The sequence below is a fragment of the Saccharopolyspora sp. NPDC003752 genome, assembly GCF_053605825.1.
In genome coordinates, this window is sequence record NZ_JBSGJZ010000013.1 from 165,265 (window position 1) to 219,611 (window position 54,347).

At 71.4% G+C, this 54,347-nt stretch carries 59 protein-coding genes (2 of these 59 only partly in view); 25 read left to right on the forward strand and 34 right to left on the reverse strand.

Translation table 11 applies throughout. The features are described from left to right. Positions 1–728: the 3' portion of a pyridoxal phosphate-dependent aminotransferase gene (locus ACWEV3_RS19195; protein WP_452615169.1), read on the forward strand. 445 nt of this gene lie to the left of the window's left edge; only the last 728 of its 1,173 coding nucleotides appear in the window; its start codon lies beyond the left edge, outside the window; it ends in the stop codon at positions 726–728. Positions 729–997: 269 nt separating this feature from the next. Further along, the gene (locus tag ACWEV3_RS19200) at positions 998–1,162 is read left to right on the forward strand and encodes a hypothetical protein (RefSeq protein WP_358580785.1); all 165 of its coding nucleotides are present in this window, start codon (positions 998–1,000) and stop codon (positions 1,160–1,162) included. Between the two features lie 57 nt (positions 1,163–1,219). Here ACWEV3_RS19200 and ACWEV3_RS19205 read toward each other — a convergent pair whose 3' ends face one another. Both ACWEV3_RS19205 and ACWEV3_RS19210 read right to left on the reverse strand, forming a co-directional pair. After that, the gene (locus ACWEV3_RS19205) at positions 1,220–1,819 is read right to left on the reverse strand and encodes an HAD family hydrolase (protein WP_452615170.1); all 600 of its coding nucleotides are present in this window, start codon (positions 1,817–1,819) and stop codon (positions 1,220–1,222) included. Between the two features lie 19 nt (positions 1,820–1,838). Beyond that, positions 1,839–2,861 (reverse strand): threonine aldolase family protein, encoded by a 1,023-nt coding sequence (locus tag ACWEV3_RS19210; RefSeq protein WP_452615171.1) that lies wholly within the window; start codon positions 2,859–2,861, stop codon positions 1,839–1,841. 162 nt (positions 2,862–3,023) lie between these two features. Here ACWEV3_RS19210 and ACWEV3_RS19215 point away from each other — a divergent pair, with 162 nt between their 5' ends. From ACWEV3_RS19215 to ACWEV3_RS19230, 4 genes are all read left to right on the forward strand, one after another. Beyond that, positions 3,024–3,539, forward strand: coding sequence for a SigE family RNA polymerase sigma factor (locus ACWEV3_RS19215; RefSeq protein ID WP_132482104.1), 516 nt, complete (start codon positions 3,024–3,026; stop codon positions 3,537–3,539). Between the two features lie 14 nt (positions 3,540–3,553). Next, positions 3,554–4,201, forward strand: a complete 648-nt coding sequence (locus tag ACWEV3_RS19220) for a hypothetical protein (protein WP_452615172.1) — start codon at positions 3,554–3,556, stop codon at positions 4,199–4,201. A gap of 225 nt (positions 4,202–4,426) precedes the next feature. Then, positions 4,427–4,750 (forward strand): DMT family transporter, encoded by a 324-nt coding sequence (locus ACWEV3_RS19225; protein WP_452615173.1) that lies wholly within the window; start codon positions 4,427–4,429, stop codon positions 4,748–4,750. Between the two features lie 129 nt (positions 4,751–4,879). Next, positions 4,880–5,464, forward strand: coding sequence for a TetR/AcrR family transcriptional regulator (locus ACWEV3_RS19230; protein ID WP_358580795.1), 585 nt, complete (start codon positions 4,880–4,882; stop codon positions 5,462–5,464). Here ACWEV3_RS19230 and ACWEV3_RS19235 read toward each other — a convergent pair. The 3 genes from ACWEV3_RS19235 to ACWEV3_RS19245 form a co-directional block, all read right to left on the reverse strand. Continuing rightward, positions 5,452–7,197, reverse strand: a complete 1,746-nt coding sequence (locus tag ACWEV3_RS19235) for an ABC transporter ATP-binding protein (protein ID WP_452615174.1) — start codon at positions 7,195–7,197, stop codon at positions 5,452–5,454. The two genes, ACWEV3_RS19230 and ACWEV3_RS19235, sit on opposite strands and share 13 nt — an antisense overlap. Then, positions 7,194–8,759, reverse strand: coding sequence for an ABC transporter transmembrane domain-containing protein (locus tag ACWEV3_RS19240; protein WP_452615175.1), 1,566 nt, complete (start codon positions 8,757–8,759; stop codon positions 7,194–7,196). Before ACWEV3_RS19240 ends, ACWEV3_RS19235 begins: the two co-directional genes overlap by 4 nt. A gap of 67 nt (positions 8,760–8,826) precedes the next feature. Further along, on the reverse strand, positions 8,827–9,093 hold the full coding sequence (locus ACWEV3_RS19245) for a hypothetical protein (RefSeq protein ID WP_452615176.1): 267 nt from the start codon (positions 9,091–9,093) through the stop codon (positions 8,827–8,829). 874 nt (positions 9,094–9,967) lie between these two features. Here ACWEV3_RS19245 and purB point away from each other — a divergent pair. The 3 genes from purB to ACWEV3_RS19260 all read left to right on the forward strand — a co-directional run bounded on the left by purB (position 9,968) and on the right by ACWEV3_RS19260 (position 12,337). After that, positions 9,968–11,401 carry an adenylosuccinate lyase gene (purB, locus tag ACWEV3_RS19250; RefSeq protein WP_452615177.1) on the forward strand — a complete coding sequence of 478 codons (1,434 nt, stop codon included), beginning with the start codon at positions 9,968–9,970 and terminating at the stop codon, positions 11,399–11,401. Positions 11,402–11,493: 92 nt separating this feature from the next. Then, positions 11,494–11,880, forward strand: a complete 387-nt coding sequence (locus ACWEV3_RS19255) for a helix-turn-helix domain-containing protein (RefSeq protein WP_452615235.1) — start codon at positions 11,494–11,496, stop codon at positions 11,878–11,880. 34 nt (positions 11,881–11,914) lie between these two features. After that, complete coding sequence (locus ACWEV3_RS19260; protein ID WP_452615178.1) at positions 11,915–12,337, forward strand: VOC family protein; 423 nt, start codon at positions 11,915–11,917, stop codon at positions 12,335–12,337. A 47-nt stretch (positions 12,338–12,384) separates the two neighbouring features. Here ACWEV3_RS19260 and mca read toward each other — a convergent pair whose 3' ends face one another. After that, the gene (gene mca / locus ACWEV3_RS19265) at positions 12,385–13,239 is read right to left on the reverse strand and encodes a mycothiol conjugate amidase Mca (protein WP_452615179.1); all 855 of its coding nucleotides are present in this window, start codon (positions 13,237–13,239) and stop codon (positions 12,385–12,387) included. Continuing rightward, positions 13,236–14,645, reverse strand: a complete 1,410-nt coding sequence (locus tag ACWEV3_RS19270; RefSeq protein WP_452615180.1) for an MDR family MFS transporter — start codon at positions 14,643–14,645, stop codon at positions 13,236–13,238. Before ACWEV3_RS19270 ends, mca begins: the two co-directional genes overlap by 4 nt. 242 nt (positions 14,646–14,887) lie before the next feature. On the opposite strand from ACWEV3_RS19270, the gene ACWEV3_RS19275 reads away from it, so the two are divergent. Beyond that, on the forward strand, positions 14,888–15,490 hold the full coding sequence (locus ACWEV3_RS19275; protein WP_452615181.1) for a TetR/AcrR family transcriptional regulator: 603 nt from the start codon (positions 14,888–14,890) through the stop codon (positions 15,488–15,490). Positions 15,491–15,642: 152 nt separating this feature from the next. Here ACWEV3_RS19275 and ACWEV3_RS19280 read toward each other — a convergent pair whose 3' ends face one another. Then, positions 15,643–16,293, reverse strand: a complete 651-nt coding sequence (locus tag ACWEV3_RS19280) for a TenA family protein (RefSeq protein ID WP_452615182.1) — start codon at positions 16,291–16,293, stop codon at positions 15,643–15,645. Positions 16,294–16,397: 104 nt separating this feature from the next. Between ACWEV3_RS19280 and ACWEV3_RS19285 the strand changes: the two genes are divergently transcribed. The 3 genes from ACWEV3_RS19285 to ACWEV3_RS19295 all read left to right on the forward strand — a co-directional run bounded on the left by ACWEV3_RS19285 (position 16,398) and on the right by ACWEV3_RS19295 (position 18,701). Continuing rightward, on the forward strand, positions 16,398–17,291 hold the full coding sequence (locus ACWEV3_RS19285) for a phosphoribosylaminoimidazolesuccinocarboxamide synthase (protein WP_452615183.1): 894 nt from the start codon (positions 16,398–16,400) through the stop codon (positions 17,289–17,291). 176 nt (positions 17,292–17,467) lie between these two features. Beyond that, on the forward strand, positions 17,468–18,181 hold the full coding sequence (locus ACWEV3_RS19290; RefSeq protein WP_452615184.1) for a DUF2334 domain-containing protein: 714 nt from the start codon (positions 17,468–17,470) through the stop codon (positions 18,179–18,181). Positions 18,182–18,272: 91 nt separating this feature from the next. Beyond that, the gene (locus ACWEV3_RS19295) at positions 18,273–18,701 is read left to right on the forward strand and encodes an ATPase (RefSeq protein ID WP_452615185.1); all 429 of its coding nucleotides are present in this window, start codon (positions 18,273–18,275) and stop codon (positions 18,699–18,701) included. A gap of 244 nt (positions 18,702–18,945) precedes the next feature. Here ACWEV3_RS19295 and ACWEV3_RS19300 read toward each other — a convergent pair whose 3' ends face one another. The 3 genes from ACWEV3_RS19300 to ACWEV3_RS19310 form a co-directional block, all read right to left on the reverse strand. After that, positions 18,946–19,581, reverse strand: a complete 636-nt coding sequence (locus ACWEV3_RS19300; RefSeq protein WP_452615186.1) for an MBL fold metallo-hydrolase — start codon at positions 19,579–19,581, stop codon at positions 18,946–18,948. A gap of 332 nt (positions 19,582–19,913) precedes the next feature. Beyond that, positions 19,914–20,903, reverse strand: a complete 990-nt coding sequence (locus tag ACWEV3_RS19305; RefSeq protein WP_452615187.1) for an NAD-dependent epimerase/dehydratase family protein — start codon at positions 20,901–20,903, stop codon at positions 19,914–19,916. A 150-nt stretch (positions 20,904–21,053) separates the two neighbouring features. Beyond that, a complete protein-coding gene (locus ACWEV3_RS19310; protein ID WP_452615188.1) occupies positions 21,054–21,458 on the reverse strand; it encodes a hypothetical protein in 405 nt (134 codons plus the stop codon). A 262-nt stretch (positions 21,459–21,720) separates the two neighbouring features. Here ACWEV3_RS19310 and purS point away from each other — a divergent pair, with 262 nt between their 5' ends. The 3 genes from purS to purL are packed head-to-tail and all read left to right on the forward strand — an operon-like array spanning position 21,721 to position 24,919. Beyond that, complete coding sequence (gene purS / locus ACWEV3_RS19315) at positions 21,721–21,960, forward strand: phosphoribosylformylglycinamidine synthase subunit PurS (RefSeq protein ID WP_452615189.1); 240 nt, start codon at positions 21,721–21,723, stop codon at positions 21,958–21,960. Further along, positions 21,957–22,634 (forward strand): phosphoribosylformylglycinamidine synthase subunit PurQ, encoded by a 678-nt coding sequence (gene purQ / locus ACWEV3_RS19320; protein WP_358580838.1) that lies wholly within the window; start codon positions 21,957–21,959, stop codon positions 22,632–22,634. Before purS ends, purQ begins: the two co-directional genes overlap by 4 nt. Next, on the forward strand, positions 22,631–24,919 hold the full coding sequence (purL, locus tag ACWEV3_RS19325) for a phosphoribosylformylglycinamidine synthase subunit PurL (RefSeq protein ID WP_452615190.1): 2,289 nt from the start codon (positions 22,631–22,633) through the stop codon (positions 24,917–24,919). Before purQ ends, purL begins: the two co-directional genes overlap by 4 nt. Positions 24,920–24,985: 66 nt before the next feature. Here the strand turns inward: purL and ACWEV3_RS19330 are convergent, their stop codons facing one another. Continuing rightward, the gene (locus ACWEV3_RS19330; protein WP_452615191.1) at positions 24,986–25,168 is read right to left on the reverse strand and encodes a DUF397 domain-containing protein; all 183 of its coding nucleotides are present in this window, start codon (positions 25,166–25,168) and stop codon (positions 24,986–24,988) included. Between the two features lie 5 nt (positions 25,169–25,173). Next, on the reverse strand, positions 25,174–25,926 hold the full coding sequence (locus ACWEV3_RS19335; protein WP_452615236.1) for a helix-turn-helix domain-containing protein: 753 nt from the start codon (positions 25,924–25,926) through the stop codon (positions 25,174–25,176). Here ACWEV3_RS19335 and ACWEV3_RS19340 point away from each other — a divergent pair. Beyond that, on the forward strand, positions 25,828–26,343 hold the full coding sequence (locus ACWEV3_RS19340) for a hypothetical protein (protein ID WP_452615192.1): 516 nt from the start codon (positions 25,828–25,830) through the stop codon (positions 26,341–26,343). The two genes, ACWEV3_RS19335 and ACWEV3_RS19340, sit on opposite strands and share 99 nt — an antisense overlap. 95 nt (positions 26,344–26,438) lie before the next feature. Here the strand turns inward: ACWEV3_RS19340 and ACWEV3_RS19345 are convergent, their stop codons facing one another. From ACWEV3_RS19345 to ACWEV3_RS19370, 6 genes are all read right to left on the reverse strand, one after another. Then, positions 26,439–27,545, reverse strand: coding sequence for a pentapeptide repeat-containing protein (locus ACWEV3_RS19345; protein WP_452615193.1), 1,107 nt, complete (start codon positions 27,543–27,545; stop codon positions 26,439–26,441). Further along, positions 27,538–28,677, reverse strand: coding sequence for a pentapeptide repeat-containing protein (locus ACWEV3_RS19350; RefSeq protein ID WP_452615194.1), 1,140 nt, complete (start codon positions 28,675–28,677; stop codon positions 27,538–27,540). The genes ACWEV3_RS19345 and ACWEV3_RS19350 overlap by 8 nt, the downstream gene beginning before the upstream one ends. A 123-nt stretch (positions 28,678–28,800) precedes the next feature. Next, positions 28,801–29,412: a response regulator gene (locus ACWEV3_RS19355; RefSeq protein ID WP_452615195.1), complete on the reverse strand. Its 612-nt coding sequence runs from the start codon at positions 29,410–29,412 to the stop codon at positions 28,801–28,803. Then, positions 29,413–30,489, reverse strand: a complete 1,077-nt coding sequence (locus tag ACWEV3_RS19360; RefSeq protein ID WP_452615196.1) for a sensor histidine kinase — start codon at positions 30,487–30,489, stop codon at positions 29,413–29,415. After that, positions 30,486–31,223: an ABC transporter permease gene (locus ACWEV3_RS19365; protein WP_452615197.1), complete on the reverse strand. Its 738-nt coding sequence runs from the start codon at positions 31,221–31,223 to the stop codon at positions 30,486–30,488. Before ACWEV3_RS19365 ends, ACWEV3_RS19360 begins: the two co-directional genes overlap by 4 nt. After that, the gene (locus ACWEV3_RS19370; RefSeq protein WP_452615198.1) at positions 31,220–32,113 is read right to left on the reverse strand and encodes an ABC transporter ATP-binding protein; all 894 of its coding nucleotides are present in this window, start codon (positions 32,111–32,113) and stop codon (positions 31,220–31,222) included. Before ACWEV3_RS19370 ends, ACWEV3_RS19365 begins: the two co-directional genes overlap by 4 nt. 248 nt (positions 32,114–32,361) lie before the next feature. Here ACWEV3_RS19370 and ACWEV3_RS19375 point away from each other — a divergent pair, with 248 nt between their 5' ends. Beyond that, a complete protein-coding gene (locus ACWEV3_RS19375; protein ID WP_452615199.1) occupies positions 32,362–32,781 on the forward strand; it encodes a CAP domain-containing protein in 420 nt (139 codons plus the stop codon). A gap of 495 nt (positions 32,782–33,276) precedes the next feature. Here ACWEV3_RS19375 and ACWEV3_RS19380 read toward each other — a convergent pair whose 3' ends face one another. Further along, the gene (locus ACWEV3_RS19380) at positions 33,277–33,945 is read right to left on the reverse strand and encodes a response regulator (protein ID WP_452615200.1); all 669 of its coding nucleotides are present in this window, start codon (positions 33,943–33,945) and stop codon (positions 33,277–33,279) included. After that, positions 33,942–35,540, reverse strand: a complete 1,599-nt coding sequence (locus ACWEV3_RS19385; RefSeq protein WP_452615201.1) for an ATP-binding protein — start codon at positions 35,538–35,540, stop codon at positions 33,942–33,944. The genes ACWEV3_RS19380 and ACWEV3_RS19385 overlap by 4 nt, the downstream gene beginning before the upstream one ends. Positions 35,541–35,703: 163 nt before the next feature. Between ACWEV3_RS19385 and ACWEV3_RS19390 the strand changes: the two genes are divergently transcribed. Together ACWEV3_RS19390 and ACWEV3_RS19395 are read left to right on the forward strand one after the other, a co-directional pair. After that, positions 35,704–37,029, forward strand: coding sequence for a CitMHS family transporter (locus ACWEV3_RS19390; RefSeq protein WP_452615202.1), 1,326 nt, complete (start codon positions 35,704–35,706; stop codon positions 37,027–37,029). 111 nt (positions 37,030–37,140) lie between these two features. Beyond that, positions 37,141–37,953 (forward strand): GNAT family N-acetyltransferase, encoded by an 813-nt coding sequence (locus ACWEV3_RS19395; protein ID WP_452615203.1) that lies wholly within the window; start codon positions 37,141–37,143, stop codon positions 37,951–37,953. Here ACWEV3_RS19395 and ACWEV3_RS19400 read toward each other — a convergent pair whose 3' ends face one another. The 4 genes from ACWEV3_RS19400 to ACWEV3_RS19415 all read right to left on the reverse strand — a co-directional run bounded on the left by ACWEV3_RS19400 (position 37,954) and on the right by ACWEV3_RS19415 (position 41,924). After that, positions 37,954–38,154: a hypothetical protein gene (locus ACWEV3_RS19400; protein ID WP_452615204.1), complete on the reverse strand. Its 201-nt coding sequence runs from the start codon at positions 38,152–38,154 to the stop codon at positions 37,954–37,956. It lies immediately after the preceding gene. 227 nt (positions 38,155–38,381) lie between these two features. Next, positions 38,382–40,688: a heavy metal translocating P-type ATPase gene (locus ACWEV3_RS19405; protein WP_452615205.1), complete on the reverse strand. Its 2,307-nt coding sequence runs from the start codon at positions 40,686–40,688 to the stop codon at positions 38,382–38,384. A 14-nt stretch (positions 40,689–40,702) separates the two neighbouring features. Further along, positions 40,703–41,665 carry a hypothetical protein gene (locus ACWEV3_RS19410; RefSeq protein ID WP_452615206.1) on the reverse strand — a complete coding sequence of 321 codons (963 nt, stop codon included), beginning with the start codon at positions 41,663–41,665 and terminating at the stop codon, positions 40,703–40,705. Between the two features lie 49 nt (positions 41,666–41,714). Continuing rightward, positions 41,715–41,924, reverse strand: coding sequence for a heavy-metal-associated domain-containing protein (locus ACWEV3_RS19415; RefSeq protein WP_452615207.1), 210 nt, complete (start codon positions 41,922–41,924; stop codon positions 41,715–41,717). 216 nt (positions 41,925–42,140) lie between these two features. Here ACWEV3_RS19415 and ACWEV3_RS19420 point away from each other — a divergent pair, with 216 nt between their 5' ends. Both ACWEV3_RS19420 and ACWEV3_RS19425 read left to right on the forward strand, forming a co-directional pair. Next, entirely contained in the window at positions 42,141–43,631 is a 1,491-nt protein-coding gene (locus tag ACWEV3_RS19420) for a UDP-N-acetylmuramoyl-L-alanyl-D-glutamate--2,6-diaminopimelate ligase (protein ID WP_452615208.1), read from the forward strand. Between the two features lie 151 nt (positions 43,632–43,782). Continuing rightward, complete coding sequence (locus ACWEV3_RS19425) at positions 43,783–44,283, forward strand: DUF4396 domain-containing protein (RefSeq protein ID WP_452615209.1); 501 nt, start codon at positions 43,783–43,785, stop codon at positions 44,281–44,283. A gap of 9 nt (positions 44,284–44,292) precedes the next feature. Here the strand turns inward: ACWEV3_RS19425 and ACWEV3_RS19430 are convergent, their stop codons facing one another. Beyond that, on the reverse strand, positions 44,293–45,042 hold the full coding sequence (locus ACWEV3_RS19430; RefSeq protein WP_452615210.1) for a class I SAM-dependent methyltransferase: 750 nt from the start codon (positions 45,040–45,042) through the stop codon (positions 44,293–44,295). Positions 45,043–45,156: 114 nt separating this feature from the next. Here ACWEV3_RS19430 and ACWEV3_RS19435 point away from each other — a divergent pair, with 114 nt between their 5' ends. Further along, entirely contained in the window at positions 45,157–45,561 is a 405-nt protein-coding gene (locus ACWEV3_RS19435) for an MBL fold metallo-hydrolase (protein WP_452615211.1), read from the forward strand. Between the two features lie 80 nt (positions 45,562–45,641). Here the strand turns inward: ACWEV3_RS19435 and ACWEV3_RS19440 are convergent, their stop codons facing one another. The 4 genes from ACWEV3_RS19440 to ACWEV3_RS19455 form a co-directional block, all read right to left on the reverse strand. Next, a complete protein-coding gene (locus tag ACWEV3_RS19440; RefSeq protein WP_452615212.1) occupies positions 45,642–46,463 on the reverse strand; it encodes an ABC transporter permease in 822 nt (273 codons plus the stop codon). Beyond that, positions 46,423–47,226, reverse strand: a complete 804-nt coding sequence (locus ACWEV3_RS19445) for an ABC transporter ATP-binding protein (protein ID WP_452615213.1) — start codon at positions 47,224–47,226, stop codon at positions 46,423–46,425. Before ACWEV3_RS19445 ends, ACWEV3_RS19440 begins: the two co-directional genes overlap by 41 nt. Continuing rightward, positions 47,153–47,683, reverse strand: a complete 531-nt coding sequence (locus ACWEV3_RS19450; RefSeq protein WP_452615214.1) for a MarR family winged helix-turn-helix transcriptional regulator — start codon at positions 47,681–47,683, stop codon at positions 47,153–47,155. Before ACWEV3_RS19450 ends, ACWEV3_RS19445 begins: the two co-directional genes overlap by 74 nt. Before the next feature lie 99 nt (positions 47,684–47,782). After that, positions 47,783–48,148 (reverse strand): DUF6223 family protein, encoded by a 366-nt coding sequence (locus ACWEV3_RS19455; protein ID WP_452615215.1) that lies wholly within the window; start codon positions 48,146–48,148, stop codon positions 47,783–47,785. Between the two features lie 248 nt (positions 48,149–48,396). Between ACWEV3_RS19455 and ACWEV3_RS19460 the strand changes: the two genes are divergently transcribed. Together ACWEV3_RS19460 and ACWEV3_RS19465 are read left to right on the forward strand one after the other, a co-directional pair. Continuing rightward, positions 48,397–49,626 (forward strand): sensor histidine kinase, encoded by a 1,230-nt coding sequence (locus ACWEV3_RS19460; protein ID WP_452615216.1) that lies wholly within the window; start codon positions 48,397–48,399, stop codon positions 49,624–49,626. Then, positions 49,623–50,315 carry a response regulator transcription factor gene (locus ACWEV3_RS19465; RefSeq protein ID WP_452615217.1) on the forward strand — a complete coding sequence of 231 codons (693 nt, stop codon included), beginning with the start codon at positions 49,623–49,625 and terminating at the stop codon, positions 50,313–50,315. Before ACWEV3_RS19460 ends, ACWEV3_RS19465 begins: the two co-directional genes overlap by 4 nt. A 106-nt stretch (positions 50,316–50,421) precedes the next feature. Here ACWEV3_RS19465 and ACWEV3_RS19470 read toward each other — a convergent pair whose 3' ends face one another. From ACWEV3_RS19470 to ACWEV3_RS19485, 4 genes are all read right to left on the reverse strand, one after another. Then, positions 50,422–50,895 (reverse strand): RICIN domain-containing protein, encoded by a 474-nt coding sequence (locus tag ACWEV3_RS19470; RefSeq protein ID WP_452615218.1) that lies wholly within the window; start codon positions 50,893–50,895, stop codon positions 50,422–50,424. Between the two features lie 169 nt (positions 50,896–51,064). Beyond that, a complete protein-coding gene (locus tag ACWEV3_RS19475; RefSeq protein ID WP_452615219.1) occupies positions 51,065–52,057 on the reverse strand; it encodes a transketolase family protein in 993 nt (330 codons plus the stop codon). Next, positions 52,054–52,929, reverse strand: coding sequence for a transketolase (locus ACWEV3_RS19480; RefSeq protein WP_452615220.1), 876 nt, complete (start codon positions 52,927–52,929; stop codon positions 52,054–52,056). Before ACWEV3_RS19480 ends, ACWEV3_RS19475 begins: the two co-directional genes overlap by 4 nt. A gap of 99 nt (positions 52,930–53,028) precedes the next feature. Next, on the reverse strand, positions 53,029–54,347 hold the 3' portion of the coding sequence (locus tag ACWEV3_RS19485) for an MFS transporter (protein ID WP_452615221.1). Its footprint extends 28 nt past the window's final position; only the last 1,319 of its 1,347 coding nucleotides appear in the window; its start codon lies beyond the right edge, outside the window; its stop codon occupies positions 53,029–53,031.

The window sequence follows — 54,347 nt, forward strand, 5'->3', positions numbered from 1 at the left end:
GCGACGAGACGACCCGCTTCCAGCCGACCGTGGAGATGCTGGACGCGCTCGACGAGCCGATCCACGGGCTGATCGTGGCGAGTCCGGCGAACCCGACCGGCACGGTGCTCTCCCGCGACGAGCTGGCCGGGCTGGCGCGGTGGTGCGGGACCAACGGCGTGCAGCTGATCAGCGACGAGATCTACCACGGCCTCAGCTACGGGGACCCGCTGCACTCGGCCTGGGAGTTCTCCCGCGAGGCGATCGTCGTGAACTCGTTCTCCAAGTTCTGGTCGATGACCGGCTGGCGGCTGGGCTGGATGCTGGTGCCGCCGCGGCTGCGCCGCGCGGTCGACTCGCTGACCGGGAACTTCACGCTCTGCCCGCCCGCGCTGTCCCAGCACGGCGCGGTCGCGGCCTTCTCCCCGGACGCCTACGCCGAGGTCGACGCGCACGTCGAGCGCTACCGCACGAACCGCGAGCTGCTGCTGAGCGGCCTCGGCGAGCTCGGCATCACCCGGGTCGCCCCGGCCGACGGCGCGTTCTACGCCTGGGCGGACATCGGGCACCTCACCGACGACACGACGGGGTTCTGCCAGCGGCTGCTGGACGAGACCGGGGTGGCGGTGGTGCCGGGCGTCGACTTCGACCCGGTGCTCGGCAACCGCTTCGTGCGGCTGTCCTTCGCGGGCAGCACCGAGGACATCGCCGAATCCCTGGACCGCCTGACCCACTGGCTCCCCAGCTGACCACCCCCCGGTCCGGGCCGACCACCTCGGTCCGGAGGGCCACCCCGGTCCGGAGGGCCCACCCCCGGTCCGGAGGGCCGCAATTTCCATTGAAATCGAAGGTTCAATTTCAATGGAAATTGCGGCGTCGTGACCCGGCAGGGGGTCCGGCGGTCTCCGGGAACCCCTGAGTTTTCCCCGGTATCGGCTTCGGCGGGCCGATTCGGGCCGATGATCTGGCACGCTGGAGGCAGGACGGGGAACGGCGCGGTCGAGCTGAGGTGCGTGCGATGTTGTGGAAAGTGATCGGCGGACTGCTGCTGCTGTGGCTGGTGATCTCGGTGGCGGGCTTCGTCATCAAGGGCCTGTTCTGGCTCGCCGTCATAGGCGGCGTGCTGTTCGTCGCCACCGCCGCGATCGGCTGGGCCCGCGACCGCAAGCAGATCAAATCCTGAACCACTCGGTGGGGAGCGAGGGCGCCTTCGATCTGGACGAAGGCGCCCTTCGCCCGTTCAGGGCAGGATGCCGTGGGCCCGGAGGGTTGCGCGGGCCGCGTCCGCGCCCTGCCAGCGCTCCGCGTGGAGGCCCGCTTCGCGGGCGCCGTCGACGTTCTCCTGCCGGTCGTCGAAGAACAGGCACTCCGCGGCCGGCGCGTCGAGCGTTTCGAGCAGCACCCGGTAGATCGCCGCGTCCGGCTTCGCCAGGCGCAGGTCACCCGAGAAGATCAGGTGCTTGAACAGCCTCGCCCAGCTCTCCTGCTCCGCCGCGCGCCCGAACGACGACGGCGCGTTGGACAGCACCGCCATCGTGACGTCCTGCCGGTGCAGGTCTTCCAGCAGCTGCAGGGTTTCCGGCGCGGTCTCCAGCCAGCCGGCGGCGTCGGCACGGGTCAGCCGCACGGACAGTTCGCCGTCGACGTCCTTGCCCAGCCGGGCCGCGACCGCCCGCCAGTACTCCACATCGGACACACCCCGGTCGTAGGCGATGCGCTCGGCGAAGTAGGCCTGCTCGAACTCCGGCGGCTCGACCCCGAGCAGCGCCGCGATGTCGGGCAGCGCAGCCGTGCGCCGGCTGATCACCTCGCCGTAGTCGAACACGATCCAACGCACCACGAGCCCTCCAACGGGAGTCCTACAGCCGGGCTCCGCCGATCCTGCGGAGCGCTTCCTCGATGTCGGTCTTGGACACGTCGCGGTGCGTCACGAACCGGACCTGCCCGCTCATCGGCACCGCCCGCACCCCGATCGCCTGCAAGCGTCGCAGGGTCAGCTGGACGTCCGGAACCGCCGCGAGAACGATGTTGGTCTGCGGTGGGGTGACGTCCCAGCCGAGCTCGGTGAGCCCATCGGCGAGCGCGCGGGCGTTGTCGTGGTCCTCGGCGAGCGCGTCGAGCCGGTCCAGCGCGACGAGCCCGGCCGCGGCGAGCACGCCGCCCTGCCGGACGCCGCCGCCGAGCATCTTGCGCACCCGGCGGGCCTCGCCGATGAATTCCTCGCTGCCCGCGACGACGGAGCCGACCGGCGCGCCGAGCCCCTTGCTCAGGCAGGCCTGCACGGTGTCGACGCCGACGGTCAGCGCGGCCGGCGGGACGCCGAGCGCGACCGAGGCGTTCCAGAGCCGGGCGCCGTCGAGGTGGACCTTCAGGCCGCCTTCGCGCGCGGCCGCCGCGAGCCTGACGTGCTCGTCCGGCGGGATGACCGAGCCGCCCGCGCCGTTGTGCGTGTTCTCCAGGCACAACAGCGTGGTGTGCAGCATGTCGTAGGCAGCTGCGCCGCCCAGCTGGGCCCGCACCGCCTCGGCCGTCGGGCGTCCCGGCCCGGCGCTCCAGTCCAGCGGCTCCGGCATGCCGCCGGCCAGCCAGGCCGCGGAGCCGAGCTCGTGGTTCAGCACGTGGGCGCCGCGCGGCGCGAGGAACCGGTCCCCGCGTTTCAGGTGCAGCATCAGGGCGATCAGGTTGCCCATCGTGCCGCTGGGCACCCACAGGGCGGCAGCGGTGCCGAGCAGCTGCGCGACGCGTTCTTCCAGCGCACGCATCGTCGGGTCGTGGTCGAGCACGTCATCGCCGACTTCGGCCGCGGCCATGGCCGCGGACATCTGCTCGTCGGGACGCGTGACCGTGTCGGAACGGAGGTCGATCGGCGCCGTGTTGGTCACGAACAGATCACACCACATCGGCACCGGGTTCGGGCAGCAACCCTGCTGACACCGCTGCGGCGGCTGCGGTATCAATCACAGGTGGATCGCCGGTGCCGTGCAACGGCCGGGGTCGGCGATTCCGTCCGTACAGGTGCAGGCACAACGAGCGGAGAGTTCCGCGTGGACCAGCGCGAAGAGCAGGAGTTCGCGGAGTACTTCGCGGCTCGGCGGGAGGCGGTGCGTCGAATGGCGTACATGATGTGCGGCGATTGGCACCGCGCGGACGATCTCGCCCAGACCGCGTTCATCGCGTTGCACCGGCATTGGCGCAAAGTCCGCGACAAGGGCGCACTGGACGCGTACGTGCGGCGCACCCTGACCCGCGCGGTGATCGACGAGTCCCGGCGGCCGTGGCGGCGGGAGCGCGCCGCGGAGGTGCTGCCGGACCGGCCGGTGGACTCGCCGGACGTGGACAACTCGGTGGCGACCAAGCAGACCCTGCTCGCGGGCTTGCAGAAGGTGCCGCCGAAGCAGCGGGCGGTGTTGGTGCTCCGATTCCTGGAGGGGTTGGACGTCGCGGGGGTGGCGGCAGTCATGAAGTGCAGCGAAGGCAACGTGAAGAGCCAGTCCGCCCGGGGGCTGGCGGCGTTGCGGGAAGCGCTGGGTGATGAGCTCGGCGACCTGCGGTCGGCGTGAGGAGGTGCGGGTAGGTGGACGAACGCAAGCTCGAGGAGCTGTTCCGCGATTCGGTGCAGTCCGTGCCTCCGGCGTCGTTCGACGAGAGCGACGTGGCGCGGGCATCGCGGCGGATCACGGCGCGCCGCCGGATGGCGGCGCTGGGCGGCACGGTGGTCGCGGCCGCCGTGCTGGTGGGCGGCGTCGGCCTGGGGACCGGCATGTTCGGGTCGTCGTCGAGCAGCAACGTCGCGAGCCGGCCGGAGACCGCGTCGATCTCCCCGCGCGTCGACGGGCCGGGCGTCCTGGGTGACCGCTCGGGCCGGTGCGGGCCGGACGCGCAGCTCGCGGCGGCGGTGACCAAGCAGCTGCCGGAGGCCGCCGGGATGGCGCCGGTCGCCCCGGACCCGTGCCCGTCCGGCGCGAAGACGGCTTCGTTCGTGCTGCGCGACGGGTCTTCGTCGGGCAGCGTCACGGTGATCGTGAGCCCGGTTGGCGCGGTGTCGCCGGAGCAGGCGACGCCCGGCGACGTGCGGCGCCCGGACGGCACCGAGCAGTCGGTGCGCAAGGCCCGCAGCGGCAAGCTGGTCGTCGTGCTCAGCGATCCGGACACCGGCTCTCCGGCAGCGCCGTACGGCGCGCGGATCGCGTCGATCGCGGGCGGCCTGGCCGACCAGTTCTGATCTCCGCGACGCGGCTTCGCTCGTGAGTGCTTTGGATCGCTATGGCACTCCAAACCGCTCACGAGCTCTGAACTGCGGAAACGGTTCTTCGCGCGTCCCTCGTGTCCGGTATGTGGTGGCATCGCTCACCAGAACGGTACTGCCGTACCAAATTATCGGTACGTTAGTACCAGACAGCGGGTGAGCGGCCCGGGTGCCGGATCGAGGGAAGGGCGACCAGCAATGATGGCCTGGATCATTCTGATGGTTTCGGGAATCTTCGAGGCGGGTTGGGCGATCTCGCTCAAGCTCTCGCACGGCTTCAGCCGGCTGATCCCGACGGTGTCGTTCTTCGTGCTGGCCGCCATCAGCTTCGCGGGCCTGGCGTACGCGATGCGGACGCTGCCCGCGGGCCCCGCGTACGCGGTGTGGACCGGCATCGGCGCCGCGCTGACGGCGATCATCGGCATGGTCTGGCTGGGCGACGGCGTCTCCGCGCTGAAGCTGGTCTCGATCGTGCTGATCGTCGCCGGCGTGATCGGCCTGAACCTCGCGGGTGCCGGCCACTGACCTCCGCAGTTGCTCGTGAGCTCGCGCGGGCCGGTGGTCGTGAGTGGTGGTGGTCGCCCAGGCGGCCACCACCACTCACGACCGTTCGCGTGACCACGCCGTGCTCGCTGACGAATAGGATCGGCAGACATGACAGCGGCCAGTACTCCGAAGGGCGAGCGGCGGCGGCAGGCCTTGGTCGTGGCGGCCGCGCAGCTGCTGGCCGAGGGCGGCTTCGAAGCCGTGCGGCATCGTGCGGTCGCCGAGCGCGCCGGCTTGCCGCTGGCCTCCACCACCTACTACTTCTCGTCGCTGGACGATCTGGTCAGCGCCGCCGTCGAGTACGAGTCGCGGCAGGAACTCGCCACCGGCCGGGCCCGACTCGACGAGCTCGCCGAGCGTCCGCGCGGCACCGATGCGGTGATCGAGCTGCTGCTGGACCTCCTGCTGGGCACCGGATCGCGCGACGGCGGCGCGGAGCCGGTGCTGCTGCGCTACGAGCGGCTGGTCGGCTCGCCGCGCCGCCCCTACCTGGCGCCGCTGATGCGCGAGCTCAGCGCCGAACTGCACGACCTGCTCGCGGAGATCTTCGCCCGCAGCGGCATGGAGGTCGGCCGCGAACGGCTGCTCGAACTGATCGCGCTGGTGGACGGCGCGGTGGTGAACGCGCTGATCGAAAGCGACCCGGATCCCCGCGGCGCGGCGCGCCGGATGCTGCGCTCTCAGCTCGGCTGAGCCACCCGGTACAGCCGCGCGTACGAGCCGTCGGCGGCGAGCAGCTCCTCGTGGCTGCCCAGCTCGACGATGCGCCCGTCGGACATCACGGCCACCTGGTCGGCGTTGCGCGCGGTGTGCAGGCGGTGCGCGATCGCGATCACCGTGCGCCCCGTCAGCAGCGTCGAAAGCGCCCGTTCGAGCTCCCGCGACGTGACGTTGTCCAGCAGCGATGTCGCCTCGTCGAGGACCACCGTGTGCGGGTCGGCCAGCAGCACACGGGCCAGCGCGAGCTGCTGCGCGCGGGCCGCCGGGACCGGGTGCCCGCCCGCGCCGAGGACCGTGTCCAGCCCGTCCGGCAGCGCCGACACCCAGTCCTGCAGCCCGACCGCCTTGAGCGCGTCGGTCAGCTGGTCGTCGTTCGGGTCGCCGTCGGCCAGCGCGAGGTTCTCCCGCAGCGAGCAGGCGAAGACGTGGTGCTCCTGGGTCAGCAGCACCACCTCGCGGCGCAGCCGCGCGGCGGGCAGGTCGGTGATCTCCGTGCTGCCGAAGGCGACCGATCCGGAGTCCGGCCGGCTGATGCCGGCGATCAGCCTGCCGAGCGTCGACTTGCCCGCGCCGGACGGGCCGACGATCACCAGCCGCTGACCGGCCGGGACGGCCAGGTCGATGCCGTGCAGGATCTCCCGGTCCTCCCGGTAGGAGAAGCGGACGTCGCGGATCACCAGGTCGCGACCCGGCTCCTCCCCAGGGCGGGGCGCTTCGTCGTCGGCCACCGGGACCTCGCGGACGCCGAGGATGCGTTGCAGCGCCGTGTGCCCGGTCTGCAGCTCTTCGAGCCACATGAACAGCTCGTCGAACGGGTTCGACATCGCCTGCGCGTAGAGCACGACGGTGATGATGGTGCCGAGCTCGACGAGCTCCGCCTGGTACGCCCAGCCGCCGATGAGCAGGATCGCGCCGATCGGCAGCACGTACGACAGCTCCAGGAACGGCAGCCACACCGTGAGCATGTTCCGGTGCCGCTTCTCCGCCGCGGCGGCCCGGCCGAGCACCTGCTCGTTGCGCGCCCGGCGGCGCGCGCCCAGGCGCAGGGCCGCGATGGCCCGCGCGCCCTCGACGGATTCGTGCGTGCTCGACTGGACTTCCGACCAGTTCGCCGCGACCTGCTCGATGTTCGGCAGCGAACGCGGGAAGTACCAGCGGGTGCTGAAGACCATCAGCGGCACCGCGACCAGCATCCCGCAGGCGAGCAGCGGCGAGGTGATGATCATCGCCGTGCCGGTCAGCACGATGGTGATCAGCGCCGTGGCGATCTCGGGCGCGGCGTTGCGGATCGTGTAGTCGAGCCGGTCGACATCCGTGGTCGCGCGGCTGAGCAGGTCGCCGGTGCCGGCCGCCTCGACGGTGCCCAGCGGCAGCCGCAGCGCGTGGCCGACCATGCTCTCGCGCGATTCCGCCAGCAGGTGCTCGCCGAGCATCGTCGCGCGCATCCTGGCCGAACGAGCCAGCAGCGCCTGCACCACCAGCACCACGAGGAACACCGCGGCGAGCAGGTCGACGTATCCGGTGGTGGTGCCGGTGACCACCGAGTCGACGAGGGAACCGAGGATCTGCGGCCCGATCAGCCCGACCAGCGTCGTCAGGCCGAACAGCAGCATCATCGCGGCGAAGCGGCGGCGGTGCACCAGGAGCGTGCGCCACATCCAGCGGCGCACCGCGGTTCCTCCCGCCAGCGGCAGTTTCGTGCTCATGCGTCGGCTCCCGCGTGCCGGACCTGATCCGCCACGGCCATCCACAACGGACTTTGACTCAGCACCACGGTGGTGCGTCCGCGGCGCAACTCGCCGACCCGCTCGGCGATCCTCGCCTCGGTGTGCGCGTCGACCGCCGAGGTCGGTTCGTCCAGGATCAGCACGTCGGCGTCCGAGCACAGCGCGCGGGCGAGCAGCAGGCGCTGCCGCTGACCGCCGGAGAGCGAGCGGGCGCGCTCGTCGAGCAGCCCGTCGGCGGGCAGGGCCGACATCACGTCGTGCGCATCGGACGCGTGCAACGCGCTTTCGACGTCCACATCGGACTCCAGGTCGATCTCGGTGCGGGCCGGTCCGGAGAACAGCAGGTCCTGGTTGTGCGCCAACACGATTCGGCGGCGCACTTCGGCCGGCTCGACGTCGCGCAGCGGCACGCCGCCGGCGATCGCCGCACCGGCGAGGCGCTCCGCGAGGGCCTCCGCGTGTTCGCCGGCGTCGATCACGGTCAGCTCGCCCGCCGGGATGCGCAGGCCGCTCGCCTCGTCGAACAGATCCAGCGGGCCCGGTGGCAGCGGCTTCGGGTGCTCCGGCGGCGCGGGCTCGGGCTCCAGCCGCAGCAGCGAGCCCATCCGACCGGCCGCGACCTGCGCGGACGCGAAGGCGTAGGCCGCTTCGGTGGCGGTGCGAACGGGGATGACCAGGTACGCCGACACGCCGTAGAACGCGACGAGTTCGCCGACGCTGATGTCGCCGTCCAGCGCCAGCCGCGCGCCGATCCAGGTGACCAGCACCGTGACCAGGCCGGGCAGCAGGATCTCCGCGGCGGCCAGCAGCGCCTCGATCCGCCCGGCGGCCACCCCGGCGACCCGGACCCGCTGGGAGGCGTCGACGAACCGCGCGTGGAAGCGGGACTCGCCGCCGACGCCGCGCAGGATCCGCAGCCCGGACACGATGTCCGCGGCCTGCGCGCTGACCTGCGACAACTCCTCCCGCTGCGCTTCCTCGCGGCGGCGCAGCGGGGCCAACAGCGGTCCGATGCCCACGGTCGCCAGCGGCACGCCGATCAGCACGATGACGCCCATCACCGGCGAGATCCACAGCACCGCGGCGGCGGCGACGGCGAAGGAGACCAGCGATCCGGTGGCCCGCCCGATCACCTCGAACACCCCGCCGATGCGGTAGATGTCCGTCGCGCCGACCGTGACCACCTCGCCCGCCCGGACCTTGCGGGTCAGCGTGCCGCCGAGCCCGATCACGTGGCCCAGCACGAGCCGCTGGGATCCCGCCGCGCCGTGCAGCCAAAGCGTGTGCGAGGCCCAGTTCAGCGTGCCGGCGGTGACCATCAGCGTGAGGCCGAGCGCCACCACGACCAGCACCCAGCCCAGCAGCGCGCCGTCGACGCCGTCGCGGATCCCCTCGTCGATCGCCCGGCCGACCACCAGCGGCATCAGCGCCGTCGGCAGCATCCACAACGCGCCGGAAATGGTCGCAAGCGTCAGCAGTCCCGGCCGTTGCGCCAGCAGGGACCACAGGAACCGGGATGCACTCGAACCGCGCGAAGCCATGGTGACATCGACGGTAGTTCGCACCGTGCGTCCCGGTCGACCGATTTTCCGCCGGTCCGCGGGGTGGTCAGAAGTCCCAGGTGGTTTCCGCGAAATCGCCCTCGGCGGCTTCCCGCGAGCATTCCTGGCATTTGTCGGTGACCGGTTTCGAGTTCGGTTCGCGCCCGCTCGGCGTGGGCTGCGGAACCTTCAGCGCGGCGCCGCACAGGGCCGGTATCGACTGCCCCGCGTACACCGCGCCGGGTCGAAACGTGGTGGCGTGTCTCAGGGTGAGGCCCATGCCGACGATCCAGAACACGTCCTGCCGCTCATCGCGGAACACGTCGATGGCCATCCGTTCGTAGTTCCTTTGTTCGCATCAACCCTGTGGTGCACCAACGATATGGTCGGGATTTGCCGCCGTCCAGCGAAGGCCGGGTCATTTAGGGCCAAATTAATGCACCGATCCGGTATCGATCGCGAATTTCGCGCCGCGCCACGGGATTACCTGCCGGAATGCGGTGCGCGTGCTGGACCGGTCGGATGGCGTGGTCTTCGGGATCGATAACGAGTTGCGCGTTCGTGCAACCCCGCGCGGCCCGGCTCCGTAGACAACGGCGGTAGCGCGAAAGGGGACCGATTCCATGCGGGCCGAACGGGAACAGGAGTTCCGCGAGTTCGCCGCGGCGCGTGCGCTGTGGCTGCGCCGCTCGGCGTACCTGCTGTGCGGGGACTGGCACCTCGCCGAAGACCTCAGAACACGCTCCTCAAGCTCTACCGGGCGTGGCAGCGGGTTGACATGTCCACAGTGGATGCATTTGTGCGGAAGGTGCTGTTCCGGGCGTGACTCGACGAGAGCATTGCGCCGATGAGCCTGCCCGAATCGCAGCTGATCGCCGAGGGCGAGCGGATCCGCGGCCACCTGGCCGAGATCATCCCCGAGGTCGACACCGCGGCCTTCAACGTCACGACCACCCAGCCGCACGGCCTCGGGCCGGGCCTCGGTACCGAGGCGCCCGCGACCGTCGTCGTGCGGGCCGGCTTCGAGTACGCGCTGGTGTCGAAGGGGGAGGGGGACCAGGGGACCGCGGTTTCAATTGAAACTGCGGTCCCCGGAGGTGCCCTCCGTCTCGTCCCAGGAGTCCCACGAGTCGCGGTCGGGCGCGGCTTCCGGCGTGGCGTGACCGGGTGGGCAGAACGGCGGCGGGTCGCCGGTATCCTGGCTGTTCGTGACGGTCAAGCCCAGCATTCCGAACGTCCTCGCCGCCCGCTACGCCTCGCCCGAGCTGGTCGAGCTGTGGTCCCCGCAGCAGAAGATCATCCTCGAGCGCAAGCTGTGGCTCGCGGTGCTGCGCGCCCAGGCCGACCTCGGCATCGAGGTCCCCGAGAACGCGGTCGCCGACTACGAGCGGGTGCTGGAGCAGGTCGACCTCGACTCCATCGCCGCCCGCGAGCGCGTCACCCGCCACGACGTCAAGGCCCGCATCGAGGAGTTCAACGCCCTCGCCGGCCACGAGCAGATCCACAAGGGCATGACCTCCCGGGATCTCACCGAGAACGTCGAGCAGCTGCAGGTCCGGCTCAGCCTGGAGCTGGTCCGCGACCGCACGGTCGCCGTCCTGGCGCGGCTCGGCAAGCTCGCCGGCGAGTACGGCGAGCTGGTCATGGCCGGTCGCTCGCACAACGTCGCCGCCCAGGCGACCACGCTCGGCAAGCGCTTCGCCACCGCCGCCGACGAGCTGCTCGTCGGCTTCCACCGGCTGGAGGAGCTGCTCGCGCGCTACCCGCTGCGCGGCATCAAGGGCCCGGTCGGCACGGCGCAGGACATGCTCGACCTGCTCGGCGGCGACCCGGCGAAGCTCACCGAGCTGGAGCGCCGGGTGGCCGGCCACCTCGGCTTCGGCAGCACGCTGACCAGCGTCGGCCAGGTCTACCCGCGCTCGCTGGACTTCGAGGTGCTCACCGCGCTGGCCCAACTCGCCGCCGCGCCGTCCAACGTGGCGACCACGATCCGGCTGATGGCCGGGCACGAGCTGGTGACCGAGGGCTTCAAGCCGGGCCAGGTCGGCTCCAGCGCGATGCCGCACAAGATGAACACCCGGTCCTGCGAGCGGGTCAACGGCCTCGCGGTGGTGCTGCGCGGCTTCGTGTCGATGGTCGGCGAGCTGGCCGGCGACCAGTGGAACGAGGGCGACGTGTCCTGCTCCGTGGTGCGCCGGGTGGCGCTGCCGGACGCGTTCTTCGCCTTCGACGGCCTGCTGGAGACGTTCCTGACGGTGCTCGACGAGTTCGGCGCGTTCCCCGCCGTGGTCGCCCGCGAGCTCGACCGCTACCTGCCGTTCCTGGCCACCACGAAGGTGCTGATGGCGGCGGTGCGGGCCGGTGTCGGCCGGGAGACCGCGCACGAGGCGATCAAGGAGAACGCGGTGGCGGTCGCGCTGGCGATGCGCGAGCAGGGCGCGGAGCGCAACGACCTCCTGGACCGGCTGGCGGCCGACGACCGCCTCCCGCTGGACCGGGCGGAGCTGGACGCCCTCCTTGCGGACCGCCTCGCCTTCACGGGAGCGGCGGCGGCCCAGGTCGGCGCCATCGTCGACCAGGTCGAGAAGATCACCGCCCGCCACCCGGAGGCGGCGGCCTACAGCCCCGCCGACATCCTCTGACCGCAGCCGGAGGGCGCCTTCGACGAGGCGCCCTCCGCAGCACCTGGTGGGATGGCGCTGTGAGCCGCGCTACCGAGGAGAACAACCGCCGCATGCTCCGGGCGCGGGACGCGATGGACCGCGCCTACGCGCAGCCGCTGGACGTTGCGGCCCTGGCCCGGATCGCCCACGTGTCGGAAGCGCACTTCGCGCGCACCTTCCGGGCCACGTTCGGCGAGACGCCGCACCGCTACCTGCAGCGCCGCCGCGTCGAGCGCGCGATGTTCCTGCTGCGGGAGACCGATCGCAGCGTGACGGACATCTGCTTCGCGGTCGGCTTCGGCAGCCTGGGAACGTTCAGCCGCACGTTCCACGACATCGTCGGCAGCTCGCCGCGGGCGTACCGCAAGGAAGCCGTGGTTACGAACGTGCCGAACTGCTTCGTGATGGCGTGGACGCGGCCGAGTTCCGGAGCCTGCCGATCGATCAGTTCTGGATAAGTTTTCCTGGGCCCGGCTGATTAGCGTGTTGTCCATGTTCAACGCCATCACCCACTCGCAGATCTACGTCCTCGACCAGGACGAGGCCCTCGACTTCTACGTCGGCAAGCTCGGCCTGGAGGTCAACACCGACATCGACATGGGTTTCATGCGCTGGCTGACCGTCAGCGTTCCCGGCCACCCGGAGCGCCAGATCATGCTGGAGAAGCCGGGGGCGCCGTCGCTGTCCGAGGAGACCGCGAAGGAGGTCCGCGAACTGGTGACCAAGGGCGCGATGGGCGGATGGTTCATCCTCACCACGGACGACTGCCACAAGACGTACGAGACGTTGCTGGCCAGGGGCGTCGAGTTCACCGAGGAACCCACCGAGCGCCCGTACGGCATCGACTGCGGCCTCCGCGACCCCTTCGGCAACCGCCTCCGCTTCACCCAGCTGAAGGCCCCGGCCGATATCTGACGGCAGCGGACCGCTCAGGGCTCGTGAGCACTTTGGACCCAAAGTGCTCACGAGACCGTGATCCCGGCGAACAGGTCGTCCTCCGGGAACGTCGTGTCGACCAGGCTGCGGGCCAGGTGGTAGTCCTCGGTCGGCCACACCTCCCGCTCGACCTCGCGCGGGTGCGCGAAGAACGGGTGGTCCGGGTCCATCTGCGTGGCGTGCGCGAGCGCCGCCCGGTCCCGGGTCTCGAAGTGCTCCGCGCACCGGATCCGGGTGGTGACGGCCAGGTTCGGCGCGCTGTCCGGCCAGTCGGCGAGCACCGGCGCGAACAGCGACTCCAGGCCGCGTGCCGTCATCGCCTCGTCCAGCGCCTCGAACCACGCCCGGGACAGCGCGGCCTGGTAGTACAGCTTCAGCGGCTGCCACGGCCGCCCGTCGCCGGGGTAGCGCGCCGGGTCGGCGGCCGCCTCGAAGGCGGCGGCGGTCACCTCGTGGGTCCTGATGTGATCGGGATGCGGGTAGCCGCCGGTCTCGTCGTAGGTGATGACCACGTGCGGCCGGAACTCGCGGATCGCGGCGACCAGCGGCCGGGCCGCGACGTCGAGCGGCTGGACGGCGAAGCAGTCGTCCGGCAGCGGCTCGCCGCCGGCGGGCAGCCCGGAGTCGACGAACCCGAGGAACCGCTGCCGCACGCCGAGGATCTCCGCGGCGGCGGCCATCTCCCGTCGGCGGATCCCGGCCAGGTCCGCCCGCACCTCGGGGCGGTCCAGCCGCTTGTTCAGCACGTCGCCGCGCTCCCCGCCGGTGCAGGTCACGACCAGCACTTCCGCACCTGTGGCCGCGTAGCGGGCCAGGGTGGCGGCGCCCTTGCTGGATTCGTCGTCGGGGTGGGCGTGCACGCTCATCAGGCGCAAGGTCATTTCGGCTCCTCCTTCGCGGCGGGCAGCAGGAATGCGGGGATCAGGCTCAACGCGGTGATGCCGAACGCCCACCAGAAGGTGTCGCCGAACGCGGCCGCCGGTTCCGGCGCCGACGAGCCCTGCAACACCACCACCAGCAGCGCGGTGCCCAGCGATCCGCCGATCCGGTTGAGCACGTTCAACGCGCTGGCCGCCCGGGGAACCTCGTGCCGCTGCACGCTCCGGTAGACCGCGGCCATGCCGGGCGCCATCGTCATGCCCATGCCGATCCCGCGCAGCAGCAGGGAGGCGGTCAGCAACCAGCCCGGCGGCTGGGCGGCGAGCTGGGTGAACGACACCGTTCCGGCCAGGGCCACGAGGATGCCGGTGAGCAGCAGCGGTCGCGATCCGATCCGGTCGGAGAGCCGCCCAGCAGCGAACGTGGTGATCGCGGTGCCCAGCGCTTGCGGCGCGAGCAGCAGCCCGGCGGCGAGCGGGCCGACGTGCTGGACCTGTTGGTAGTAAAGCGGAATCAGCAGCATCGAGCTGTAGAGCGAGGCGCCGAGCAGGAACGAATTGCCGGTGGCGGCGGCAAATCCCCGGCGCGCGAACAGGCGCAGGTCGATCAGCGGCGTGCCCCGGCCCCGCAGCGCGTGCACGCCGTAGCCGATCAGCAAGGCCGCTCCTGCGGCCAGCGAAGCCACCGTCCACATTGAACCGAAACCGCCGGCGGCCCCGGCCGCGGTGAACCCGTGCACCACGGCGGCCAGCCCGGGCGGGAGCAGCAGCAGGCCGACGGCGTCCAGCCGGTTGCCGCTCGCGGTGCCCGGCTCGGACGGCAGCACCCGCACCGCGAGCCACAGCGTGACGAGCCCGATCGGCAGGTTGATCAGGAACATCCAGCGCCAGTCCAGGCTCTGCACGATCGCGCCGCCGAGGATCGGGCCGACCACCGGCGCGAGCATCACCGGGATCGACGTCACGCCCATCACGCGGCCGATCTTGGATCCGGCGGCCTGGGCGACCATCGATTGGCCGATCGGCTGCATCATCCCGCCGCCGATGCCCTGCAGGACGCGGAACGCGACCAGCGCCGGGGCCGACCAGGCGATGCCGCAGAGCGCGGACCCGCCGACGAACAGGGCCACCGAGACCAGCCACATCCGCTTGGCGCCGAACCGCTCGGACGCCCAGCCGGAGATCGGCATCACCAGCGACACGGCCAGCAGGTATCCGGTCGACACCCACTGGATCGTGCTCAGCGGGCTGCGCAGCTCGCCGGCGATCGCGTCGATCCCGACGTTGACGATCGTGGCGTCCAGCCCGCCCAGCACCGCGCCGAGCAGCAGGACTCCGGCCATCCGCCACAGCTGGGCTGGAACCTCGTCATCCGATCGCGCCGCCGGGGCGGCTTTCGCAACCGTCATCGCACCTCCTCGCATCGAGCAACGGAGGTTAACTTAGGTTGAACCCAATAATTAGGTCAAGTACATTATTTGGGCGTGACCTAACCTGATGACTAGGCTGGCGGCATGAGCCCTGTGCCAACCTCAGCCCGCCTCAACCGCGCCCCAGGGGACAGTGACGCGAACCAGCCGCGAGAAACCACGCAACGGGAGAGTGGGCTGAACGCAACCACCGCTGTGGATCGCGGAGAGGCGGACCAGTCATGAGCACGGAGGGACTGCGGGAACGGCGCAAGCGGCAGACGAGGCAGGAGATTTCGCACGTCGCGACGCGGCTGTTCATCGAGCACGGCTTCGAAAACGTGACGATCGCGCAGGTGGCGGCCGCGGCCGGGGTGGCGAAGATGACCGTCACCAACCACTTCCCGCGCAAGGAGGACCTGCTCCTCGACATGCACGAGGAACTGGTCGCCGGGCCGGCGCAGACGGTTTTGGAGCGCGAGCCGGGCGAGTCGGCGCCGGCGGCGCTGCGCCGCGCCTACTTCGAGGCGCTGGCCCGGCGCGACGCGCTGATCGGCTTCTCCGGGGCGGAGTTCGTCCGCGTGATCAGCGGGAGCCCGACGCTGCAGGCCCGGCTGCGGGAGATCCACGAGCAGCGGGAACGGGCGTTGACCGACGCGCTGGCGCCGGAGCTCGACGAGTTCACCGCGAAGCTGCTGGCGGCACAAGCGACGACGACGTACCGCGTGCTGCTGGAGGAGATCTTCAGGAGAACGCTCGACGGCGCGGACCACGAGGAGATCGCGGCGGCGATCGAACCCCTCGCCGAGCAGGCCTTCGACGGGCTGCAACGAGCCTTCTCATGAGCCTTTCGGGTGCTTCTCCGCGCGGCGGTTTCGCGCGAAACCGGTGTCCGCCACGCCTGCGAGGGGCGGTTTCGCGCGAAACCGCCGCCTCTCACCGCAGGGCCCACGCCGCGCTCGGGGCAGGCCAGGTGGCGAAACCCCAAAGGCCCCGATCACTTCCAGTGGGCGTTGAAGAAGTCGAGCTCGCAGCGGGTCGCCTGCTGGAACACGCGCAGGCAGCGGGCCCGCTCGCGCTCGTCCAGGTCGGCGCCGATCCGGTCGAGCTCGCCGCACAACCACCGCACCCAGCCCTGGAAGCCGGGGTTGTTGTGCAGCGTGATCCACTCCGCGTGCACGAAGTTCTCCGGCAGCGAGGCCGGCGCGCGCATCGCCCACTCCAGGTAGGTCCACTCCGCGACGGTCAGCACCGTCAGCACCTCGGCGTAGCTGCCGTTCGCGTTGGCGTCGGTCATCACGTCCCGGAACGCCACCGTCGCCTCGTCCAGCACCGGGCGCACCCGGTCCGCCTCGCCGACGCCCAGCGCGTCGAACGAGCGCTGGAAGTAGGTGTTCTCCTCGCTGGTGACCACGGCGATGCTGCCCGCGATCGCCAGCCGCGATGAGTAGCGATCCGCCTTGGCCAGCGCGGAACCCAGCAGCGCCAGGAAGTCGTCGACGAACTGGTAGTCCTGCACCAGGTAGGAGCGCATCGACTCGACCGGCACCAGCCCGTCGAACAGGGCCCCGGTGAACGGGTGCGTGACGACCGCTGTCCAGTCGGGCTCGCTGCGCTGGCGGAGCCAGTCGGTGAATGTCTCGGTCACGAAGTCCTCCTGTGCTCGATCGGGGCTGGTCCGGACGGCCCACGCCGGTTCTTACCACCGGCCCGCGTGCGAGTGCCCTGGCCCCGGTGCGAGACAATCCGCACGTGGTTGCACTCGCCGATTACCCCCAGATCGCGGCCGGCAAGGTTCGCCAGCTGCACGCCGTGGACGACGAACACCTGCTGCTGGTCGCCTCCGACCGCATCTCGGCGTACGACCACGTGCTCGACACCCCGATCCCCGACAAGGGCCGGGTGCTGACCGCGATGAGCGTGTTCTGGTTCGAGCTGCTCGCCGACGTGATGCCGAACCACCTGGTCGCCGCCGACGACCCGCGCATCCCCGGCGAGGTGCGCGGTCGCGCGCTGCTGGTGAAGCGGCTGGAGATGCTGCCGGTGGAGTGCGTGGCGCGCGGCTACCTGACGGGCTCCGGGCTCGCCGACTACCAGCGCACCGGCGCGGTGTGCGGCGTGCAGCTGCCCGACGGGCTCGTCGAGGCGTCCGAGCTGCCGGAACCGATCTTCACCCCGGCGACGAAGGCCGAGATCGGCGAGCACGACGAGAACGTGAGCTTCGATGCGGTCGCCGCGCAGCTGGGCGCGGATCGCGCCGCGGAGCTGCGCGACCTGACGCTGCTGGTCTACCGCCGGGCGGCGGAGCACGCGCGCGGTCGCGGCGTGATCCTCGCGGACACCAAGTTCGAGTTCGGCCTGGCCGGGGACGGTTCGCTGGTGCTCGGTGACGAGGTGCTCACGCCCGACTCGTCGCGGTACTGGCCGGCGGACGGGTACGAGGTGGGCAAGGTGCAGCCGTCGTTCGACAAGCAGTACGTGCGCAACTGGCTGACCTCGCCGGCGTCCGGCTGGGACCGCGCCTCGGACACCCCGCCGCCCCCGCTGCCGGCTGACGTCCTCGACGCCACGCGCGCCCGCTACGTCGAGGCGTACGAGCGGATCACCGGCCGTTCCTTCGCGGACTGGCTCGCCCCCACGCAGTAGCCCCGCACAGCTCGGGAGCCGCTGCCTTCCCCCCGGTCGGAGTATGCGTCGGCGTGTCGGCGTCGCGCCGGGACCTGGCCTGCCGAAAGTGGCGGCGTGGAGGTTCGCCGGATTTGCGCCGGGGCGACACCTGGCCGTCAGGTCGTGGACACCCGGACCAGGCGGAATGAGGGACCGTGAGCACGCCGCTCGTCGTGTCGTTGTCCGGCCTTGGGCTCCGGGTGCTGGACCAGTGCGCGGAATTCGCCGCGGAACTGGACCGCCGCCAGGTCCCGCTGTCCCTGCTGATCTCGCCGCGCCCGGATCACCTCGAGGCGCGGAACCCGCAGTCCCCGCTGCTGCACTGGGTGGCCGAGCGCCTGACGCGGCGCGATGCCATCAGCCTGCACGGCTTCGCCCGCCTGTCCCCGGGCCTGCGCGCCCGCCTCGCCCCGGCCGCCCAGCTGCCGGCGCACGAAGCCGGGCTGCGGCTGGCGGCCGCGTCGGCGGTGCTCGAACAGGTCGGACTGAGGACGAACAGCTTCATCCCGCCGCGCTGGCTCGCCTCGCCCGGCACGGTCACCGCGCTGCAGCGGCGCGGATTCTCCGTCTGCGCGGACGCGATGGGGGTCCGGGATCTCACGACCGGCCAAGTGCACCGGGCGCGGATCCGGATGCTCGGCCCTGGCGAGCGTGCGGAGCCGTGGTGGTGCCGGGCACTGGTGCTGGGCGTCGAGCGGGCAGCGCGCCGCGGGCGACCGGTCCGGCTCGCGATGGACGCCGCCGAGCTGCGGAAACCGGCCGCGAGACAAGCGCTCCTGGACGCCGTGGACCTGGCGTTGCACCACGGCGCGCGGCCGGTCACCTATGCCTCGTTCGCCCGCCGCTCCGCGACGCCGGCCCGCGGATGAGAACCCCTTCATTCGACCTTCAGGGCCGCCTCACGGTGGGCGCCCAAGCTGGTTCTCGTCAGGCGAAAGCGGCCAATGGAGGACGAGGACGATGCGGATTCGGAACACGAAGCGAACCTGGCTCGCGGTGGTGGCGGCGGTAGCGCTGGTGGGCCTCGGCGGAACCGGCGCCGCGCTCGCCGCGGACACCGGCACGGTCGAAACCCCGCGGGCGGCGACCCCGGTCGACCAGCCCCCGGTCGCCCAACCGGCCCCGGTCTGCTTCGACGACGACCCGGACGACCGCTTCGACGACCCGGACGACCGGTTCGACGACGCGGACGACCGGTTCGACGACGACCGCGATGATGTCGACGACCGCTTCGACGACTGCGACGACCAGCTCGACCTGGACGACCGCTTCGATCTGGACGACCGCTTCGACCTGGACGACCGCCTCGACCTGGACGACCACCTGGACGACCAGCACGGTGACCACCACGACATCGCCGACCAGGACGACGACCGCGACGACGACTGAACCTGCGGCCCGCCGCGAGGCGCAACACGCCGAGGAGAGGGCGGTTTCGCGCGAAATCGCCATATCCCACGCGTGGCCGGGGGTGATTTCGCGCGAAATCGCCGCTTGGTCGCTCCCGTGGCGGGGCGCAGCGAGTCTGCGGATGACGGTTTCGCGCGAAACCAGCGGTCTCACGCGTGGCCGGTGACGGTTTCGCGCGAAACCGGCGGGCCCGCGTCGGGACGCTTCGGCGTCCGCTGCCGGGTCAGACCGCGGTCTGGGCTCCCTTGGTCAGGACTTCGAGGGCGGTGTCCTTCGGGCCGAGCTGCTCGAACATGCGGTAGTGCATGTTCGGGTTCGCCAGCACCGCTTCGTGGATCGGCACCGCCGCTCGCGGCGCCACCGCACGCAGGAAGTCGACCGCCTCGGAGAGCTTCAGCCACGGCGCCCCGGTCGGCACGCCGAGCACCTCGATCCGCTGTTCCGGCACGTAGAACGAGTCGCCGGGGTGGTAGAAGGCGCCGTGGTCGACGACGTAGCCGATGTTGTCGATCACCGGGATGTCCGGGTGGATCACCGCGTGCGTGCCGCCGACGACGTTGATCGACGCGCCGCCCAGCTCCAGCGACTCGCCGGGGCGCGCGGTGGTCGCGGCCAGGCCCTTCTCGGAGATCGCGGGCGCCGAGCCCGGGTCGGCCACCAGCCGGGCGTTCGGGTTGGCGGCGAGCAGGGCCGGCAGCCGGTCGAGGTCGAGGTGGTCGAAGTGCTGGTGCGTGATCAGCACGGCGTCGAGGTCGCGGAGGTCTTCGAAGTCGGCGGAGAACGTGCCGGGGTCGATCAGCAGCCGCGCCGAGTCGGTCTCGATCAGCACGCACGCGTGTCCGAAGTGGGTGATCTGCACGGTGTTTCCTCCTAGATGAGCGAGCACCTCCACTCTTCCACGCTCCACCGACCCCGGAAGGAAGGCCATCGACCCACCTCCCACGCCGACTCCCCACCCCTGGTGGACCGCAATTTCAATGGAAATCGGACCTTCGATTTCCATTGAAATTGCGGGAGTTGTCCACAGCCGTCGGAGTGTCGGGGTGCGACACGCCGGTGATCCCGGTGCAGTTTCAATTGAAACTGCACCGGGATCATCACGTCTGAACCTCGGGGGTGGGGTGACGGCGGGGGTGGGGTGACGACGTCTGGCGCGGTGCCTAGGTCACCGTGCCTGGGCCTTCGGCGAGGTCACCGGGTCCGGTGGGGGAGGGCGGCGAGGAGTTCGGCTTCCTCCTCCGGGGTGAGCCCCGCTCGACGCTCTCGGTCCAGGCCCAGCGAGCGCTCGGTCTCCAGCGCCGCCGACACCGTCTCGGCGAGCGGCCGGATGCGCAGGCCCGCGTCCAGGCTGGGGCGCGCGTTGCGCGCGACGATGCCCTGGTGGCTTTCCGGCAGCCAGAACGGCAGCGACTTCGGGCCTGCCCAGGGCTGCACGCCCGCCTCGGTCAGGTCTTCCGGCGCGACGGCCACGAGTTCGGTGCCCGTCGGCGCGACCAGCTCGGCGATCTGCGACAGCAGCTCGTTGAGCGGCGTGGTCGGGCTCGTGCCGTCGAAGGTGCCGGTGATGCCCTGTTCCCCGGCGTCCACGATCCACGCCGCCAGGTCGCGCACGTCGGCGTGCTGGGTCGGGTGGTCGGCGTCCGGCACGAGCACGCGACCGCCGCGCGCCATCCGCGCCGGCCAGTAGCCGAACCGGTCCGAGGGGTCGTTGGGCCCGGTGATCAGGCCGGGGCGCAGCACGAAGGCCCGGTCCCCGACCGCGGCGCGCACCGCGTTCTCGCAGGCCACCTTGATCCCGCCGTAGGACTCGGACGTGCTCACGTCGTCGGAGTCGGTGATCGGCTCCAGCAGTTCGGCGTCGGTGCTCAGGCCGTGCGTCTCGTTGTCGGCGTAGACGTTGATGGTGGACACGAACGTCCAGTGCCCGGCCGTCGCGCCCAGGACGTCGAGGGCGTCCCGCACCCACCGGTAGTTACGCGCCACGTCGACCACGGCGTCGAACCGTTCCCCGGCGAGCGAGCCGAGGCCCTGCTCCCGGTCCACCGTCACCAGCTTCGCGCCGTCAGGAATGTTGCCGCCCGTGCCGCGCGCCGCGCAGACGACGTCGTGCCCTCGCCGGAGAGCCTCGGCCGCCACCGCTTGCCCGAGGAAAACCGTTCCGCCCAAAACCAGGATCCGCATATGGGCACCCTGCCCGACCGGCTCGGGCACCACGACGGTTCTCGCTGCGGGTGAACGGGTTTATGCGATCAGCTGAATCCCGAGAGGGACGCCCCTGGTCGGGGACGCCCCTCTCGCGAGGTCACTCCGTGACGGTGATCTTCCGGCGAGTCACTCCGTGACGGTGATCTTCATGGTCGGGCCCGCGCCGCCGCCCATGCGGGTGTGCACGGTGTACTCGCCGGGCTCGACGTCGGCGATGGTGGCCACCGCCTCGGCGTTGCCGTCGCGGTCGTTCACGACCTGGGCCAGGCCCTCGTCCGCGCCGAACGGGTGCTCCCCGTTGCGCACGAACGCCGCCGACGAGATCCAGTTGACGCCTTCGGTGCCGTGCTCCAGCCGCAGGACCAGCGTGTTGCCCGCCCGGACCTGCGACTTGTCGGCGGTCAGCAGTGCGTCCTCGACCGGTGCAACGGCCGCCGGGCCGGGGCTCGGCGCCGCCATCGCCGGCACGGTGGTGGTCAGCGCGAGGCCGGCGAGCAGGCCGGCCGCCATCAGCGTCTTGATTGTGCGCATCGGTGTGCGTTCCCCCTAGGTAACCGCAAGCGGGGCCCGGGTTTCGGTGCCCCGGTCGTAATAGACGTCCGATCGGCGAAAGGTTTAGACAACGTGCGAAAAATGTGGCGCAAGACACATTATGGGAAGGGTGTCGTGAGCCACGCCGCACCTCTGGCCCCTGCCCGGCAGGGTGAACTCCCAGCTCAGTTACCCTTTGGCGGTACTGCTGGCCATCCGCCGGGGTCCCGGCGGATCTGCACGGAAACCGGGAGCAGCACCCGTGGCCCGAGTCGTTGTCGACGTCATGCCGAAGCAGGAAATCCTCGATCCGCAGGGACAGGCGGTGGCGAACGCGCTGCCCCGTCTCGGTTTCGACGGCATCACCGAAGTCCGCCAGGGGAAGCGGTTCGAGCTGGAGGTCGCCGACGACGTCGACGACGCCACGCTCGCCAAGATCGCTGAGACGCTGCTGGCCAACCCGGTGATCGAGGACTGGACCGTCCGCCGGGTGGAAGCATGAGCGCGAAGATCGGCGTCATCACCTTCCCCGGCACCCTCGATGACGTGGACGCGGCCCGCGCGGCGCGCCGTGCCGGTGCCGAACCGGTCGCCCTCTGGCACGCCGACCACGACCTCAAGGGCGTGGACGCGGTGGTCGTCCCCGGCGGCTTCTCCTACGGCGACTACCTGCGCTGCGGCGCGATCGCCAAGTTCGCCCCGGTCATGACCGAGGTCGTCGAGGCCGCCCGCAAGGGCATGCCGGTGCTCGGCGTGTGCAACGGCTTCCAGATCCTGTGCGAGTCCGGGCTGCTGCCCGGAGTGCTGACCCGCAACGCGGGCCTGCATTACGTCTGCCGCGACCAGTGGTTGAAGGTGGAGAACAACAGCAGCGCCTGGACCACCCGCTACGACGCGGGCGCCGAGCTGCTGATCCCGATCAAGCACGGCGAGGGCAACTACGTGGCCGACGAGGCCGTCCTCGACGAGCTCGAAGGCGAAGGCCGGGTGCTGTTCCGCTACGCGGGCGAGAACCCGAACGGTTCGCGGCGCGACATCGCGGGCATCACCGACGCGCGCGGCCGGGTCGCGGGCATGATGCCGCACCCGGAGCACGCGATCGACCCGCTGACCGGCCCCACCGATGACGGCCTCGGCATGTTCCTGTCCGTTCTGGATGCACTGGTGGCAGCGTGACTAGCACCGTGAATGTGGATAGCGTCGACCACGCGAAGTCCACCCCCGACGTCGACCAGCCGTTCCGCGAGCTCGGGCTGAAGGACGACGAGTACGCCCGGATCCGCGAGATCCTGGGCCGCCGGCCCACGGACGCCGAGCTGGCCATGTACTCGGTGATGTGGAGCGAGCACTGCTCCTACAAGTCGTCGAAGGTGCACCTGAAGTACTTCGGCGAGACCACCACCGACGAGATGCGCGAGAAGATGCTCGCGGGCATCGGCGAGAACGCGGGCGTGGTCGACATCGGCGACGGCTGGGCGGTCACGTTCAAGCTGGAGAGCCACAACCACCCGTCGTACGTCGAGCCCTACCAGGGTGCGGCCACCGGCGTCGGCGGCATCGTCCGCGACATCATGGCGATGGGCGCCCGTCCGGTCGCGGTGGCGGACCCGCTGCGCTTCGGCCCGGCCGACGCGCCGGACACCAAGCGCGTGCTGCCCGGCGTCGTCGCGGGCGTCGGCGGCTACGGCAACTGCCTGGGCCTGCCGAACATCGGCGGCGAGGTCGTCTTCGACGAGTGCTACGCGGGCAACCCGCTGGTCAACGCCATGTGCGTGGGCGTGATGAAGGTCGAGGACCTGCACCTGGCGCACGCCAGCGGCAAGGGCAACAAGATCATCCTGTTCGGCGCGCGCACCGGCCTCGACGGCATCGGCGGCGTGTCAGTGCTGGCGTCGGAGACGTTCGACGGCGACGAGAGCGGTGGCGGCCGCAAGAAGCTGCCCAGCGTGCAGGTCGGCGACCCGTTCGCCGAGAAGGTGCTCATCGAGTGCTGCCTGGAGCTGTACCACGCCGGACTGGTCGTGGGCATCCAGGACCTCGGCGGCGCGGGCCTGTCCTGCGCCACGTCGGAGCTGGCGTCGGCCGGCGACGGCGGCATGCGGGTCGACCTGGACCAGGTCCCGCTGCGCGCCACCGGGATGACCCCGGCGGAGATCCTCTCCAGCGAGTCGCAGGAGCGGATGTGCGCGGTCGTGGATCCGTCCAACGTGGACGCGTTCATGGAGGTGTGCCGCCGCTGGGACGTCACCGCGAACGTCATCGGTGAGGTCACCGACGGCGAGAACCTGGAGATCTTCTGGCACGGCGAGCTCGTGGTGGACGTGCCGCCGCGGACCGTCGCGCACCAGGGCCCGGTCTACGAGCGGCCGGTCGAGCGACCCGCCGAGCAGGACCTGATCGTCGCGGACAGCGCGAACACGCTGACCCGGCCGTCCACATCGGACGAACTGCGGGAGACGATCCTGCGGATGGCGGCGTCGCCGAACCTGTGCTCCCGGGCGTGGGTCACGGACCAGTACGACCGGTACGTGCGCGGCAACACCGTGCTGGCCCAGCCGTCGGACGGCGGCGTGCTGCGCATCGACGAGGAGACCGGGCGCGGCATCGCGGTCGCCACCGACTGCAACGCCCGCTACACCCGGCTCGACCCGTACGCGGGCGCGCAGCTGGCGCTGGCCGAGGCCTACCGCAACGTGGCGACCACCGGTGCCACGCCGGTGGCGGTCACCAACTGCCTGAACTTCGGTTCGCCGGAGGATCCGGCGGTGATGTGGCAGTTCCAGCAGGCGGTGCGCGGCCTGGCCGACGCCTGCCAGGAGCTGGGCATCCCGGTGACCGGCGGCAACGTCAGCTTCTACAACCAGACCGGCGCGAAGCCGATCCTGCCGACGCCGGTGGTCGGCGTGCTGGGCACGATCGACGACGTGACCCGCCGCATCCCCACCGGAATCGGTGGCGAGGAAGGCGAAACGCTGCTGCTGCTCGGCGAGACGCACGAGGAGCTCGGCGGCTCGGAGTGGGCGCGCGTCACCCACGACCACCTCGGCGGCGTGCCGCCGAAGGTCGACCTGGCGCGCGAGAAGCTGCTGGCGGAGATCGTGCTCGCGGGCTCCCGCGACGGCATGATCTCGGCGGCGCACGACCTCTCCGAGGGCGGCCTGGCGCAGGCGCTCGTGGAGACGGCGCTGATCGGTGAGTGCGGCGCCCGAGTGGTCCTGCCGGAAGGCGTGGACCCGTTCGTCTGGCTGTTCTCCGAGTCGGCGGGCCGGATCCTGGTGGCGGTGCCGCGCACCGAGGAGCTCCGCTTCACGGACATGTGCTCGGCCCGGGGCCTCCCGTGGGCCAAGGTCGGCGTCGCGGACGCGGGCGCGCAGTCGCTCGACATCCAGGACGTGGCGGACATCCCGCTGGCGGAGCTGCGCGAAGCTTGGGAAGGCACCCTCCCCAAGCTGTTCGGCTGATCCAGAGCTGACGCGAACGGCCCGTTCACCTCGTCTATCGAGGCGAACGGGCCGTTCGCTCATCCGCTAGCGGTCGAAGAAGCCGCCCTTGACGGCGCCGATGAACCGGTGCCAGCTCGACACCGGCACGGCTAAGTGCCCACCGTCGCGATCCTTCGTGTCCCGCACCCCAACGGCGTCGACCCCGAGGCCGACCTCGACGCAGTTGCTGCTCGGGCCGCTGTAGCTGGACTTCCGCCAAACTTCCATGACACTCACCTCTGCGCGTATCTACTGATCACCTTGTGGCTGGCCGACTCCGCCAGAGCACGGCTGCGCAGGTCCTCGAAGACGGAACTGAGTCCCGAGACTAGCGCGCGATCGTGACTGAGATGACCACCAACGGCGTGCTCTTGGTACACCGCGGGAGACCAAGTGTCTGGCGGGAAATCGAGAAGGACGAAGGCACCTGTCATCGAGTTGTGCAGGCCGGCTTCGAAAGGGAGAACTCGAATCGACACGTTCGGTCTCTTGGACATGCGAAGCAAGTGGGCGAACTGCTCGTTCGCGATCGATTCTTGATGGGCACAGCGAGCCAACGCTGCTTCAGAGATCACGGCGTGGAAGTCGAGTGCTGGCTCGTTGACCAGACGTTCCTGCCGTTTGAGCCGGAGAGCCACTTGCCGATCCACTTCTTCAGGCGCAGTGACGTGGCTGCCAAGCACATGGACCGTGCGAGCGTAAGCCTCCGTCTGCAGAAGGCCAGGCAGGATTTCGATTTCGAAGGTTCGGACGCTTACTGCATCCGTCTCCAGGCCCACGTACTCCTGGAACCAACTCGTTAGCCGATACGCTGACCACCAGCTGCGTTGGCGGGCCTCCCCTCGCGTTTCCTCCAAGGTGGCCCGTCGTTCCTCAGGCAGTCCATAGTGGTCCATCAGAACCTTGAGCTCTGCCTTGGACGGGGTTGTGCGGCCGTTTTCCATGTGCCGCACCTTGGCCTGGGAACAGCCCAGGAGATCCGCGATCTGATCAGCCGAGAGCTCGCGGGAGTTGCGGAGCTTCCTGAGTTCGGCTCCCAGTGTCTACACCGGCATGGACTGCTGGCGGCGCATCAGCGCCCGGTGGGTCACGGGCCCGTGAGCACTTTTTGCTGCTATGGCGACACTAAGTACGCACGGGTCCTGACCAGCGCAAACGAAACCTTTGGCGATGAGGAGACAACGATGTTCTGGCTTCAGGTGAGCACTCTGGTCCTGGTCAACGTGCTGATCGCGAGCATGCTGCTGGTCCGCGCTCCGCGCGCGCAGCATGCAGGTGCGGGTGATGGCGCGTTGAACGTGTGGCAGTTGATCGAAGAGGTCGAGGCCGAGCGACAACGGGAAGCGGAGTCCACCGGGCGGCACTGCCTGAACACCGAAACCCTTGCGCGCCTGCGCATCTGACCGAGGCCAGGTCCGGCGAAACCCCCTCCCCTCGCCGGACCGCATGGTGGCCGGGCGCTCCGCCCCCGACCCGGCGCCCGGCCACCCTTCTCGCGCTACGCGCTCGCGACCTGCCAGTCGTCGGGGAGGACGACCTCGCGGTCCGGGCTGGTCGTGATGCCGGTGTGCTGGGCCTCGTCGTGGAACGTCGTGCCGCTCAGGTCGGCGTCGTGCTCGAAGTGGACCGCGCGGAAATCGGCCGGGCCGTGGAATTCCGCCTGCGTCATCAACACCGAGCCGGCGAACCGGCTGTCGGCGAACCTCGTCTGGCCGTGGAAGCGGGTCCGCCGGAAGCTCGACCGGCCGTTGAACTCGACCCCGGGAAACCAGGCGCGCTGGTGGAAAACCGCGTCGTCGCAGCGGAACCGCCCGTACAGCCGCCCGGCGCCGACCGCCGTGCCGGTGAACCACACGTCGCCGTGGAACTCGCAGCGGCTGAAGTTGTTGTCGCTGAACAACTTCCCGTACCGCAGGAGCAACGACCCGACCTTCCGGTCGGACAGGTCGAAGTACTCCAGCGAGGCGTTGGTGAGGTCGAGGTCGTAGGCCGGGGCGGCCTCGTCACCGGTGGCCGGGAGCAGGTCGGCGATGAGCCGCTGCGCGGTCAGCCGCACCTGCAGTTTCCGCTCGGCCCCGTCCTTCGCGTCCCGGGACCACTGCACCGGCCCGTCGCCGTCGGTGTTCAAAGGGGCTCCGGCGGACGCCGGGGCGTTATCGCTGTGGCGGTGGTGCCAGAACGGTCGCCGCAGGTAGGAACAGAGCACGTCGAGGACGGTTTGGGTGTAGTCGGGATTGCTGCGGGCGAGCCCGGCGAGGGCGTGCAGCGCGCCGACCCGGACCTGATCGGCCTCGTGCCCGAGGAGTTCCACGGCGCGGGCGAAGCGCTCGTCGGCGACCCGGTCGCGGTCGAGGTCGGCCCGGCGGTTCTCCAACTCGTGGCGCTGCCGCTCGGTCTTCTGCCGCTCCTCCTCGACGCGCCTGCGCCGGTCGTTGAGCCAGAGCGCGTAGAGCGCGACGACCGAACCGGCGGCCAGCCCGCCGGTCCGCAGGGCATCCGCGCCGGTGGTCCGGGGATCGAAGACCAGCAAGGCGATGCTGACGCCGACGAGGACCACGACGGCGATGGCGATCGTCGCGATCAGCCCGATCTTGCGTTCACCCATGCGAGGGATTCTGCCCGGTGAGATCGACTGCGTGATCGGTTCCCGGAACCTGCCAGGCGCCCGGCAGCCGCGACCACCCGGCGATCTCGATGTCGTCGAGCTGCGCCGTCGGGGCGGGCTCGGCGAAGTGCAGGTCGGCTCTGCCGAGGAAGCGTGCGCGGCGGAGATCCAGCGGTGCGGTGCACACCGCGCCGTCGAAGTACACGCCTTCCCGGCACACGACTCCCTTGAGGTCCACGGCACCCTCGAACTCGGCGCGCTCGAAACCGACCGGCCCGTGCGTGACGATCCCGCGCAGCTCCAGCCGCTGCCGGAACCGGGTCTCCTCCGCCCTGATCCGCCCCACGAAGACGCTGTCGCGGAGGTGCACCGAGCCGTGGAAGACGGCGCGGTTGAAGTTCGTGGTGTGCCGGAACCGGCACCGGTAGGCGGCGATGCGGCCCACGACCCGGTCGGACAGGTTGAACCGCTCCAGCCAAGCCCTGGTCAGATCGAGCTCGTAGATCTCCGGATCCGGGTCGGCGGTGCTGGGCAGCAGCTCTTGGATCAGGCGCTGCGCCGTCTGCCGGACGTACCGTTCGCGCTCCTGCTCCGGCCCGGCATCCGGCCATTCGTCGGGATCCGCCGGCAACTCCGAGGGCGATGTCCACTTCGGATGCTCGAACGGTCGCCGCAGGTAGGAGCAGAGCACGTCGAGCACGGTCTGGGTGTAGTCGGGATTGCTGCGGGCGAGCCCGGCGAGGGCGTGCATGGCGCCGACCCGCACCTGATCGGCCTCGTTGCCGAGCAGCTCGACCGACCGCGCGAAGCGCTCATCGGCGGCGCGGTCCCGATCCTGGTCGGTCCGCCGGTCTTCCAGGGCCTGCCGCTGCTGTTCGAGCGCGTACCGCTGCCGATCCAGCTCCTGCCGCTGGCTGTCGAGTTCCTGCCGCTTCTCCTCGACGCGTCGGCGCCGGTCGTTGAGCCACAGGGCGTAGAGAGCGACCACCGATCCCGCCGCCAGCCCGCCGGTTCGCAGGGCATCGGCGCCGGTGGTCCGCGGATCGAAGATGAGCAAGGCGACGCTGGCGCCCCCGAAGACCACGACGGCGACGGCGATCGTCGCGACCAAACCGATCTTGCGCTCACCCATGCGAGGGATTCTGCCCTGCGCAACGCCCAACACTTGGCGCATGCGCGGAATCGGTGCCTCGCCCTGGCCTCGGAAGCGGCGGTTTCGCGCGAAACCGTCGCACTGCCGCCCGCAGGACGAGTTCTAGAGCCAGCCCCGTTCGCGGGCGGTGTTGGCCGCCTCGATGCGGTTGCGGGCGCCGAGCTTGGCCATCGCCGTCGACAGGTAGTTGCGGACCGTGCCCTCGGCGAGGCTCAGGCGGCGCGCCAGCTCGGCGTTGCTCGCGCCGGTGGTGGCCTCGCGCAGGAGTTCCCGTTCCCGGTCGGTGAGCGGATCCGCGTGATCCCACGCCGCGATCGCCAATTCCGGTGCCACGACGCGTTCTCCGGCGTGCACGCGGCGCAGCGCCGCCACCAGTTCCGCGATCGGCGCGTCCTTGAGCACGTATCCCGCGACGCCGCTGTCCAGCGCGCGCCGCAGGTAGCCGCTGCGGGCGAAGGTCGTGACGATGAGGACCCGCACCGGATCGCCGGCCCGGTGGAGCTCCGCGGCCACTTCGAGTCCCGTTCGCCCCGGCATTTCGATGTCGGTGAGCAGGATGTCGGGCCGGTGCCGCTCGACGGCCGCCAGCGCTTCGTCGCCGTTGCCCGCCGTCGCCACCACGCTGACGTCCGGCTGCAGGTCCAGCAGCGCGGCGAACGCGTCGAGGACCATGCCCTGGTCTTCCGCGAGCACGATCCGGATCTCCGCGCCCATCTAGGTCGCCACCCGCAGCGGCACCGCGACGGTGAGCGTGGTCCCCGCCGAACCGGTGCGCTGCACCCGGCCGCCCAGCGCGGCGATCCGCTCGCGCATGCCGGACAGGCCGTTGCCCTCCGGCGCGTCGCCGCCGACGCCGTCGTCGGCGATCACCAGCTGGAGCTCGCCGTCCTGGGCCTTCAGCCCGATGTGGCAGGTCGTCGCGGCGGCGTGCCGGACGACGTTGGTCACCGCCTCGCGCAGTGCCAACGCCATTTCGTGCTCGGTGGAACCCACGATCGCCAGTTTCTCATCGCGCCGCACGACGACGTCGACGCCGAGGCTCGACAGCGCGTGGCGCGCCGCCTCCAGCTCGGAGTCGAGGCTGGCCTGCCGCCAGCCCGTGACGGCGTCGCGGATCTCGGTGAGCGCCGCGCGGGCGGTGCTTTCGATCTCGGCGGCTTCGCCTCGCGCCCGGTCGGGATCGCGGCCGATGAGCTCGTTGGTGAGCGCCGCCCGCACCACGATCGCCGTCAGCGAATGGCCGAGGAGGTCGTGCAGATCGCGCGCGATGCGCTCGCGCTCCGCCAGGGTGGCCAGGTGCTCGATGCGCGCGTTCTGGCTGCGCAGTTCCGCCGCGGCGCGGTCCCGCTCGACCCAGTTGATCTGCATCGTCCCGATGGCCCACAGGAGCACCAGCGACGGGATGAGGCCGTAGAGCCGCCAGGGCATCGGCACGGTGGAGACCACGGAGAACAGGCTGACCAGCACCGACAGGCCGACGAACCAGCGCAGGGCGGTCCGCCGCGATTCGGAGACGCCCGCGAACGCCGCGGCGTAGACGAACAGCACCGCGGCGCCGGAGTTGACCGGCGTCATGGCCGCGCCGAGCACAGCGGTCGGCACGGTGCACCACCAGCGCGCGCGAGCCGGTCGGTGCCAGGCGAGCAGGTACATCGGCGCGACCGCGGCTATCACGGCGACCGCCAGCGCCCAGTCCACCCAGGTCGATCTCGGGTCGAGGGCCGGGCCCCAGAGCAGGTTCGCCAGGTAGACGAGGTGGATCCAGCGGCCGAGCCGTGCGCACGTTTTCATGATCGGGCATGACGGTACGACATCGCGGCGAGCGCCGCGGTCACCGCGGTCGCGCCGAGCATCACGAGCACATGCGGCGCGGCGCCCTCGCCGGCCAGCTGGGCGAGCGCCAGCTGCGCCAGGTGGTAGGTCGGCAGGAATTGCGCGATGTGACCGAAGAACGCGGGCAGGACCTCCAGCGGCATCCACAGGCCGGAGAGCACCGCCGACGGGAACAGGATCGCGTTGAGGATCGCGGCGGTGGCGTTCGGTCCGGCCTGGAAACCCACCGCGAGGCCCAGCAGCGCGAACGGCAGCGCGCCGAGGACCAGCACGGCGAAGACGCGCAGCAGCTCGACGACCGAGACGTTCAGCGAACCGGTGAGGGCGGCGGTGGCGGTCATGGCCAGCAGGACCCCGGCCGAGTAGGGCAGCACCGCGACCAGCTTCGCGGCCAGCGTCACGCCGATCGGCACGGCGGACACCCGCTTCGCCCGCAGCCAGCCGCGCTCGCGGTCTCCCGCGACGGTGATCCCGGGGTTGGTCAACGACACCGACAGCACGGCGAAGGTCCCGAAGGTCGCCAGCATGCCGGTCCCGACCGGGACCGGACCGGCCGGGATCCTCCCGTACAGCGAGACGAACAGGGTGAAGAACCCGACCGGCATCACGATGGAGAAGAACAGCGCGGTGGGCTCCCGGAAGATGGCCCGCAGCTCGTCCGCGACCTCGACGCCGAAGATCCTGGCGTTCATGCGGCGCTCCGTCCGGTCAGGCCGACCACGGCTTCCTCCAGACCCGCGCCCTCGACGCGGAGATCGGCCAGGTGCGGATCTTCGGCCAGGAGCACGCGCAGAAGCGCCTCCGGGCTGCGGGTGCCCAGGCGGACGTGGTCGCCGTCGCGGCTGATCGACACGACCTCGGGCAATTCGCGCAGCCGGGCCTGGTCGAGCGCGGTCCTCGCGGTGACCGTGCGGTCGGGCAGCCGGGACATCAGCTCCTCGGGCCGCCCGGCGGCCACGATGCGGCCGCGGTCCAGCACCACCACGCGGTCGGCGACGGCGCCGGACTCCTCGATCAGGTGCGTGGTCACCAGCACGCCGGTGCCGCGCGCGCGGCGCTCGGCCAGCACCTGCCAGAACCGCCTGCGCGCCGGCACGTCGAGGCCGGTGGTCGGCTCGTCGAGCACGAGCAGCGCCGGTTCGGTCACCAGCGCCATGGCCAGCTGCAGCCGCTGCCGCTGGCCGCCGGAGAGCTTGGTCGCCCGGCGCCCGGCCAGCTCGGTCAGGTCCAGCTCGGCCATCACCGGGCCTGCCGCGGCGCGGGGGAAGCCTCCGCGCACGGCGGCGCCGGTGACCAGCTCTCCGACCTTCAGCGTGTTCGGGAACCCGAGCGACTGCTGCACGACGCCGAGGCGCCGCCGGGTCGCGGCGATCCGCGGATCGCCGCCGCCGACCCGGATCCGGCCGCCGTCCTGCGGGTGGAGCAGGCCGGTCACCAGGTTCACCAGCGTCGTCTTCCCGGCACCGTTCGGCCCGAGCAGCGCCACGCACTCCCCGGCACCGACGTCCAGGTCCACCCCGTCCAGGGCGCGGGTGCCGCCGTACCGGTGGCGCGCCGCGCGGACTTCCAACACGTTCCCCATGACTGATCATGTTCGGCTCGCCGCGGTGTTCCGGGTAGTGAGCGGGCGTCACCGGCCAGGGATGACAAAAGTCAGGTGTGCCGGTTCCGGCCCGGGGCGAGTCGCTCGGTGTTCGGCCGATTACTCCATGCTGTCACGGAGAGTGAGCGTATCCACATATAACGGTTTGATCTCAACCGAATGGGGTAGCTTGCGACGGCATGAAACCCCCGAATCTGCGACGCTCTGTAATCACCCTGACTGCCCTGATGATCGGCACCGGTGCCGCCGCCGCCTTCGCCCCCATGGCGGGTGCGGCCACCTCGCTGGAGGACCAGGTCGTCGCCCTGGTCAACAAGGAACGGGCCGGTGCCGGCTGCGGCGCCGTCAAGGTGGACTCCCGGCTCACCAAGGCGGCCCAGGAGCACAGCGCCGACATGGCCAAGCGCACCTACCTCGATCACACCACCCCCGACGGTGTGACCTTCACGCAGCGCATTTCGAAGGCCGGCCACCCGTCGCCGGGCGCGGAGAACATCGCCCAGGGCTACCAGGACGCCGCCGAGGTCATGGCCGGCTGGATGAAGTCCGACGGGCACAAGGCGAACATCCTGAACTGCTCCAACAAGACCATCGGCGTCGGCTTCGACACCAACGGCGACTACTGGACCCAGGACTTCGGAAGCTGAGCCCCGATACGCTCGTCCGGTGATGTTGCCGCCACCGGACGGACCGGCCACGCCTTCGTTCGACGAAGTGCTTCGGCGGCGTCGGAACACCCGGGAGTACTCCGGCGCACCCCTGTCCGCACTGGCGGTGAGCCGGTTGCTCTGAGCAGGGCAAGGCGTCAGCTGCCTGGGACTGCGGACGGCCCCGTCCGCGGGCGGATCGTTCTTCCTGGGACTGACGCTCGTGGCGGGCGACGTCGCGGACGTGCCCGCCGGGAGCTGCCGGTACGAACGGGGCACTGCCCGGAAGGCCACGAACCGCTGGCCCTGCTGGCCACCGGACACCCGCGCAACCAGTAGTCCCACGCGACCGCCCCGAAGCGGTCCGTGCGGAGGGCCGCAATTTCAATGGAAATTGGACCTTCGATTTCAATGGAAATTGCGGCAGACCTAACCCGGAAGGGTCACGGACTCGCCGGCCGGCGGCCGACAGGTTGTCCACATAGGACGTGTGGGTTAGCGGGTCGCGGCGATCGGCTCGTACTGGTGCTCGGGCCGGCCGCTGGCGCCGTACCGCAACGTCATGACGGCCCTGCCGTCCTGGGCCAGCGCCGCCAGGTAGCGCTGCGCGGTGGCGCGGGCGATGCCCAGCTCTTCGGCGATCTCCGCCGCGGAGCGGGCGCCGCCGCCGTTGCGCAGCGCGTCGATCACGAGCTGCGACGTCAGGGTGGACTGGCCCTTCGGTGCCGCAGGCCGGTCTCCCTCGTGCAGCAGCCGCACCGCCCGGTCGATCTCCTCCTGGTCGACCGCGCTGCCGGTCACCGGCAGCCGCGAGTGGTAGCGGGCGTAGGCCGTGAGCCGGTCGGCGAGCTGTTCCGCGGTGAACGGCTTGATGAGGTAGTTCAGCGCGCCCGCCGCGAACGCGGCGCGGACGGTGGCGGGATCGGTCGCCGCGGTGAGCATGATCGTGTCGACGTCGAGCTCGGCGAGCAGCGAGACCCCGGCGCAGTCGGGCAGGTAGTTGTCCAGCAGCACGAGGTCCGGGCTGTGCGCGTCGATCAGCTCCCGCGCCTGCGCCGCGGTGTGCGCGGTGCCCAGGACGCGGAATCCGGCCACCCGCTCGGTGAATTCCGCGTGCACCTGCGCGACCCGGAAATCGTCCTCCACCACGACAACCCCGATCACACCGTCACCTCCTGAGTGGTTTCGAGAACCTTCGGCAGCACCGCGACGAACACCGTCCCATGCGCCTCGCCGGCATCGGCCAGCCGCACGTCGCCGCCGAGGCTGCGCGCCGCCTGCCGGCACAGCGCGAGCCCCAGCCCGTTTCCGTCGTCGCCCTTCGTCGACACGCCCTCGGTGAAGATCTTCTCCCGCAACGGTTCCGGCACGCCGTCGCCGGTGTCCACAACGGACAGGTGCAGCGTCGTGCCGTCGGCGAGCAGGTCCACCTCGACGCGGGCCGGGCGGGCCGATCCCAGCCGTGCCGCGTCGATCGCGTTGTCGACCAGGTTCCCGACGACGGTCATGACCTCGACCGGGGCGACCACCGCCGACGGTACCCAGCTCGTCTCGCCGAGCTCCAGCTCGACGCCGCGTTCCGCCGCGACCGCCTTCTTGGCGGACAGGAACGCCACCAGGTAGGGATCGCGCACCGCTTCGGTCGCCGGACCGAGCCGGGCCACCGACCCGGAGGAAAGCACCTGCACGTATTCGACCGCTTCCTGGTGCCGCCCGGTCTGGAGCAGCCCGGAGAGGGTGTGCAGCCGGTTGGTGAACTCGTGCCGCTGGGCGCGCAGCGTGTCGGTCATGCTGCGCACCGACTCCAGTTCCCGGCTGAGCGCCGCGAGATCGGTCTGGTCGCGGAGGGTCAGCACGCTGCCGAGCTCGGTGCCGCCGCGGACCACGGGGCGGTGGTTGACCACCAGCATCCGGTCGCCGGTCACGGTGATCAGGTCGTCGGCGGGCCGGCGTTCGGCGAGCACGTCCCGGAGCCGCTGGGGGATGGCCAGTTCCGCGGCCGGGGTGCCGACCTCGATGGGCGTGTCCAGCAGCCGCTCGGCCTCGCGGTTGCGCACCGAGACGCGGCCGTCGGCGTCGACGGCGAGCACGCCCTCGCGGATGCCGAAGAGCACCGCTTCGCGCTGACGCACCAACTCCGCCAGCTCCTGCGGCTCCAGCCCCAGGGTGCGCCGCTTGAGCATGCGGGTGAGCCACGCCGCCCCGGCCACGCCGACCAGCAGCGCCCCGCCGGTGAACGCCGCGGTGGTCCCGATCAGGTGCAGGAACGCGTCGCTGATGTCCTCGGCGTCGAAACCGACGCTCACCTGCCCGACGATCGCGCCGTCCGGGGTGCGCAGCGGGACCTTGCCCCGCGCGGAGAGGCCCAGCGTGCCCCGCTGCACGTCGACGACCTCGTGGCCGGTGAGCACCCAGCTCGGGTCGGTGCTGACCGGCTCGCCGATCTTGGCGGCGTCCGGGTGCGCCAGCCGGATGCCGTTGTGGTCGGTGACGACGACGAACAGCGCGCCGGTGGCGGCGCGGGCCCGCTCGGCCTGATCGCGCACCTGCGGCAGGTCGCGACGCGCGACCGCGCCGCCCAGGTCGCTGTCGGCGGCCACCGAGCGGGCGACGGCGAGGGCGCGCTGGCCGTACTGATCGACGAGGTTGCGGTCGAGCAGGGAGGCGACGAGGACGAAACCGATCGCGGTGACCAGGGCGATCAAGCAGATCTGGAGGGCCAGGGCCTGCCGCGCGAACCGCATCGGGCGGCGTGACATCCCTCGACTGTACCCGGCGAGCAAAACGCGCAAAACGCGGCGAACGCGGGATAGGCGGACAACGTCGACAACCCTCCCCAAGGTGAACGGGGTCACCTACGGTTCCGCAGAACGAAACGCCGTTGTAACGAGGACCACCGTCGGTCCGCGGGGAGGAGGAGCGTTGATCGCGCTGCTCGGCTTGTGCATGGTTACCGTTTTCCTCTATCTGGTGATGAGCAAACGGCTCTCCCCAATGGTGTCGCTGATCGTGGTTCCGGCGGCGTTCGCGGTGCTCGGCGGCTTCGCGCCGGACCTCGGTGACATGATCACCGACGGCATCAAGTCGGTCGCCCCGACGGCCGCCATGCTGCTGTTCGCGATCCTCTACTTCGGAATCATGATCGACGCCGGGCTGTTCGACCCGATCGCCCGCGCGGTGGTCCGGCTGACCCGCAACGACCCGCTGCGGCTGATCATGGGCACAGTCGCCCTGGTGGCGGTGGTGTCGCTGGACGGCGACGGCACGACCACGTTCATGATCACGGTCTCGGCGCTGCTGCCGATCTACCGCAAGCTGGGCGTCAGCCCGGTGCTGATGACCGGCCTGGCCTGCATGACCAACGCGGTCCTCAACGTCGTGCCCTGGGGCGGCCCGGCGGCGCGGGCGGCCAGCGCGCTGAAGCTGGACCCGCAGGAGCTGTTCGTCCCGATGATCCCCGCGCTGGTCGCCGGGCTGGCCACCGTGTTCGTCATCGCCTACGCCATCGGCCTGCGCGAGCGCGCCCGGCTGCGCACCGCCGCGCCCGTGCTCGTCGGGGCGGGCGGGCCCGACACCTACCACGGGGGCTCGGCGGACTTCGACGTCCTCGCCCCCGACCGCGAGTCGCTGCGCCCGAAGCTGTTCTGGTTCAACGCCGTTCTGACGATCGCGCTGCTCACCGCGCTCATCATCGGCATCCTGCCGATCGCGGTGCTGTTCATGATCGGCTGCGGGCTCGCGCTGATCGTCAACTACCCGCGGCTGGAGCAGCAGCGCGCCCGCATCGCCTCGCACGCGGACAGCGTGGTCGCGGTGGTCGCGATGGTGTTCGCGGCGGCGGTGTTCACCGGCGTGCTCTCGGGCACCGGGATGATCGAGCAGATGGCGCACTACCTGCTGACCGCGATGCCGGACGCGCTGTTCCCGTTCTTCAGCATCATCGTCGCGGTGCTGAGCGTGCCGTTCACGTTCTTCATGAGCAACGACGCCTTCTACTTCGGCGTCATGCCGATCCTGGCGGAGGCGGGCGCCCAGCACGGCATCGGCGCGATGGAGATCGCCCGCGCCTCCCTGCTCGGCCAGCCGATCCACATGCTCAGCCCGCTGGTGCCCGCGATGTACGTCCTCATCGGACTGGCGAAGGTGGACCTGGGCGACCACCACCGCTTCGCGATCAAGTGGGCGCTCGTGGTCTGCGCCGTCGTCATCACCGCCGGCTTCGGCCTCGGGCTGATCGCGATCCACTGACCCCGCGAGGGAAGTCGACCGGCCGCGGGCCTCACCGGGGAGGCCCGCGGCCGGTGCCGCGCTCGAAATCGGCGTGCGCCGCGGGCCGTGCGCGTGGTGGGATCGAGCCTCGTGCGACCGACGACGAATCCGGTTCCCGAGGCCGACCTGCCGGCCCGGATGGACCAGAACCTGGCCGAGCACGCGTGCCACCTGCACCGGGGGTTGAGCGGCGCGACCGTGGCGGACACCGGCGACCTCGTAGTCGCCGACAGCGGGCTCGACGACGACACCTTCAACATCGTCGCGGCGGCCCGCTTCGCCGCAGAAGCCGCGCCGGCCCGGATCGCCGAGACGATCCGGGCGCTGGCCGCCACCGGCCGTCCGTTCTCCTGGTGGGTGGGCCCGGCCTCCGAGCCCGCGGACCTGAGCTCCCTCCTGGCGGATGCAGGTCTGCCGGCCGCCGAGCGCGAGACGGCGATGTGGGCGGAACTCGACGATTCCCTGCCGCAGCCGCGCGCGGAGCGGCTGGAGATCCGCCCGGTGACCACGCCCGAGCAGCTCGCCGACTACGCGACGGTGCTCGCCGCGAACTGGGATCCGCCCGCCGACACGGTGCGTCGCTTCTTCGCCGCGGCGGCCTCGCAGGCGCTGGCCGCCGACTGTCCGGCCCGCTACCTGGTCGGCTACGCGGCGGGCCGACCGGTCTGCTCGGCCGAGGTGTTCTGCCACGCGGGAGTCGCCGGGATCTACAACATCTGCACGCTGGCCGACCACCGGCGGCGCGGCTACGGCGGGGCGATGACCCTGGCGACGCTCCACGCGGCCCGCGCCGCAGGCCACCGCATCGCGGTCCTGCAGGCGTCAGCGGACGGCGAGCCCGTCTACCGCCGCCTCGGGTTCCGCTCCTGCGGGCAGTACACCGAGCACGCCATCACCGGCTGATCACTTCTGCGGCGTGCGCCGGCAGGCCGCCAGCGCGGTGGCGGCGACCTCGACGGCCACTTCGCCGAACGCTCCGCGCCGCCGGAGCCCGGCCCTGGCGGCGGGCACGAGCCGGTGGCAGCAGAGGTGCACGGCGGCGGCCAGGTTCCCGTGCAGCTGCCCGCGCTGGAAAGTCCGTTGTAGACGGATGAGGGTGCGCATCGATCGTCCTTCCTGGGGTGAGAACCGGAGCATCGGACAGTCGCGGATCGGGATCCGCGATCGTCCACGTGCGGTAGGGGAGTTCCCGCCACGTGGGGTGAACGGACCGTTTGCCTCGGTAGGTGAGGTGAGCAGGCCGTTCGCTTCGTCTGCCCGGCGTGTGGGCCGGAAAGCGGATGAGCGGTTCCGGCCGGACCGGAACCGCTCATCCGTGTGCCCGGTCGTGGTCAGCCGCGGAGGGCGGCCGCCGGAACCGCTTCGCGCTCGGTCGCGCCGGGCAGCGGTTCCTCGGTGATGGTGCTGCGGAAGCGGCGCAACCGCAGGCTGTTGCCGACCACGAACACCGAGCTGAACGCCATCGCCGCCCCGGCGATCATCGGGTTGAGCAGCCCGGTCGCGGCCAGCGGCAGGGCCGCGACGTTGTAGGCGAAGGCCCAGAACAGGTTGCCCTTGATCGTGCCGAGCGTGCGGCGGGAGAGCCGGATGGCGTCCACCGCGGCGCGGAGGTCGCCGCGCACCAGGGTCAGGTCGCTGGCCTCGATGGCGACGTCCGTGCCGGTGCCCATGGCCAGGCCGAGGTCGGCCTGGGCGAGCGCGGCGGCGTCGTTGACGCCGTCACCGGCCATGGCCACCACGCGGCCCTCGGCCTGCAGCCGCTTGACCACGTCGACCTTGTCCTGCGGCAGGACCTCGGCGATCACCTCGTCGATGCCCACCTCGGCCGCGACGGTGCGCGCCACGGTCTCGTTGTCGCCGGTGAGCAGCACCGGCTTCAACCCGAGCTTGCGCAGCCCGGCGATGGCCTCGGCGGACGTCGGCTTGACGGTGTCGGCGACCTCCAGCACGGCCCGGGCGGCACCGTCCCACGCCACGGCGACGGCGGTGCGACCCTGACGTTCGGCGTCGGCCTGCGCCGCGGCCAGCTCCGCGGTCAGCGGCTGGCTCCACTGCTCCAGCAGCGCCGGCCGCCCGACGAGCACGGCGTGACCGTCGATGACCGCCTGCACGCCCAGGCCCTCGACGTTGCTGAACTCCTCGACGGCGGGCAGCTCGCCCACGCGCTCGGTCGCGCCCCGGGCGATCGCCTTGGCGATCGGGTGCTCCGACGCGTTCTCCGCCGCACCGGCCAGCCGCAGCACCGCGTCCTCGTCGATCCCGTCGGCGGCGTGCACCGAGACGAGCGACATCTGCCCACTGGTGACGGTGCCGGTCTTGTCCAGCACGATGGTGTCGATGCGCCGGGTCGATTCCAGCACTTCCGGGCCCTTGATGAGGATGCCCATCTGCGCGCCGCGGCCGGTGCCGACCAGCAGCGCGGTCGGGGTGGCCAGACCCAGGGCGCACGGGCAGGCGATGATCAGCACCGCGACGGCGGCGGTGAAGGCCGCCGCGGCACCGGCACCGGTGCCGAGCCAGAACCCGAGGGTCCCGATCGCCAGCGCGATGACGATGGGGACGAACACCGCGGAGATCCGGTCCGCGAGCCGCTGCACGGCGGCCTTGCCGTTCTGCGCGTCCTCCACGAGCTTGGCCATCTGGGCCAGCTGGGTGTCGGAGCCGACGCGGGTGGCGCGGACGACCAGCCGGCCGCCGGCGTTGACGGTGGCGCCCACGACGGTGTCGCCGGCACCGACCTCCACGGGCACGGACTCGCCGGTGAGCATGCTCGCGTCGACCGCCGAGCTGCCCTCCTCGATGACGCCGTCGGTGGCGATCTTCTCGCCGGGCCGGACGACGAACCGGTCGCCGACGGCGAGCTGATCGGTCGGGATGCGGACCTCGCGGTCGCCGCGCAGCACCGCGACGTCCTTGGCGCCGAGTTCCAGCAGCGCCCGCAGCGCGGCACCGGCCCGGCGCTTGGAGCGGGCCTCGAAGTAGCGCCCGGCGAGGATGAACGTCGTGACCCCGGCGGCGACCTCCAGGTAGATGTTGCCGTCGCCGCTCATGCGTTGGATGGTCAGCTCGAACGGGTGGGTCATGCCGGGGACACCGGCGGTGCCGAACAGCAGGGCGTAGAGCGACCACAGGAACGCGGCCAGCGTGCCCATGGAGATCAGCGTGTCCATGGTGGCCGCGCCGTGGCGCAGGTTCGTCCACGCGGCCTTGTGGAACGGCCACGCGCCCCACACCACGACGGGCGCGGCGAGGGTGAGCGAGATCCACTGCCAGTAGGTGAACTGCAGGGCCGGCGCCATCGCCAGCGCGATCACCGGAACCGACAGCACGGCCGAGGTGATCAGCCGGTCCCGCAGGGACTTCGTCGGGTCCCCGGGCCCGGCTTCGTCCACTTCGGACTGATGGGGCGGCAGCGGCAGCTCGGCGGAGTAACCGGCGGCCTCGACCTGCTCGACCAGCTGCTTCGGGTCGAGCCCCTCGGGGTAGCTGATCTTGGCCTTCTCGGTGGCGTAGTTGACCGTCGCGGTGACGCCGTCGAGCTTGCCGAGCCGTCGTTCGATCCGGGCGGCGCAGGAGGCGCACGTCATGCCGCCGATGGCCAGTTCGATCTCCGCGGTGGGACTTGTCTCAGTGCTCATCGGAGTTCTCCCGTTCACCCGTGACCGCCGTGGCCGTCCCCGGTGGGGGCGGGGCTGTGCTGCCCGTCCGCCGGTTCCTGCGCGTTGACTGTGAATTCCGCGGTGCGGACCGTACCGCCGTGCTGGAAGTCCAAGAACAGCCGGTAGGTGCCGCCGGAGGGCACCTCGGCCTGGAAGGCGATGCCCGGCCCGGCCGGGGTGCGTCCGTCGCCGGGCGAGCCGGTCGGATGCACGTGCGAGTAGGCGAGGTCGCCGGTGCGCAGCGCCACGAGGTGGCCGTAGGCGGCCAGGTAGGGCTGCAGGTCGGTGACCGGCATCCCGTCCTTGCGCACCGTCAGCGCGACCGGCGAGGACCGGCCGGCGACCAGCTCGCCGTCGAGGCGGACCTGGTAGCCATCGACCTCGGCGAGCCGGGACGGGGCGGTGGTGATGGGGGAGAAGGCACCCGGCGCGGACACGTCGACGCCCAGCGTCCGGCTCTCGCCGCCGGTCGGTGTGAAGTCGGCGAACACCCGGTAGGTCCCGGCGCCGGGCAGGCGCATCGGCACGTGCCAGGTCCCGTCCGGGGACATCTCGGGGTGGAGGTGCTGATATCCGGCGGTGTCCCGGCGGACGACGATCAGGTGCATCCGCTTGTCGTGCTCGACGTCGAACCGGGTGACCGGTCGTCCGTCGGCGCCGGTGATGTGGAAGGAGAACTCGTCGGTGGTCTCCGGCGCGAGCAACGTCGTGGTGGGCGCGAGGGTGTAGCCGCCCCTGGTCGACGTCAGTCCGGCTGGAGTCTGGTCCTGCGTGGCTCCCGCGACGGTGCCGCTGTGGTTGCCCGCTTCCCCGGCGTTCCCACCGCCGGGGTGTCCGGCGTGCGCTTGCGCGGTGCCGGGCGTGAGCGGGCCGACAGCGGTTCCGGTGATCCACGCCCCGCCGAAGCCGAGCGCGACCACCGCACCGTAGGCGGCGAGCTTCGCTGCTGTGTTCATCACGACCCTTTCGTGCTGGATCCGCGCGGCGGCGGATCCGTTGGGCGCCTCAGCCGGCGACCAGTTCGTATCCGGCTTCCTCGACCGCTTCGCGCACGTCCGCGTCGCTCACCGGTTCGCCGCTGCGCACGGTCACGGCGCCGGTCGGCAGGTCCACGCGGACGTCCGAGACCGAGCCGATCTTGGTGATCTCCTCGGTCACCGACCGCACGCAGTGGTCGCAGGTCATGCCGGTCACGGTGTAGTTGGTCTCGATCACGTCGCCGTCCTCTTCCGCTGGGTTCCGCCGGCTCGTCGCCGACGCGTCATTTATACCCTAGGGGGGTATTGTAGTCAAAACGAGTGGGTCGCACCACCTGTCACTCCCGTTTCTCCCGTGGCCACAGCGATTCGCGGGCGGGCGGCGTCGGGTCGACACTGCAGACCGGATGCGCGGACGGCTTGCGTCGATTCGGGAAGTTCACGGTGACGCGGAATGGAATGCGGTTGTCGGCACGGGGGAATCAGCCTCGCGAAGGCCACTCAGGACCTTCCCGGGGCCGAGCTGCGCGGCGACGCCGACGTCCTGGACGTCACCGAGGACAGCAGGTGGGTGAGGCAGGGCGCGCTGTTCTGCGCGGTGCCCGGAGCGCACGTGGACGGGCACGACTTCGCGGACGAGGCGGTGGCGGCGGGGGCCTGCGCGCTGCTGGTGCGGCGGTTCGTCGATGCGCCGGTGCCGCAGGTTCGGGTTCCCGCCGTGCGGCCGGCGGTGGGGCCGGTGGCCGCCGCGGTGCACGGCCATCCGGCGGATGCGCTGGCGGTCGCCGCAGTGACCGGCACGAACGGCAAGACCACCACGGTGCACCTGATCGAGGCGGCGCTCGCCGCCGCCGGGTACCGCACGGGCCTGGTGTCCACGGTGGAGGCCCGGGTCCCCGGGGCGCGCGACCCGGCGGCCCTGACCACCCCGGAAGCCGCCGAGCTCCAGCGGACCCTGTGCCGGATGCGCGCGGCGGGGGTCCAGGCGGCGGCGATGGAGGTGTCCTCGCACGCCGTCGACCAGCACCGCATCGACCCGGTCACGGCCGAGGTCGCGGTGTTCACGAACCTCAGCCCGGAGCACCTCGACTACCACGGCACCGCGGAGCAGTACTACGCGGCGAAGGCGGCGCTGTTCACCCCGGACGCCTGCCGCCGGGCGGTGATCAACATCGACGACGCGTGGGGGCGGCGGCTGGCGGCCCAGGCGCGGGTGCCGACGGTGACCGTGGGCCGCGCCCGCCTGGCGGACGTGCGGGTCGACGCGGCGACCTCGACGCCCGGCGGGATGCGGGTCCTCGTGCGGGACGGGCACGACGAGGTCGAGCTGGCCACTCCCGCCTGCGGGGGACAGGCCGCGAACCTGGCCGCCGCCTACGCGGCGGCCCGCCTGATGGGGGTGTCCCGGCGGGACGCGACGGCCGGCCTGGGCGCGGCGCCGCCGCCCGGCCGGTACCAGCGGGTGGACGCCGGCCAGCCGTTCCAGGTGGTCGTCGACTTCGCCCACACGCCGTCCGCGCTGGCCCAGCTGATCGCCACCGCGCGCCGGGCGAACCCGGCCGGGCGCGTCCACCTGGTGGTGGGCAGCGCGGGCAACCGGGACCGGTTCAACCGCCCGGACATGGGGCGCATCGCGCTGGCCGCCGACACCGCGATCTTCACCGCCGACGACCCCTACGACGAGCGCCCGGGGGAGATCATCGCCCAGATGCTCACCGGCACGATCGGCTGCGGCGGCGCGGAGGTGCTGGTGCAGGAGGATCGCAGGCGGGCGATCACCGCGGCCGTCGAGCGGGCCGAGCCCGGTGATGTCGTGCTCATCGCCGGCCGGGGCCACGAGCGCTACCAGACGGTCGGCGGAATCCGCTTCCCCTTCAACGACGTCGCCGTCGCCGAAGCCGCGCTCGCCAGCCGAATCCCGCGCGTGAGCCGCCACGGCGCCTAGGCGCAGGAGGCCGCCCCCCTTTTTTCCGGCGGTCACGGACGGGTCGCCTCGGCTGGATGTGAGCGTCGAATCGCCCGGGTTGCAAGCAATACCCCCGTTGGGTATACAGGGGACCGCTCGCCGAACACCGTCGTCGAGGGGAATGCGAATCATGGCCGACCCCCCGGAAACCCATGGCCACCACGGGCACGCGGATCACCGGCGGCTGACCGGACGGGCGCTGACGCGGTCCGCGATCTCGGCCACCCTGCACTGCCTGACCGGCTGCGCGATCGGCGAGGTGCTCGGCATGGTCATCGGCACCGCGCTGGGCCTGTCGAACGTGGCGACGATCCTGCTGGCCGTGGCGCTGGCGTTCGTGTTCGGCTACGGCTTGACGATCATGCCGGTGCTCCGCTCGGGGCTGGCCTTCGGCGCCGCGCTCGGGGTCGCGCTGGCCTCCGACACGCTGTCGATCGCCGTGATGGAGATCGTGGACAACCTGATCGTGGTGGTCATCCCCGGCGCGATGGACGCCGGGCTCACCAGCCCGCTGTTCTGGGGTTCGCTGGCGGTCTCCCTCGCGATCGCCTTCGTGCTGACGGTGCCGGTGAACCGGGTGCTGATCGCCCGCGGCAAGGGGCACGCGGTCGCGCACAGGTACCACCGCTGATAGCGGGCGTCAGGACAGCTGTGCCGGCCGGGTGCAGAGGAGGAAGAAGTCCGCGCTGACCGGTCGCGCACATCCGGGGAGGAGCCGGTCGTGGCGCGTGCCGCACTGGAATCCGCCCGCGGCGAGCAGGGCCCGCGCGCGGTCCGCCGTCAGGCCCGCCCAGTGCGGCGTCGCGTGGCCGATCTGCGCGTAGTCGCGCAGGAGCAGCCAGGGGAAGCGGTGGTCGCCGCCGGGCCGCAGCGATGCGACGAGCCGGCGGAGGTCGTGGCGCCAGGTGTGCCAGACCCCGTCGGCGAGCAGCAGGCCGCCGCCGGGTTTGACGACCCCGCGCCAGGCCCGCAGCGCGGCGACCGGATCGGGCAGCGTCCACAGGACGTAGCGCGAGGTCACGAGGTCGAACTCGGCGTCCAGCGCCGCGACCTCGTGGGCGCCGCAGGTGACGGTCCGCACCGCGACACCCCGGCGCCGCGCTTCGGCGCGGGCGAAGCCGAGCATCGTGCTGGAGGCGTCGATCGCGGTGACGTTGTGCCCGAGTTCGGCCAGCAGGGTGGAGAGGAACCCGGTGCCGGTGCCGACGTCGAGCACTTCGAGCGGCCCGTCGCGCCGGCCGAGCAGCTCGGCCAGGGCCTTCTCGCAGGTCGCGCGCCACGCATCGCGCTTGCCCTGCGCGTAGTCCTGGTAGAAGCGGTCGTACGCCGGGGCCCGGCGGTCCCAGTTGTCGCGGACCGCATCGATCGCCGCTCGCAGGTCGTCGCCCATCGGCACCGCCTTTCTGGTCAGCCGCGAGTGTAGTTGCGAATGGTTTGCAACAACGGTTCAGGCGGTCGTATCCAGGGTGGCGAAGTCGGTGGGGTCCGCTCGATCGCCGCTCGCTTGGCGTGCCCGGTCTGGCGTGCGGTGCTGAACTGGGTGGTGGAGGCCGGCGGGCAGCGGGTCTTCCACGGCGGCGACACGAGGTTCCACGGCTACTGGTGGCTCATCGCGCGCCGGTTCAGCCCGCTCGACGCGGTGTTCCTGCCCGCCAACGGCGCGGTGGTCGACGCGCCGCACCCGAGGCAGGCCGCCGCGGCCGCGGAGATCCTCGACGCCCGGTACGCAGTGCCGATGCACTACGAGGCGGAGCAGCCGGACAAGATCGCGGGCTACGTCGAGGTCTCCGACCCGGAGAATGAGTTCCGCACGCACGCCGGACGGCGCGCACACGTGCTGGCCGACCGACCTGTCCGCATGACCGGAAGCTCCGCCGTGCCAACGGGATCGGGTAGCAACGAGACATAGGTCCCGCACTACGTGCTCGACGAGATCCTGGGTAACGCCACCGGCATCCCAGCCGGGCGCGCTGGCCGAACACTGCCCGCTCAGCGCGCCAAGCGCCCGAGCAGGGCCGCCGCGATGCCGATCATGGCGCCTGCGGCGACGACCAGGACGCCGAAGTCCAGCGCCAGGTGCGCGGGCGTGCCGATCAGCAGTCCGCGCAGGGCGTCGACCTCGTAGCCGAGCGGGTTCGCGTAGTTGACCGCCTTCAGCCACCCCGGCATCAGGTCGACCGGGTACAGGGCGTTGGAAGCGAAGAACAGCGGCATGGTGATCGCCTGCCCGATGCCCATCAGCCGGTCCCGGGACAGCACCAGCCCGGCGATCGTGATGGACAGGCAGCAGAAGAAGGCCGAACCGAGGACCACCACGGCGCCCATCGCGAGCAGGTTCACCGGGTTCGCGGTGAGGCCGACGCCGAGCAGCGCCGCCAGCACCAGCACCACGAGAGCCTGCACCAGCGCGCGCACCCCGGCGGCGAATGCCTTGCCGGTCACCAGGGCGACTCGCGGAGTGGGTGTGACCAGCAGTTTCGCCAGCACTCCCGCATCCCGCTCCCAGATGATCTGGATGCCGTAGAAGATCGCGATGAACAGCGCCGACTGCGCGAGGATGCCCGGCGCGAGGAAGTCGAGGTAGGGGACGTTCCCGGTGGGGATCGCGCGCAGCCCGGTGAACACCTGGCCGAAGATCAGCAGCCACAGCGCGGGCTGCACGGCCCTGGTGAGCAGCTCGGCCCGGTCGTGCCGCAGCTTCTGCAGCTCCACTAGGCACATCGCCGCCACCCGCGCCGCCACCAGGCCCGGCGGGCTGCGCCGCACCGGTTCAACCGAGGCGGCCGGAGGTGCGTCGAGTCGCGCGGACATCTCGCATCCCTTCTCCCGTTTCCTCGAAGGTGTCGTCGGTGATCGTCCGGAAGACGTCGTCCAGCGTGGCGTCCGGTCCCACGGCCGCCTTGAGCTCGGCGGGGGTTCCCCGCGCCCGGATCCGCCCGCGGTGCATCAGGGCGAGCCGCTCGCAGTGCTGGTCGGCCTCGTCCATGTAGTGCGTCGTGACCAGCACGGTCATCCCGGTCTCGGCGCGGATCCGGGCGATCCGGTCCCACACGCCCTCCCGGCCGATGGGGTCGAGGCCGATCGTCGGCTCGTCCAGCACCAGCAGCCTCGGCCCGCTGACCAGAGCCTGCGCGAGTTCGAGGCGGCGCACCATGCCGCCGGAGTAGGTGCCGGCCAAGCGTTCGGCGACGGCGGTGAGCCCGACCGCGCCCAGCGCCGTGCGCACCGCGGAGCGCCGCTGCGCGCGCGGAACGTCGAAGAGGCGGGCGAACAGCGCGACGTTCTCCCACCCGGTCAGCGACCCGTCGGCCGAAAGCTGTTGCGGCACATAGCCGATCAGCCGACGCGCCGCCAGCTTGCGGCGTGCCGCGTCGACGCCGAAGATCTCGACCGTCCCCGCCGCGGTGGGCAGCAGCGTGGTGATCGCCCGGATCGTGGTGGTCTTGCCCGCGCCGTTGGGACCCAGCAGCCCGAACACCTCGCCGGCCCGGACGTCCAGGTCAATCCCGTCGACCGCGACCTGCTCGCCGAACGACTGCCGCAGGCCCCGGCACCGCACCGCCACCTCGGTCATCGGCGCCACCTCCTTCCAGCGCGAGGACCAATGCGCGCAACCCGCGCAGGGCATCGGCGACCGCCTTCTGATCCGCCGCGGACAGCTCGGCGAGGGCGTCGCCGACCAGGCGGGTCCGCGCCTGCCGCCAGGCGGCGACCCGGTGCGTGGCGGCGTCGGTCAGGTGCAGCCGTACCGCGCGGCGATCGGCCGGATCGGTCTCGCGGCGCAGCAGGCCGACCCGGGTGAGCTGGTTGACCAGGGTGCTCGCGGAGTTCGCCGCCATGCGCAGCCGGAGCGCGGCACCGGCCACGCCGACGCCCGGCTGCTGCTCGACGACCTGCAGCAGTTCGACCTGCGCGCCCCGCAGGTCCGGCATCGGCAATTCGGCGCGAAGGCTGCGCCGCACGACCCGCCGCAGGGTCGAGATCACGGTCGTCAGCTCGTCGGCGACGGCCCATGAGTCCACATCGCCCACCCGACAAAGCTACCTCTCATTGCGAGGTATCGGCGGATCACGGCGAGACGCGAGGTGCGGGAGCGAATCCCCGTGCCGCAGGGGAATTCCCCGCGGTCGTCACGACGCGGCATCACGCCCCGGTCGGCGGGAGCGGGCCAAGGCCAGTCCACCTAGGACCGTGCCGAGCACACCGACCAGCACTGCCACGATCGCCCCGGCGAACCCGTTGCCGGTGCCGAGACCACCAGCGGAGTTGGCCGCGTGCAGCCCGCCGACGATCGCGCTGATCGGGCCCAGCACCAGGGCTGCGCCGGCCCAGGCTCGCCGGTTGCCTGCGCCGGCGCGCTTCAGGGCCAGCCCGCCGAGGACCGCGCTGACCAGACCGATCACGGCGGCAGTGGTGGGCACGGCTCGCCCCGCGCCGAGGTCGTAACCGCCGATTGCGGCGGCGACGTGCGCGGCGGGCAGGAGGAGGACGGACATCGAGGATCCCTTCGGTCGGCCGCCGGCAGCACGTGCACCGGCCGCACTCGGTCGACGACGCCGGTGGAGGCTTTCGTCGATTGGCTGCGAACGATCGTTGCGCCTCGACGTCCGGACGTCCTCCGTCGGCAGGCGGCGACGGATACGGAGTTCGGCGTAGGTGGCCCGCTCGGGACCGCGCTCCTCGACGTAGCCGGCCGCGCAGCCGGGCGGAGTGGTTTCCCGGCCGGGAACCCTATGATCGCGACATGCCGGACCGCGTCGCGTTATTCCGCCTGCCCGCCTGGGCGCAGGACTTGTTGCTGGCGCTGTTCATCACCGCGATGCAGGTCCAGGGCACCGCATCTCGCGCCGCCCGCGATCCCGAATCGGTGCTGCGCCCCCTCACCGACCTCGGGCACCTGGGATACGTCCTGCTGATCGCCGGTGGCGTGGTCGTGGCCGTGCGTCGCCGTTGGCCCGTCGCGGTGTTCGGCGCAACCGCACTCGCCAGCGCGGCTTACTACGCCCTCGACTTCCCGGACGGGCCCGGATGGCTCGGACTCTTCGTCGCCACCTACACGCTCGCCGCCTTCGGCGACGGACGCCGCTCGCTGGTGATCGCCGGCACCGGCATCGCGGTCCTGGCCGCGTGCTGGCTGATCGCTGCCGCCGACATCGAACCACCGGCGGCCATCGGCTGGGTGTTCTTCCGCATCGGTGCGTCGGTCATGAGTGCAGCGCTCGGCGAGAGCGTCCGCTCGCGGAGGTTCATCGCGGCCGAGGCGCTGGCGCGCGCCGAGCTGGCAGAGCGAACTCGCGAGGAGGAAGCGCGGGCCCGGGTCGACGAGGAACGGCTCAGGATCGCGCGGGAGGTCCACGACACGGTCGCGCACGCCATCGCCATCATCAACGTCCAGTCCGGAGTCACCGCGCACGTGCTCGACAAACGGCCGGAGCGAGCACGCGAGACCCTGGAGGCGATCGAGCGGACCAGCGCCCGGGCGCTGCAGGAGATGCGGACCATCCTCGGGGTCCTCCGGGACGACGGCGACGGCCGCGTCCCGAACCCCGGCCTCGGGCAGATCGATGAGCTCACCGCCAAGGCGCGGGAAGCCGGGCTCGAAGTGGAACTCGCGGTGAGTTCGCCGCCGGAGGTCCCCAGCGCGGTGGGCAGCGCCGTGTACCGGATCGTGCAGGAATCGATCACCAACGTGATCCGCCACGTCGGCCCGACCCGGGTCGCGATCGTGCTGGACCACGACGCCGACACCTTGGAGGTCCGCGTGGCGGACGAGGGCGGACGAGAACGAACAGGCATGGCCGCACCGCATCCGGGCGGGAACGACGGCCGGGACGAGCCCGGCCGCGGGATCGTCGGGATGCGCGAGCGCTGTCGGCTGCTGGGCGGCGAACTCGAAGCCGGCCCGATCCCGGGCGGCGGTTTCGCCGTCACCGCGAGACTGCCGTTGGCCCCGACCGCGGTGGTGGGCGCATGAACACCGCGACAGCCGCGTCGAAACGCGGTGCGCCCATCAAGGTGCTGCTCGCCGACGACGAGCAGCTGGTGCGCTCCGGTTTCAGGCTCCTGCTCGACCTGGAGGACGACATCACGGTGGTCGGGGAAGCCACCACCGGCGCCGAAGCCGTGGAGCTGGCCCGCACCGCGCGCCCGGACGTCGTGCTCATGGACATCCGCATGCCGGGGATGGACGGCATCCAGGCCACCAGGCGGATCGCCACCGCGAACGGGCTGCAGCACGTCCGCGTCCTCATCCTGACCACCTACGACACCGATGACCACGTCTTCGAAGGCCTGCAGGCCGGCGCCAGCGGGTTCCTGCTCAAGGACGCCGGCCCGGCCGAGCTCCTGCACGGCGTCCGAGTGGTCGCCGCCGGCGAATCCCTGCTCGCGCCGCGCATCACGCGCCGCCTCATCGCCCACTTCACCGCGCGGCGGACCGCCGGCGACGCCGCCGAACGCCGGCTTTCGGTCCTCACCGAACGGGAACGCGAGGTCCTGGCGCTCGTGGGCCGGGGCATGAGCAATGACGAGATCGGCGCGGAGCTCTTCGTCAGCCCGGCCACCGCCCGCACCCACGTCAGCCGCGCCATGGCGAAGCTCGGGGCCCGCGACCGCGCACAACTGGTCGTCGTCGCCTACCAGACCGGACTCGTCACCCCGTAGCGATCGCGACGCGGCGACTGCGGGCACAGCGCGAGGCACGGGCCGCTAATCCGGTCGTGGGTCTTCCGGGCGGCCGCAGCGGCCCGGAAGACCCGCGGCACTCGGTTCAGCTCGCGGTCAGGCCCCACTGCTGCGCCGGGTTCTCCGGGTCGCAGGGGAACAGCCGCACGTCCGACCCGCTCAGGTGGCCCAGGCAGGTGTTGGTGTCCATGTGGTGCAGCAGGCTGCCTTCGTCGGCGGCCTCCGCCCGCCACTGCTGGGTCGGGTCGTAGGAATCGCACGGCATCAGGCGCACGTTCGGGCCGCCCGCGTGCCCCATGCAGCTGTTCGTGCGGTTGATCCGGATCAGCTCCGAGTGGCCGAGGTACTCGCGCGACCAGTTCTGCTTGGGATCGCTCGGGTTGCAGTCGGTCAACGTGATCGCGTAGCCGTCCGGGCTCTGCAGGCACGTGCCCGCCGCCACGTTGCTGAACGACGCCTCCAGGGGAGCGGGCGCGGCTGCCGCGACCGGCAGTGCGGCCGATCCGCTCAGGCACAGTGCGCCCAAGGCCGCCAGGGTCCAGTGGCTCGCATTCCGCAATGAACTCACCTCAATCGAGAAGTAGATTCACATCGCACGCGCTCTTCGGGCACGTGCGTCACCGAGTTCACTGCGATCTCGCCGAAAACCCCGCAATTCACCCCACTGTGGGCGAGCGGTGGCCCGCGGGCCGGGAGCCGGGTACGACGCCGGGTCCCGGCCGTCGCGGTCAGCCGAGGGCGTCGAGGACCTTGCTGACGATGGCGCCGGTAGCGAGGCCGTAGCGCTCGTGCAGCGTCGGCAGGGCACCGGCGTCCAGGAAGGCGTCGGGCAGCGCGATCGGCACGATCCGCTTGCCGAGCCCGCGGCTGACCACGGCCGAGGCGACCGTCTCGAAAAGCCCGCCCACCACGGTGTGGTTCTCCAGCGTCACCACCAGCCGGTCGGAGTCCACTTCGGACAGAACGGTGTCGGCGTCGAACGGCTTGATGGTCGGCGCGTGCACCACGGCGACGTCGACCCGGTGCTTCGCGAGCTCCTCCGCGGCCTGCAGCGCCCGCATCGTCATCAGTCCACTTGAGACGAACACGACGTCCGAACCGCCGCGCAGCACCGCTGCCTCGCCGAGGCGGAACGAGTAGTCGTACTCGTCCAGCACGGTCGGCACCTTGCCGCGCAGCAGCCGCAGGTACGTCGGCCCTTCGGCGGCGGCCAGCTGCGGCACCGCCTGCTCGATGTCCACCGCGTCGCACGGGTCGACGATGGTGAGGTTCGGCATGCCGCGGAAGACAGCCACGTCCTCGGTCGCCTGGTGGCTGGGCCCGTAGCCGGTCGTCAGGCCCGGGAGCCCGCCGACGACGTTGACGTTGAGGTTCGGCTCGGCGATGTCCAGGCAGAGGAAGTCGTAGGCGCGCCGGGCGGCGAAGACGCTGTAGGTCGACGCGAACGGCACGAGCCCCACCTCGGCCATCCCGGCGGCCGCGCCGAGGAGCAGCTGCTCGGCCATGCCCATCTGGAAGAACCGGTCGGGGTGGGCCGCGGCGAACACGTGCATGTCGGTGTACTTGCCGAGATCGGCGGTCAGCCCGACGATCCGGTCGTCCGACTCGGCGAGCGCGGCCAGCGCGTGGCCGAACGGGGCGCTGGTGGTCCGCTGCCCGGGGTCGGCGAAGGAGGCGATCATCGCGGAGGTGGTCAGCCGCTTCGGGGTCATGGCGGTCATCGTGTCTGCTCTCCCGGGTGGTTCTCGGTCAGCTGCTCGCGGCACAGCTGCCACTCGTGCTCCTCGATCCGCATGAAGTGCGCCTTCTCCCTGGCCTCCAGCAGCGGGACGTCGCGCCCGATCCTGGTGTCGCAGAGGATCACCGCCGGCTCGCCGACGGGCGCCGATCGCCGCGCGGCGGCGTCCAGCGCGCGCAGCAGCGCCGGCACGTCATTGCCGTCGACGCGCTGGGTGAACCAGCCCGCCGCGGCCCACTTCTCCTCGGCGGGCTCGATGCCCAGCACGCCCTTCGTGGGCCCGTCCGCTTGCAGCGCGTTCATGTCCACGACGGCCAGGATCCGGCCGAGCCGGTGGTGGGCCGCGCCCATCGCGGCCTCCCAGGTGGAGCCCTCGTCCAGCTCGCCGTCGGACAGGAAGTTGACGATGCGGGGCCGCTCGCCCCGCAGCCGGGTGCCGAGCGCCATGCCGACCGCGACGGTGAGGCCGTGCCCGAGCGAGCCGCCGGAGATCTCCATGCCGGGCGTGTAGGAGGCCATGCCCGACATGGGCAGCCGGGAGCCGTCGGCGCCGTAGGTCTCCAGCTCGTCGACCGGGATGGTGCCGGCCTCCGCGAGCGCGGCGTACAGGGCGATGGCGTAGTGGCCGGTGGACAGCAGGAACCGGTCCCGCTCCGGCCAGTGCGGGTCGTCGGCGCGGAAGCGCAGCTGGTCGACGTAGAGCGCGGCGAGGACGTCGGCGACGCCCAGCGCCTGCCCGACGTACCCCTGGCCCTGCACCTCTCCCATGTCCAGCACGTGGTGCCGCATGCGGAAGGCCGCCGCACGCACCCGGTCGGCGCGCGCCGTCAGGTCGCTGCCGGTGGCGATCGTCATCGTGTTCCTCTCAGGCAGTGGAAGCGGTCTCGGAGACTGTTGGCGAAGTCGGTTCTGCCACCCGCGCCGCCACGCAAGACGCGTCTGGAAACAGGCTTCTCAGTGCGCGGCGGCGGGCCGGGGCTCGTCGTTCTCCGCGCTGCGGCGGAGCGCTTCCTGCCGCACCCGCTTGCCGAAGGTCTCCCGGGTCAGCAGGGCGGCGACCAGGCCGAGCACCGAGTAGGCCAGGAACAGCAGCGCGGGACCCATCCAGCCGAGCGCGAGGAACAGCAGGGTGGTGACGAACGGCGTGAAACCGGAGATCATCGCCGAGATCTGGTAGGCCAGCGAGGCGCCCGAGGAGCGGGTCTTCGCCTGGAACAGCTCCGGGAACCAGGCGCCCTGCGAGCCGGCCAGCGCGTTCTGGCAGACGCCGTAGGAGATGACCACGGTGGCGATGATCGCCAGCACCGAGCCCGTGTTGACCAGCAGGAACATCGGGATCGCCCAGGCCGCACCGAAGAGGCAGACCCAGACGTACACCGGACGCCGTCCGATCAGGTCGGTCAGCCAGCCCCAGCCGATCGTGGCGAAGATGCCGATCGCCGAGGCGATGCACAGCGACAGGATCGTCTCGCCGCTGGTGGCCAGCTTCTCCGACTTCAGGTAGGAGATCATGTACGTGATGGCCACGGCGTAGCCCGCGGTCTCGGCGATGCGCAGGCCGATGCCGCGCAGCAGGTTCCGCCAGTCGTCCTTGATCACCTCGACGATCGGCGACTTGACGATCTCGCCCCTGTCCCGGACGTCCTCGAACACCGGCGACTCGGGCACCTTCGACCGCACGATCAGCCCGATGATCACCAGCAGCAGGCTGGCCAGGAACGGCACGCGCCAGGCCCAGTCGCCGGGCAGCGCGACCGAGCCGAGGAAGACGAGGTTGGCCAGCAGCAGCCCGATCGGGAAGCCGGCCTGCACGATGCCGGTGAACTTGCCCTTGCGCAGCCACGGGGCGTGCTCGTAGGTCATGAGGATCGCCCCGCCCCATTCGGCGCCGTAGGCGATGCCCTGGATGATCCGGACGGTGACCAGCAGCGCCGGGGCGAGCACGCCGGCCTGCGCGTAGGTGGGCAGCAGGCCGATGGCGAACGTGGCCAGGCCCATCACGATCAGCGAGGCGACCAGCACGGGCTTGCGGCCGATCCGGTCGCCGAGGTGGCCGCCGATGACGCCGCCGAGCGGCCGGGCGATGAACCCGACGCCGAGCGTGGCGAAGGCCGACAGGGTCCCGACGATCGGTGAGGCGTTCGGGAAGAACGCGGTGCCGAAGTAGAGGGCCGCGGCGGTGCCGAAACCGATGAAGTCATAGCTCTCGATCACGGCGCCCGCGGTCGATCCCCACGCCACCCGGCGCACGTCCGGTGTGCCGTGCACCGGCC

What these genes read in the sequence shown, in the direction of transcription:
- ACWEV3_RS19200 (WP_358580785.1), top strand. Translation starts at nt 998, where the DNA reads ATGTTGTGGAAAGTGATCGGCGGACTGCTGCTGCTGTGGCTGGTGATC.
- ACWEV3_RS19225 (WP_452615173.1), top strand. Translation starts at nt 4,427, where the DNA reads ATGGCCTGGATCATTCTGATGGTTTCGGGAATCTTCGAGGCGGGTTGG.
- ACWEV3_RS19230 (WP_358580795.1), top strand. Translation starts at nt 4,880, where the DNA reads ATGACAGCGGCCAGTACTCCGAAGGGCGAGCGGCGGCGGCAGGCCTTG.
- ACWEV3_RS19235 (WP_452615174.1), bottom strand. Translation starts at nt 7,197, where the DNA reads ATGAGCACGAAACTGCCGCTGGCGGGAGGAACCGCGGTGCGCCGCTGG.
- ACWEV3_RS19240 (WP_452615175.1), bottom strand. Translation starts at nt 8,759, where the DNA reads ATGGCTTCGCGCGGTTCGAGTGCATCCCGGTTCCTGTGGTCCCTGCTG.
- ACWEV3_RS19245 (WP_452615176.1), bottom strand. Translation starts at nt 9,093, where the DNA reads ATGGCCATCGACGTGTTCCGCGATGAGCGGCAGGACGTGTTCTGGATC.
- ACWEV3_RS19255 (WP_452615235.1), top strand. Translation starts at nt 11,494, where the DNA reads ATGCTCCGGGCGCGGGACGCGATGGACCGCGCCTACGCGCAGCCGCTG.
- ACWEV3_RS19260 (WP_452615178.1), top strand. Translation starts at nt 11,915, where the DNA reads ATGTTCAACGCCATCACCCACTCGCAGATCTACGTCCTCGACCAGGAC.
- mca (WP_452615179.1), bottom strand. Translation starts at nt 13,239, where the DNA reads ATGACCTTGCGCCTGATGAGCGTGCACGCCCACCCCGACGACGAATCC.
- ACWEV3_RS19270 (WP_452615180.1), bottom strand. Translation starts at nt 14,645, where the DNA reads ATGACGGTTGCGAAAGCCGCCCCGGCGGCGCGATCGGATGACGAGGTT.
- ACWEV3_RS19275 (WP_452615181.1), top strand. Translation starts at nt 14,888, where the DNA reads ATGAGCACGGAGGGACTGCGGGAACGGCGCAAGCGGCAGACGAGGCAG.
- ACWEV3_RS19295 (WP_452615185.1), top strand. Translation starts at nt 18,273, where the DNA reads ATGCGGATTCGGAACACGAAGCGAACCTGGCTCGCGGTGGTGGCGGCG.
- ACWEV3_RS19305 (WP_452615187.1), bottom strand. Translation starts at nt 20,903, where the DNA reads ATGCGGATCCTGGTTTTGGGCGGAACGGTTTTCCTCGGGCAAGCGGTG.
- ACWEV3_RS19310 (WP_452615188.1), bottom strand. Translation starts at nt 21,458, where the DNA reads ATGCGCACAATCAAGACGCTGATGGCGGCCGGCCTGCTCGCCGGCCTC.
- purQ (WP_358580838.1), top strand. Translation starts at nt 21,957, where the DNA reads ATGAGCGCGAAGATCGGCGTCATCACCTTCCCCGGCACCCTCGATGAC.
- ACWEV3_RS19330 (WP_452615191.1), bottom strand. Translation starts at nt 25,168, where the DNA reads ATGGAAGTTTGGCGGAAGTCCAGCTACAGCGGCCCGAGCAGCAACTGC.
- ACWEV3_RS19345 (WP_452615193.1), bottom strand. Translation starts at nt 27,545, where the DNA reads ATGGGTGAACGCAAGATCGGGCTGATCGCGACGATCGCCATCGCCGTC.
- ACWEV3_RS19350 (WP_452615194.1), bottom strand. Translation starts at nt 28,677, where the DNA reads ATGGGTGAGCGCAAGATCGGTTTGGTCGCGACGATCGCCGTCGCCGTC.
- ACWEV3_RS19355 (WP_452615195.1), bottom strand. Translation starts at nt 29,412, where the DNA reads ATGGGCGCGGAGATCCGGATCGTGCTCGCGGAAGACCAGGGCATGGTC.
- ACWEV3_RS19360 (WP_452615196.1), bottom strand. Translation starts at nt 30,489, where the DNA reads ATGAAAACGTGCGCACGGCTCGGCCGCTGGATCCACCTCGTCTACCTG.
- ACWEV3_RS19365 (WP_452615197.1), bottom strand. Translation starts at nt 31,223, where the DNA reads ATGAACGCCAGGATCTTCGGCGTCGAGGTCGCGGACGAGCTGCGGGCC.
- ACWEV3_RS19370 (WP_452615198.1), bottom strand. Translation starts at nt 32,113, where the DNA reads ATGGGGAACGTGTTGGAAGTCCGCGCGGCGCGCCACCGGTACGGCGGC.
- ACWEV3_RS19375 (WP_452615199.1), top strand. Translation starts at nt 32,362, where the DNA reads ATGATCGGCACCGGTGCCGCCGCCGCCTTCGCCCCCATGGCGGGTGCG.
- ACWEV3_RS19385 (WP_452615201.1), bottom strand. Translation starts at nt 35,540, where the DNA reads ATGTCACGCCGCCCGATGCGGTTCGCGCGGCAGGCCCTGGCCCTCCAG.
- ACWEV3_RS19400 (WP_452615204.1), bottom strand. Translation starts at nt 38,154, where the DNA reads ATGCGCACCCTCATCCGTCTACAACGGACTTTCCAGCGCGGGCAGCTG.
- ACWEV3_RS19405 (WP_452615205.1), bottom strand. Translation starts at nt 40,688, where the DNA reads ATGAGCACTGAGACAAGTCCCACCGCGGAGATCGAACTGGCCATCGGC.
- ACWEV3_RS19410 (WP_452615206.1), bottom strand. Translation starts at nt 41,665, where the DNA reads ATGAACACAGCAGCGAAGCTCGCCGCCTACGGTGCGGTGGTCGCGCTC.
- ACWEV3_RS19420 (WP_452615208.1), top strand. Translation starts at nt 42,141, where the DNA reads ATGGAATGCGGTTGTCGGCACGGGGGAATCAGCCTCGCGAAGGCCACT.
- ACWEV3_RS19425 (WP_452615209.1), top strand. Translation starts at nt 43,783, where the DNA reads ATGGCCGACCCCCCGGAAACCCATGGCCACCACGGGCACGCGGATCAC.
- ACWEV3_RS19430 (WP_452615210.1), bottom strand. Translation starts at nt 45,042, where the DNA reads ATGGGCGACGACCTGCGAGCGGCGATCGATGCGGTCCGCGACAACTGG.
- ACWEV3_RS19440 (WP_452615212.1), bottom strand. Translation starts at nt 46,463, where the DNA reads ATGTCCGCGCGACTCGACGCACCTCCGGCCGCCTCGGTTGAACCGGTG.
- ACWEV3_RS19445 (WP_452615213.1), bottom strand. Translation starts at nt 47,226, where the DNA reads ATGACCGAGGTGGCGGTGCGGTGCCGGGGCCTGCGGCAGTCGTTCGGC.
- ACWEV3_RS19455 (WP_452615215.1), bottom strand. Translation starts at nt 48,148, where the DNA reads ATGTCCGTCCTCCTCCTGCCCGCCGCGCACGTCGCCGCCGCAATCGGC.
- ACWEV3_RS19460 (WP_452615216.1), top strand. Translation starts at nt 48,397, where the DNA reads ATGCCGGACCGCGTCGCGTTATTCCGCCTGCCCGCCTGGGCGCAGGAC.
- ACWEV3_RS19465 (WP_452615217.1), top strand. Translation starts at nt 49,623, where the DNA reads ATGAACACCGCGACAGCCGCGTCGAAACGCGGTGCGCCCATCAAGGTG.
- ACWEV3_RS19475 (WP_452615219.1), bottom strand. Translation starts at nt 52,057, where the DNA reads ATGACCGCCATGACCCCGAAGCGGCTGACCACCTCCGCGATGATCGCC.
- ACWEV3_RS19480 (WP_452615220.1), bottom strand. Translation starts at nt 52,929, where the DNA reads ATGACGATCGCCACCGGCAGCGACCTGACGGCGCGCGCCGACCGGGTG.